Annotated in this window: 45 protein-coding genes, 1 tRNA gene and 1 riboswitch (2 of these 47 running past the window's edge); of the genes, 22 read left to right on the top strand and 24 right to left on the bottom strand. The window is 32.8% G+C overall.

Translation table 11 applies throughout. The features are described 5' to 3' along the window. Positions 1–715, bottom strand: partial view of an MFS transporter gene (locus ACHRVZ_RS09975; RefSeq protein WP_395422228.1) — the start only. Its footprint begins 803 nt before the window's first position; the window shows 715 of its 1,518 coding nt (coding positions 1–715); the start codon lies at positions 713–715; its stop codon lies beyond the left edge, outside the window. 178 nt (positions 716–893) lie between these two features. Further along, the gene (locus ACHRVZ_RS09980; protein ID WP_395422229.1) at positions 894–1,925 is read right to left on the bottom strand and encodes a LacI family DNA-binding transcriptional regulator; all 1,032 of its coding nucleotides are present in this window, start codon (positions 1,923–1,925) and stop codon (positions 894–896) included. A gap of 236 nt (positions 1,926–2,161) precedes the next feature. On the opposite strand from ACHRVZ_RS09980, the gene ACHRVZ_RS09985 reads away from it, so the two are divergent. From ACHRVZ_RS09985 to ACHRVZ_RS10000, 4 genes are all read left to right on the top strand, one after another. Beyond that, a complete protein-coding gene (locus ACHRVZ_RS09985; protein ID WP_395422230.1) occupies positions 2,162–5,143 on the top strand; it encodes a SusC/RagA family TonB-linked outer membrane protein in 2,982 nt (993 codons plus the stop codon). A gap of 37 nt (positions 5,144–5,180) precedes the next feature. Then, positions 5,181–6,788 (top strand): RagB/SusD family nutrient uptake outer membrane protein, encoded by a 1,608-nt coding sequence (locus ACHRVZ_RS09990; protein WP_395422231.1) that lies wholly within the window; start codon positions 5,181–5,183, stop codon positions 6,786–6,788. A 23-nt stretch (positions 6,789–6,811) separates the two neighbouring features. Then, on the top strand, positions 6,812–7,627 hold the full coding sequence (locus ACHRVZ_RS09995; RefSeq protein WP_395422232.1) for a SusE domain-containing protein: 816 nt from the start codon (positions 6,812–6,814) through the stop codon (positions 7,625–7,627). A 75-nt stretch (positions 7,628–7,702) separates the two neighbouring features. Next, complete coding sequence (locus tag ACHRVZ_RS10000; RefSeq protein ID WP_395422233.1) at positions 7,703–10,576, top strand: alpha-amylase family glycosyl hydrolase; 2,874 nt, start codon at positions 7,703–7,705, stop codon at positions 10,574–10,576. 108 nt (positions 10,577–10,684) lie between these two features. On the opposite strand, the gene ACHRVZ_RS10005 is transcribed toward ACHRVZ_RS10000, so the two are convergent. Both ACHRVZ_RS10005 and ACHRVZ_RS10010 read right to left on the bottom strand, forming a co-directional pair. Next, positions 10,685–10,909, bottom strand: a complete 225-nt coding sequence (locus ACHRVZ_RS10005) for a DUF6814 family protein (protein ID WP_395422234.1) — start codon at positions 10,907–10,909, stop codon at positions 10,685–10,687. A gap of 11 nt (positions 10,910–10,920) precedes the next feature. Beyond that, a complete protein-coding gene (locus tag ACHRVZ_RS10010; protein WP_395422235.1) occupies positions 10,921–12,417 on the bottom strand; it encodes an MFS transporter in 1,497 nt (498 codons plus the stop codon). Positions 12,418–12,663: 246 nt separating this feature from the next. Next, a riboswitch (cobalamin riboswitch) is annotated at positions 12,664–12,856 on the top strand. Between the two features lie 316 nt (positions 12,857–13,172). On the opposite strand from ACHRVZ_RS10010, the gene ACHRVZ_RS10015 reads away from it, so the two are divergent. Beyond that, positions 13,173–14,492 carry a DUF5074 domain-containing protein gene (locus ACHRVZ_RS10015; RefSeq protein WP_395422236.1) on the top strand — a complete coding sequence of 440 codons (1,320 nt, stop codon included), beginning with the start codon at positions 13,173–13,175 and terminating at the stop codon, positions 14,490–14,492. A gap of 286 nt (positions 14,493–14,778) precedes the next feature. Here ACHRVZ_RS10015 and ACHRVZ_RS10020 read toward each other — a convergent pair whose 3' ends face one another. Together ACHRVZ_RS10020 and ACHRVZ_RS10025 are read right to left on the bottom strand one after the other, a co-directional pair. Continuing rightward, entirely contained in the window at positions 14,779–15,126 is a 348-nt protein-coding gene (locus tag ACHRVZ_RS10020; RefSeq protein ID WP_395422237.1) for a GIY-YIG nuclease family protein, read from the bottom strand. A 57-nt stretch (positions 15,127–15,183) separates the two neighbouring features. After that, positions 15,184–15,256: transfer RNA gene (locus tag ACHRVZ_RS10025), tRNA-Phe, on the bottom strand. A gap of 99 nt (positions 15,257–15,355) precedes the next feature. On the opposite strand from ACHRVZ_RS10025, the gene ACHRVZ_RS10030 reads away from it, so the two are divergent. From ACHRVZ_RS10030 to ACHRVZ_RS10055, 6 genes are all read left to right on the top strand, one after another. Beyond that, positions 15,356–16,090, top strand: a complete 735-nt coding sequence (locus ACHRVZ_RS10030) for a type III pantothenate kinase (RefSeq protein ID WP_395422238.1) — start codon at positions 15,356–15,358, stop codon at positions 16,088–16,090. Further along, positions 16,083–17,315, top strand: a complete 1,233-nt coding sequence (locus ACHRVZ_RS10035; protein WP_395422239.1) for a hypothetical protein — start codon at positions 16,083–16,085, stop codon at positions 17,313–17,315. The genes ACHRVZ_RS10030 and ACHRVZ_RS10035 overlap by 8 nt, the downstream gene beginning before the upstream one ends. A gap of 52 nt (positions 17,316–17,367) precedes the next feature. Further along, positions 17,368–17,919 carry an LPS export ABC transporter periplasmic protein LptC gene (gene lptC, locus ACHRVZ_RS10040; protein WP_395422240.1) on the top strand — a complete coding sequence of 184 codons (552 nt, stop codon included), beginning with the start codon at positions 17,368–17,370 and terminating at the stop codon, positions 17,917–17,919. 13 nt (positions 17,920–17,932) lie between these two features. Next, complete coding sequence (locus tag ACHRVZ_RS10045; protein ID WP_395422241.1) at positions 17,933–18,127, top strand: hypothetical protein; 195 nt, start codon at positions 17,933–17,935, stop codon at positions 18,125–18,127. A gap of 2 nt (positions 18,128–18,129) precedes the next feature. Further along, on the top strand, positions 18,130–19,389 hold the full coding sequence (locus ACHRVZ_RS10050; RefSeq protein ID WP_395422242.1) for a hemolysin family protein: 1,260 nt from the start codon (positions 18,130–18,132) through the stop codon (positions 19,387–19,389). 108 nt (positions 19,390–19,497) lie between these two features. Further along, positions 19,498–21,597 (top strand): peptidylprolyl isomerase, encoded by a 2,100-nt coding sequence (locus ACHRVZ_RS10055; RefSeq protein ID WP_395422243.1) that lies wholly within the window; start codon positions 19,498–19,500, stop codon positions 21,595–21,597. Between the two features lie 126 nt (positions 21,598–21,723). Here ACHRVZ_RS10055 and ACHRVZ_RS10060 read toward each other — a convergent pair whose 3' ends face one another. Continuing rightward, positions 21,724–22,641 (bottom strand): GYDIA family GHMP kinase, encoded by a 918-nt coding sequence (locus ACHRVZ_RS10060; RefSeq protein ID WP_395422244.1) that lies wholly within the window; start codon positions 22,639–22,641, stop codon positions 21,724–21,726. Positions 22,642–22,712: 71 nt separating this feature from the next. After that, entirely contained in the window at positions 22,713–24,035 is a 1,323-nt protein-coding gene (locus tag ACHRVZ_RS10065) for a hydroxymethylglutaryl-CoA reductase, degradative (protein ID WP_395422246.1), read from the bottom strand. A gap of 182 nt (positions 24,036–24,217) precedes the next feature. Here ACHRVZ_RS10065 and ACHRVZ_RS10070 point away from each other — a divergent pair, with 182 nt between their 5' ends. The 7 genes from ACHRVZ_RS10070 to ACHRVZ_RS10100 all read left to right on the top strand — a co-directional run bounded on the left by ACHRVZ_RS10070 (position 24,218) and on the right by ACHRVZ_RS10100 (position 33,248). Next, complete coding sequence (locus ACHRVZ_RS10070) at positions 24,218–26,389, top strand: S9 family peptidase (RefSeq protein ID WP_395422248.1); 2,172 nt, start codon at positions 24,218–24,220, stop codon at positions 26,387–26,389. 36 nt (positions 26,390–26,425) lie between these two features. Then, positions 26,426–28,102 (top strand): peptide MFS transporter, encoded by a 1,677-nt coding sequence (locus ACHRVZ_RS10075; RefSeq protein ID WP_395422249.1) that lies wholly within the window; start codon positions 26,426–26,428, stop codon positions 28,100–28,102. Positions 28,103–28,178: 76 nt separating this feature from the next. Next, positions 28,179–29,837: a peptide MFS transporter gene (locus ACHRVZ_RS10080; protein ID WP_395422508.1), complete on the top strand. Its 1,659-nt coding sequence runs from the start codon at positions 28,179–28,181 to the stop codon at positions 29,835–29,837. A 14-nt stretch (positions 29,838–29,851) separates the two neighbouring features. Next, entirely contained in the window at positions 29,852–31,336 is a 1,485-nt protein-coding gene (locus ACHRVZ_RS10085) for a peptide MFS transporter (protein ID WP_395422250.1), read from the top strand. 50 nt (positions 31,337–31,386) lie between these two features. Continuing rightward, a complete protein-coding gene (locus tag ACHRVZ_RS10090; protein WP_395422251.1) occupies positions 31,387–31,854 on the top strand; it encodes a thioredoxin family protein in 468 nt (155 codons plus the stop codon). Between the two features lie 213 nt (positions 31,855–32,067). Next, entirely contained in the window at positions 32,068–32,520 is a 453-nt protein-coding gene (locus tag ACHRVZ_RS10095; protein ID WP_395422252.1) for a thioredoxin family protein, read from the top strand. Between the two features lie 272 nt (positions 32,521–32,792). Then, positions 32,793–33,248 (top strand): thioredoxin family protein, encoded by a 456-nt coding sequence (locus tag ACHRVZ_RS10100; RefSeq protein ID WP_395422253.1) that lies wholly within the window; start codon positions 32,793–32,795, stop codon positions 33,246–33,248. A 9-nt stretch (positions 33,249–33,257) separates the two neighbouring features. Here ACHRVZ_RS10100 and ACHRVZ_RS10105 read toward each other — a convergent pair whose 3' ends face one another. The 5 genes from ACHRVZ_RS10105 to surE all read right to left on the bottom strand — a co-directional run bounded on the left by ACHRVZ_RS10105 (position 33,258) and on the right by surE (position 38,078). Then, positions 33,258–35,294, bottom strand: coding sequence for a ComEC/Rec2 family competence protein (locus ACHRVZ_RS10105; RefSeq protein ID WP_395422254.1), 2,037 nt, complete (start codon positions 35,292–35,294; stop codon positions 33,258–33,260). 50 nt (positions 35,295–35,344) lie between these two features. After that, the gene (locus ACHRVZ_RS10110; protein ID WP_395422255.1) at positions 35,345–35,833 is read right to left on the bottom strand and encodes a C40 family peptidase; all 489 of its coding nucleotides are present in this window, start codon (positions 35,831–35,833) and stop codon (positions 35,345–35,347) included. Between the two features lie 12 nt (positions 35,834–35,845). Beyond that, positions 35,846–36,964 carry a lipid-A-disaccharide synthase gene (gene lpxB, locus ACHRVZ_RS10115; RefSeq protein ID WP_395422256.1) on the bottom strand — a complete coding sequence of 373 codons (1,119 nt, stop codon included), beginning with the start codon at positions 36,962–36,964 and terminating at the stop codon, positions 35,846–35,848. Positions 36,965–37,033: 69 nt separating this feature from the next. Beyond that, positions 37,034–37,306, bottom strand: a complete 273-nt coding sequence (locus ACHRVZ_RS10120; protein WP_395422257.1) for a hypothetical protein — start codon at positions 37,304–37,306, stop codon at positions 37,034–37,036. Next, positions 37,299–38,078, bottom strand: a complete 780-nt coding sequence (surE, locus tag ACHRVZ_RS10125) for a 5'/3'-nucleotidase SurE (RefSeq protein WP_395422258.1) — start codon at positions 38,076–38,078, stop codon at positions 37,299–37,301. The genes ACHRVZ_RS10120 and surE overlap by 8 nt, the downstream gene beginning before the upstream one ends. Positions 38,079–38,290: 212 nt before the next feature. Between surE and ACHRVZ_RS10130 the strand changes: the two genes are divergently transcribed. Both ACHRVZ_RS10130 and ACHRVZ_RS10135 read left to right on the top strand, forming a co-directional pair. After that, complete coding sequence (locus ACHRVZ_RS10130) at positions 38,291–40,474, top strand: carboxy terminal-processing peptidase (RefSeq protein WP_395422259.1); 2,184 nt, start codon at positions 38,291–38,293, stop codon at positions 40,472–40,474. Between the two features lie 145 nt (positions 40,475–40,619). Beyond that, positions 40,620–41,402, top strand: a complete 783-nt coding sequence (locus ACHRVZ_RS10135; protein WP_395422260.1) for a DNA/RNA non-specific endonuclease — start codon at positions 40,620–40,622, stop codon at positions 41,400–41,402. Between the two features lie 10 nt (positions 41,403–41,412). On the opposite strand, the gene ACHRVZ_RS10140 is transcribed toward ACHRVZ_RS10135, so the two are convergent. Then, complete coding sequence (locus ACHRVZ_RS10140) at positions 41,413–42,957, bottom strand: MFS transporter (RefSeq protein WP_395422261.1); 1,545 nt, start codon at positions 42,955–42,957, stop codon at positions 41,413–41,415. An 83-nt stretch (positions 42,958–43,040) separates the two neighbouring features. Between ACHRVZ_RS10140 and ACHRVZ_RS10145 the strand changes: the two genes are divergently transcribed. Beyond that, on the top strand, positions 43,041–43,880 hold the full coding sequence (locus ACHRVZ_RS10145) for a helix-turn-helix domain-containing protein (protein WP_395422262.1): 840 nt from the start codon (positions 43,041–43,043) through the stop codon (positions 43,878–43,880). A 98-nt stretch (positions 43,881–43,978) separates the two neighbouring features. Here the strand turns inward: ACHRVZ_RS10145 and rpe are convergent, their stop codons facing one another. The 10 genes from rpe to ACHRVZ_RS10195 all read right to left on the bottom strand — a co-directional run bounded on the left by rpe (position 43,979) and on the right by ACHRVZ_RS10195 (position 57,515). Further along, a complete protein-coding gene (rpe, locus tag ACHRVZ_RS10150) occupies positions 43,979–44,641 on the bottom strand; it encodes a ribulose-phosphate 3-epimerase (RefSeq protein WP_395422264.1) in 663 nt (220 codons plus the stop codon). 399 nt (positions 44,642–45,040) lie between these two features. Beyond that, positions 45,041–45,904, bottom strand: coding sequence for an RNA polymerase sigma factor RpoD/SigA (locus tag ACHRVZ_RS10155; RefSeq protein ID WP_007804760.1), 864 nt, complete (start codon positions 45,902–45,904; stop codon positions 45,041–45,043). A 407-nt stretch (positions 45,905–46,311) separates the two neighbouring features. Then, positions 46,312–48,048, bottom strand: a complete 1,737-nt coding sequence (locus ACHRVZ_RS10160) for a hypothetical protein (RefSeq protein ID WP_395422266.1) — start codon at positions 48,046–48,048, stop codon at positions 46,312–46,314. Further along, positions 48,036–49,268, bottom strand: a complete 1,233-nt coding sequence (locus ACHRVZ_RS10165; RefSeq protein WP_395422268.1) for a DUF4249 domain-containing protein — start codon at positions 49,266–49,268, stop codon at positions 48,036–48,038. Before ACHRVZ_RS10165 ends, ACHRVZ_RS10160 begins: the two co-directional genes overlap by 13 nt. A gap of 5 nt (positions 49,269–49,273) precedes the next feature. Then, the gene (locus ACHRVZ_RS10170; protein WP_395422269.1) at positions 49,274–52,024 is read right to left on the bottom strand and encodes a carboxypeptidase-like regulatory domain-containing protein; all 2,751 of its coding nucleotides are present in this window, start codon (positions 52,022–52,024) and stop codon (positions 49,274–49,276) included. A 10-nt stretch (positions 52,025–52,034) separates the two neighbouring features. Continuing rightward, complete coding sequence (locus tag ACHRVZ_RS10175; RefSeq protein WP_395422270.1) at positions 52,035–52,748, bottom strand: hypothetical protein; 714 nt, start codon at positions 52,746–52,748, stop codon at positions 52,035–52,037. Between the two features lie 662 nt (positions 52,749–53,410). Further along, positions 53,411–55,546, bottom strand: coding sequence for a polyribonucleotide nucleotidyltransferase (locus ACHRVZ_RS10180; protein ID WP_395422271.1), 2,136 nt, complete (start codon positions 55,544–55,546; stop codon positions 53,411–53,413). Between the two features lie 165 nt (positions 55,547–55,711). Beyond that, positions 55,712–55,978 carry a 30S ribosomal protein S15 gene (gene rpsO, locus ACHRVZ_RS10185; RefSeq protein ID WP_041516556.1) on the bottom strand — a complete coding sequence of 89 codons (267 nt, stop codon included), beginning with the start codon at positions 55,976–55,978 and terminating at the stop codon, positions 55,712–55,714. Between the two features lie 86 nt (positions 55,979–56,064). Next, positions 56,065–57,021: an energy transducer TonB gene (locus ACHRVZ_RS10190; protein WP_395422272.1), complete on the bottom strand. Its 957-nt coding sequence runs from the start codon at positions 57,019–57,021 to the stop codon at positions 56,065–56,067. 38 nt (positions 57,022–57,059) lie between these two features. Further along, positions 57,060–57,515 carry a GAF domain-containing protein gene (locus ACHRVZ_RS10195; protein ID WP_395422274.1) on the bottom strand — a complete coding sequence of 152 codons (456 nt, stop codon included), beginning with the start codon at positions 57,513–57,515 and terminating at the stop codon, positions 57,060–57,062. Positions 57,516–57,586: 71 nt separating this feature from the next. Between ACHRVZ_RS10195 and xrtF the strand changes: the two genes are divergently transcribed. Then, positions 57,587–57,671: the beginning of an exosortase family protein XrtF gene (gene xrtF / locus ACHRVZ_RS10200; protein WP_395422275.1), read on the top strand. The gene runs 452 nt beyond the window's last position; only the first 85 of its 537 coding nucleotides appear in the window; it begins with the start codon at positions 57,587–57,589; its stop codon lies beyond the right edge, outside the window.

Here is a 57,671-nt window from a genome sequence, read left to right on the forward strand (position 1 = left end):
ATTGTTTTTTTGTAGAAACTCCAGATTCTGTTTCAGAATTAGATAAGCCTTCTGTGTTTTTTTTGCTATTTGCTTCGAATGCTTGAAGTTCTTCGGGAGTATATTCTGTTGTTTTAAAAACAGTCCATAGAACAGAAAGTAAAAAAACAATTCCGCCAATATAAAAAGACCATTTTACAGCATCCGGAATAATTCCTTTTGGTGCAACATTGCTGACATCAAATACATTTGCGAAAAGGTAAGGTAAAATAGAACCTACAACAGCTCCGGTTCCAATAAAGAAACTCTGCATTACAAAACCTAATGCGCGTTGCTCGTCTGGCAAATTATCGCCAACAAAAGCGCGGAAAGGTTCCATTGAAACATTTATTGACGCATCCATGATCCATAAAGTTCCAGCCGCAATCCATAAAGTTGGAGAATTCGGCATTACAAATAACGCAATTGAAGACAAAATGGCTCCAATTAAAAAATAGGGGCGTCGTCTTCCCAAACGAGTCCAGGTTCTATCGCTAAAGTAACCAATAACGGGTTGAATTATTAAACCTGAAACAGGAGCTGCAATCCATAAAATAGGGATTTTGTCTATCTCTGCACCAAGGGTTTCAAAAATTCTTGAAGTATTTGCGTTTTGCAGTGCAAAACCAAATTGTATTCCCAAGAAACCGAAACTCATGTTCCAAATTTCCCAGAAACTTAATTTACGCTTTTCCATTATCGTAATTAAAAAATTAATTAGACGATAAGCGCTTTGCTTATCAAAACTTACTGTTTTTTCGAAGTAAAAGTAAAAGCTTTGACGGCCGTAAAAGTATAAATTAATTTTAGATATATACTAACAAAAAAGCCATAAATATTATTTATGGCTTTAGAATATGTTGATTTTAAGAAATTTAGTCAGTAGATTCTCTTTTTATTAAATGTGTTTCGATAACTTCAGTGGTATAATTTTCGTTTTCTTCTTCGTCATCAACGTGCTCGGCTTCGAGTCTTTCGATCAGCATTTTAGCTGCTTTATTTCCCATTTTTTCACCACTTTGACTTACAGTTGTAATACTTGGTGTAGAGTATTTAGAGATAATTCCGTCAGTAAAAGCGATTACAGCTAAATCTTCGGGAACTTTTAGTCCCATTTTACTTGCAGTTTTAATAATTGTTACTGCAAAAAGTTCGTTTACAGCAAAAACAGCATCAAAAGCGCGATCGTGCAAAAGCTGACTTATGGTAATTTCGCAAGTATCTACATCTTCAATTTTAATGATTAAATCTTCATTGAATGGTAATCCGTTGTCCAGAAGTGCTTTTTCGTAACCATCAGTTCTGAGTTTTCCAACGCTTACATAATCGACAGTTGTAACAAGAGCAATCTTTTTTCTGCCGTTGTCAATTAAACTTTGAACCGCTTCATAAGCGGCAGCTTTATCATCAATAATTACTTTATCGCATAAAATATCATTGGTTACCCGGTCGAACATTACAACTGGCATTCCTTGATTGATAACTTCTGTAATGTGGTGGAAATCACCTTTGTATTGGGTTTCTTTAGAAAGAGACATGATAAATCCGTCGATGCTTCCGTTGGCCAACATCTCCATATTTAGGACTTCTTTATCAAAAGAATCGTCAGACAAACAAATGACAACACTATAACCATTTTCGTTAGCAACTTGTTCAATTCCGTTGATTACAGTAGAGAAAAAATAATGTACAATTTCCGGAATGATAATACCGATACTTTTGGTTTTTCGATTTTTTAGACTAAGGGCAATATTGTTAGGCTTGTAATTGTAAAACTTTGCAAAAGCTTGCACTTTTAAACGTGTTTCTTCTCCTATTTCCAGACTGTTTCTTAGTGATTTTGAGACAGTTGAAATGGACACGTCAAGTTCCTTTGCAATCTGTTTTAGGGTTATTTTGCGTTTCATAATGGTTATTTGAAAAAAATCTAATTGTTAATAAAGGTATCTTATATTTTTATAATTGACAATTTTTGACTTAAAAGATTACAAAAAATAGAAAGTTTTCAACACTACCACGTTTTCGTAAACCAATAAAAATTGCCTGCGGTCGAGCGTGTTAATAAATTCCTAATTTTGAAATTCGAAGTAAAATTAAAAACTTAACTAACAATCAAAAACTCAAACTAATTTAAACAAAAAGTATGAAAACAATTTACAAAAAGTTGTTATTTTTATTCCTGCTGTTGCCGTTTACTGTGCTCGCTCAAAGCACTTTAAAAGGAACGGTTGCCGATTTGGCAACGGGACAACCAATCCCGGGAGTAAATGTAAATGTACAAGGTGCTCCAGGTGGCACATCAACAGATTTTGACGGTAAATTTCAGTTATCTAATTTAAAAAATGGAGACAAAATTAATGTTTCATTTATTGGATACAAAACGTCAACTGTAACTTATAATGGACAACAATCATTAACTGTTTCTTTAGAAGAAGATAACAATCAACTTAAAGAGGTTGTAGTACAAGTAGGTTATGGTACTGTTAAGAAAAAAGACGCTACAGGATCTGTTTCTCAAATTTCTGCAAAAGAATTTAATAAAGGAATCAACGTAACTCCAGAAAGTTTAATTAGCGGTCGTATTGCTGGTGTAAACGTTGTTGGTGGAGGTGCACCAGGAGCTAAAGCAGATATTAGAATTCGTGGAGGATCGTCGCTAAGTGCTTCTAATGAGCCATTAATTGTAATTGATGGACTTCCTATGAGTAATGCGGTTCCTAACGGATCTACAAGTATTTTGTCTACTATTGATCCTAATGATATTGAGTCATTCACAGTATTGAAAGATGCTTCTGCAGCTGCAATTTACGGTTCCAGAGCAGCAAATGGTGTAATTGTTATTACGACTAAAAAAGGAACTAAAGGCGGTGTAAAAGTTAACTTCAATTCTCAGGTAGGAATTAATACAGTTGCTAATACAGTAGATGTTTTAAGTGCTGATCAATTCCGTGCTTTAGTAAACGAAAAAGGTAATGCAGCTCAAAAAGCTTTATTGGGTACAGCAAATACAAATTGGCAAGATGAAATTTTTCATACTGCTTTAACAACAAACAACAATATCTCTGTAAGTGGTGCTTTGTTCAACAAATTACCTGTACGTTTATCTGTTGGAAATGTTGATAATCCTGGAATCTTAAGAAACACTTCTTTTGAAAGAACTACGACATCGTTATCGTTAAACCCGGTTTTATTTGATAATCATTTAAAAATTGATATTAGTGGAAATTTAGCATTTGGAAAAAATCAATTTCAAGATGAAGGTCCGGTAATTAGTAGTGCAATTTCATTCGATCCAACGCAATCTGTTTATCAAGCGGGTTCTCGCTATGCAGGTTATTTTGAATGGTTGGAGCCAAGTGGAAACGTACCATTATTGCCTGCAAGAAATCCAGTGGCAAGATTAAATCAAGATGATCGTAGATCAACTTCTACGAGAAAATGGGGAAATATTAGATTAGACTATAAACTACATTTTTTCGAAGATTTAAGAGTAGTTGTAGAAGGAGGAATTGATAAATTTAATAGTGATGGTTATACAAGAGTAAGTAACCAAAGTATTTTAGGATATCAGCCAGAAGTATTTACAAGTGGTAAATGGGTTAATTTAGGAGGAGATATTCATTATACAGATAGTCGTCAGAATAAAAACTTAAATACTTATTTTAATTATACTAAAGATTTAGGGAAATTTAAAATTGATGCAACAGCAGGATATAACTACCAGTTGTTTCAAAGAGTTGGATATGATTCAGGTCAAACTAAAGAACCAAATCCAAAAGAAGATGTTACTACGGATCCGGATATTAACTTACAATCGTATTTTGGTCGTTTGACTTTAAATTATGATAGTAGATATTTGTTGACTTTAAATTACAGAAGAGACGGAACTTCACGTTTTGCTAAAGAAAACAGATGGGGTAATTTTGGAGGAGCTGCTTTTGCATGGAATGTTGCTCAGGAAGAATTTTTAAAAGATAATGAGACATTGTCAAGTTTAAAATTAAGAGTTGGATACGGAACTACAGGTCAACAAGATATCGTACCTCAGTATGATTACTTAAGAAGAGTAACTTTAGGAACGATCAATACACAATATCTTTTTAATGGAGTTATTTATAAAGCTGCAAGACCTGAAGGTTATAACCCAAACATTAAATGGGAAGATTTGGCAGAGATGAACGTAGGGGTAGATTTTGGATTCTTTAAAGACAGAATAACCGGTACGATTAATTATTTTGATAAAAAATCAAGTGACCTTTTGGCTGAAATTGCATATCCTGATGGAGCAAATATTAGAAACCAAGGATATAGTAATATTGGTAGCGTAAGAACAAAAGGGGTTGAGTTTAATCTTCAATCTGACATTGTTAAAAATGATAATTTAACATGGAATCTTGCTGTTAATGCAACTTATATCGATCAAAAAATCACTGATTTAGGAACTACTGTTCCAGGATTTCAAGGATATATTACTGGAGATGTTATTGCGGGTGGTACAGGAAACCAAGTATTGATTCATTCTGCAGGATTTGCTCCAAATTCATTCTTTGTTTTTGAGCAATTATATGATGCAAACAAAAGACCAATTCAAGGTGCTTATGCAGACAGAAATGGTGATGGTGCGATAACAGATGCAGATCGTTATAAATTTCATAAACCAACAGCAGACTATACTTTCGGATTGTACTCTACTTTGAATTATAAAAAATTCGATTTTACAATGAACTGGAGAGCTAGTTTAGGAAACTATATTTATGATAACGTAAGTTCTGATAAAGGATATTTACAAGCAGGTTTAAGAAGAGATTCTGATTTGTCTAATATTAGTACTGATTATTACAATACTGGTTTTACTACTGAAAGTAACTCTAATGGAACACAGCGTAACTACTCTAATTATTTCGTAAAAGATGCATCTTTTATCAAATTAGATAATATAGTGCTTGGATACACTTTTGATAAAACATTATTAAAAGCTGCTTCGTTAAGATTTACAGCAGGAGTTCAAAATGTTTTTGTTCTTACAAAATACAATGGTTTAGATCCTGAGAAATTCAACGGAATAGACAATAATGTTTATCCAAGAGCCAGAACATTCTTGTTTGGAGTAAATGCAAATTTTTAGTAGTAGATTGAAAAACAAAATTTTAAAAATAAACAAAATGAAAATATCATTTAAATATATATCTTATTTTCTCCTATTCATTTTAGGATTGAATATGACGCTTACTTCGTGTACGAGCGACTTAGATGTGACGCCAAAGGATGATGATGAGTTTCTTTCTGATACCTTTTTTCAAGATCCGGCATCATACAAACAAGTTTTAGCAAAATTATATGCAGGTTTGTATGTAGGAGGAAATGACGGAGATGGTTCTCCTGATATTTTTGGTCTTGGAGGTGATTTTAGCAGTTACTTGCGATTATTATTTGTTTCACAAGAATTTCCTACGGATGAGTCTATTATTGCATGGGCAGATGATGGTTTGCCGGCAATAAATGGTCAACAATGGAGTCCTAGTAATCAGTTTTTGTACGGAATTTTCTCAAGAGCTTTTTACGAAATTAGTGTTGCTAATGAGTTTTTAAGACAAACTACAGACGAAAAACTTACAGAAAGAGGTGTTGATGCTTCTTTAAAAGCTGAAATCGTTAAGTTTAGAGCAGAAGCTCGTTTTTTAAGAGCTTTCTCATATGTTAATCTAATGGATTTGTTTGGTAATGTGCCAATTACTACAGAAAAAGATCCAGTTGGTTTCTATTATCCAGAGCAAAAAACAAGAGCAGAAGTTTTTGCTTTTATAGAGTCAGAATTAAAAGATATGGATAATACATTAGTTGCTTCTAAAGCTAATGAATACGGTAGAGTAGATAAAACTGCGGCTAAATTTTTATTAGCGCAAATTTATTTAAATGCTAAAGTATACACTGGAACAGAAAGAAATAATGATGCCGCTATAGTTTGTAATGATATCATAACAGGTTCTGGATATACTTTTATGGATAAGCCTTACCGTTTTTTATTCTCTGCTGATAATAATAGAAATGGAGCACAAAATGAAGTTATCTTCCCAATTGTTGGAGATGGTAATGCAATTAGAGCTACTGGGGGTGGAATGAGTTTTATTCTGCACGCATCTATTGGTGGAAGTATGAACGCTGCTGATCAAGGAATGAATGGTGGTTGGTCAGGAATACGAGCAAGACCAGAGTTTGTTCAGTTGTTTCCAGATGCAACAGCTACTTCAGACAAAAGAGGAACTTTTTATACTAACGGACAAACTTTAGATATTGCAGATTATGGAGTTTTTACTAATGGTTATGCGGTTAGAAAATTTACTAATGTAAACTCTGACGGCAGTGCTGCTCAAAGAAACGATATTCCTGATACAGATTTCCCGATGTACAGATTGTCTGATGTGTATTTAATGTATGCAGAAGCAACTTTAAGAGGAGCATCATCTGGTAATATAGCAACAGCTTTAGGATATGTAAATAAAATTAGAGCAAGAGCTAGTGCTGGTGCTATTACAACTTCAGATCTAACATTAGACTTTCTTTTAGATGAAAGAGGGAGAGAATTGTTTTGGGAGTGTCACAGAAGAACAGATTTGATTCGTTTTGGTAAATTCACCGGAGGATCTAAAATCTGGCAATGGAAAGGTGGTGTTAAAAATGGTAGTGGTACAGAAGAATTCAGAAATTTAATGCCAATTCCTTCAAAAACTATTCAGGCTAACCCAACTTTAAAACAAAATCCAGGATACTAACTAACCTTATAAAAAATAATAAAATGAAAAATATATATAAAATTTTAATCGCATTCATTGGTGTTTTAGCAGTATCATGTAATGCAGATGATGTAGAAAACAGACCAGTAATACAGCCAGTTACAGCTCCGGTTTTACTTAGCCCAAAAAACGATTTCAATATTGTTCTTACAAAAGATAAAGAAAAAGAAATTGCTACAACAGTAATTTGGGATGATGCGAAGTACGACGGTACTCAAACTGTAGTAAACTATACAATTGAAATTGCAAAAGCGGGAACTAAATTTGCTGCTCCTGTTGCTGTAACTACAACTACTGCTCGTTTTAGAGCTTTAACAGTTGCGGAATTAAATGCGGCTCTAGTTAATGGTGGTTTTATTGAGAAACAAGAAAACAGTGTTGACATTCGTATTAAAGCGACTGTTGGAATTGGTGCAGAAGCACAATACTCAAATTTTTATACTTTTAAAGCAACTCCTTATCACACACCATTAGCAACTTCACACTGGTTAGTTGGTGCTGCTACACCTGGAGGATGGACTTGGGATGGAGATGCTGAAACTGAATTTCCTTTAGTTGTTGGGCAAACAAACATTTACCAAGTAACTGTTGTTCTTAAAAGCGGAGAAGCTTTTAGAGAGTTCTTAGGAAACAACTTTACAAGTAATGGTAACTGGGATGCAAGTCATAACTATACTTACTATTCAGGTTTAGGTTATACTATCGATTCAGAATTAGTAAATGCTGGTGATGGTGACAGTAACTTTAAATACACTGGACCAACAGGATCAAGAGTTTTAAAAATTGACAACGTTGCAAAAACTATTACAGTAGATTAATTTTTATTGTAAATTAATATAAGGGCTATCTATAAGGTAGCCCTTTTTTAATCTAACTAACCAATTAACCACATCATGAAAAAAACTTTACTCTTACTATTTCTTTTGTTGTCGGCAGTTACATTTGCACAGCAACAAACAGCGATTTATTCTGTAAGTCCTGCAGTTTTTGAAGAAACTACTTCTATTACCATTACAATAAACGGAAGCAGTATAAACGAAACGACCTGGGGAATTGCAGATAATTCACTTTATTTATGGGCTTGGGCTTTTGATACAAACGATACTACACAAAAAGGAACACCCAATAATGGTGCTTGGGAGGCTTCAAGCGACGCGAGTAAATTCACTTATAATGCCGCTTCAGATACTTATACGAAAACCATTACACCAACAACGTATTATAATATTACAGGAATTGGTAAAATTGGTTTTTTAGTTAAAGCAAAAAACGGAACTGGAGATAAAAAATCTCAGGATATTTTGGTAGAGGTTGGTTCTTTTCAAGTGAATCTGACTGCCCCTGTTGAAAATAGTGCTACAATTTTAGCTTCAGGTTCAACTTTTAATATAACTGCGACAAATACGAACGGTTTGGCAAGTTATTCGTTGAAAGCAAACGGAATTGTGATCAATGCAATTGCAAGTGCATCGAGTTATTCTTATTCGCATACAAGTATTACAGGTAACCAAACGTATGAACTGGCCGTAACTCAAGGAACTACTACGATTGTCAAAAAGTTTTCTGCAGTTGTAAATCCAAATACAGTTTCAGAGGCAATGCCGGCAGGATTAGTTGATGGAATTAATTACAATAAGACAGATTTTACAAAAGCTACTTTGGTTCTGGATGCACCTTTAAAAGATTTTGTTTACGTAGCTGGTAGTTTTAATAACTGGCAGCCTACTTCGGCGTATGCCATGAAAAAAGATCCAACTTCAGGGAAATTCTGGTTAGAGTTAACCGGATTAGTTTCGGGAGTAAGTAATACCTATCAATATTGGGTGGTGAAAACCGCGCCAATTGCCAATTCTCCTTCATTAGTCAAAACAGCAGATCCATATTCAACATTAGTTTTGTCACCTTATGATGATGCTGCAATTCCTGTCGCTTCATATCCAAATATGCCAGTTTATCCAGCAGGACAAAATTTTGAAGTTACAGTTTTAAAAACAGGACAAACGCCATACAATTGGCAAGTAGCTAATTTTACAAAACCTGAAAAAGATAAGTTAGTAGTGTATGAGGTTCTTGTACGTGATTTTGATGCCGCTCGAAGTTATCAAAGTTTAATTGACAGAATCAATTATTTTAAAAATCTTAAAATAAATGCAATCGAATTAATGCCGGTAATGGAATTTGAAGGCAATGAAAGTTGGGGGTACAATACGTCATTTCATATGGCTTTAGACAAATTTTATGGAACTTCAGATAAGTTAAAAGAACTGATCGATTTGTGTCATCAAAACGGAATTGCCGTTATTTTAGATGTTGCTTTAAATCACGCTTTTGGAAGAAACCCAATGGTGAGAATGTGGATGAACGATCCTGACGGAGACGGTTTTGGGTCTCCAACTGCCGAAAATCCTTATTTTAATACCGTAGCAAAACACAGTTACAGTGTTGGAGAAGATTTTAACCATCAGTCATTAAAAACTCAAAATTATGTAGACCGTGTAATTAAACAATGGATTGAAGAATATAAAATCGATGGTTTTCGTTGGGATTTAACAAAAGGATTTACTCAGGCTTGTACTGCGGCTGATCAAAATTGTACCAACGCTTATCAACAAGACAGAGTTGATGTTTTGAAAAAATATGCTGATTATTCATGGAGTTTAGATCCGACGCATTACACCATTTTTGAGCATTTAGGAACCGATGCCGAAGAGAAAGAATGGGCAAATTATCGCGTTAGTGACCCAATAAGTAAAGGAATAATGATGTGGGGAAAAATGACAGATCAATACAGTCAACTAGCAATGGGATATGCCACAAATACTGATATTTCGAGAATGGCAAGTTCTAGTCATGGTTTTGTCGCAAATCGTTTAATGGGTTATGCCGAAAGTCATGACGAAGAAAGAGTAATGTATAAAAGCGTACAATTTGGAGCTTCAAACGGCTCATACGACGTGAAAAATTTAAATACAGCATTGTCGAGAATGCCGGCACTTGGAGCAGTTTCATTATTGGTACCAGGCCCTAAAATGATTTGGCATTTTGGAGATTTAGGTTGGGAGAGTTCTATTTTTACTTGTAATAATAATACCGTAAATACAGATGTTGACGCTACATCCGGAGATTGTAAATTAGATACCAAACCACAGCCTCAATGGGTAAATAATTGGTTAGGAAATTCAAATCGAGGTAAAATTTATAACGATTGGGCAAAAATGATTACACTTAAAACAACAGAACCTGTTTTTTTAGGAACTCCAACAATCGCAAGTGCCAGTTCACTATCAGTGAATATAAAAATAACGAATGCTAATTTATCTTCCGCACAATTAAAAGATGTTTTAATCGTGGCGAATTTTGATACAACAGCGAAAAATGTTCCAACAGGTTTTCAATACACAGGAACATGGTATAATTTAATGGACAATAGTACTATTAATGTGACTGATGTAAATGCGACTATAAATATACCAGCTGGTGAGTATCGAATTTACGGTAATAAAGTAGCCAATTTAGCAATAGAAGATTTTGAAAAAGGTAATACTATCAGTTTGTATCCAAATCCGGTTTCAAATTATTTTACGCTGAACATTACAACAAATAAAGTTCAGATTTATGCAGTTTCAGGTCAGTTGGTAAAGAGTTTCAGCACAAACGGAAATGCAGATTTTCAGTTTAATGTAAGTGATCTAAAAACAGGCTTATACCTTGTAAAAGCTCTTGATGAAAATGGAAAAAATCAAGTAATGAAACTTATTAAAAAATAAAATTTATAGGTATTCTGTAGATTAAAAATTAGGTTTGGTTAGTAATGCAAAAGGGCTGCTCTATGAAGATAGACAGCCCTTTTCTATTTCTTTACTCCTGAGCGTTTATTATTTCTTCTCGTTGTATTCTCCAATTACAGCAAAATAACCAAAAGTTCCAAGTCCTAAAACAATTAGAGGAGTAAGAATAAAAAGGATAATTATGCCAAAGACTAAATCATCTTGTTTGTCTGAAAGTAGTTTTGGTAAGCCAAATTCAAACACGCAAAAATAAGCCGCTGCAACTGCCAGAATAATCCATAAAACACCCAAAATTTGTTTGATCGCATTCATAGTTAGTAGTATTAAAGGTGGTTAGTTTTATTTTTATTGTCAATATAAATCATTCCAATTACAAAGCAAACAGAGGCAATAATAATAGGGTACCAAAGTCCGTCAAGGTAAAAATCAGGTTTTCCTGAATCCTTGGCATGCGTTACAAAATAAGTTGAAATGGCAGGAAGTAAGCCACCAAAAATGCCATTACCAACGTGATACGGGAGAGACATTGAAGTGTATCTAATTTTCGTTGGAAACATTTCTACTAAAAAAGCAGCAATTGGACCGTATACCATAGTTACAAATAGAACCTGAATAAAAACCAGGAAAATCAATGTCCACTCATCGCTGGAATTAATGGTAATGGAAATATGACTTTGAGGTTCCTTTTTATCGTTAAAAGTTGTTTTCTTCTCCACGTACGAAGTTTCGTCAGTATAGGTTTTTGAAATTGTGGTAATTAAATCATTATTTTTAGTAGTTTCAGTATTTTGAAGTCTTTTTTCTACAATTTCAGTCTTATAGTTTACATCAGTAGTCGTGTACATCATTTTATAAATAGGTCTATAAAATAAAATAGCAAGAAGCATTCCGCCCATCATAATGTATTTTCGGCCTACTTTATCACTTAGCCATCCAAAGAAAATAAAAAACGGAGTACCCAATAATAAAGCAATTCCCAATAAACTATCAACCTGTGAAGAATCAATATTCATCACCGTTTTCATGAAACTCATGGCGTAAAACTGGCCAGTATACCAAACAACACCTTGTCCCATTGTTGCTCCAAATAAAGCAAGTAGAACAAATTTTAAGTTATATCTGTTTCCAAAGCTTTCTTTTAGCGGGTTTGTACTCGTAGTTCCTTCCTTTTTGGCCTTGGCAAATTCAGGAGATTCATCCATGTTTTTACGTATCAAATACGAAACACCAACCATTACAATAGACACCCAAAACGGAACACGCCATCCCCAAGTATCAAAATCTTCTGCAGAGAGTACATTTTTTGTGGCTAGGATCACCATTAATGAAATGAAAAGGCCGACCGTTGCAGTAGTCTGAATCCAGGATGTCCAATATCCTTTTTGTCCCGCGGGAGCGTGTTCAGCAACATAAGTGGCCGCTCCGCCATATTCTCCTCCAAGAGCAAGCCCTTGTAATAAACGTAAAATTAGAACCAATAAAGGAGCTAAAAAACCAATAGTCTCATAACTCGGAATACAGCCAATTAAAAAAGTAGAACCTCCCATTAATAATAAAGTAGCCATAAAAGTATATTTACGACCAATAATATCGCCAAGTCTCCCAAAGAATAGCGCTCCAAAAGGGCGAACTACAAATCCTGCCGCAAAAGTGGCTAAAGTCGATAAAAATGCTGCCGTTGGATTATCGCTTGGAAAGAATTTAGTTGAAATTACAACAGCTAAACTTCCAAAAATATAGAAATCATACCATTCAATCATTGTCCCCATTGATGAGGCCGAAATTACTTTCCAAATGCCTTTTGTAGAAGTTTTGCTCATAAAGCGCTATGTGTTTTTGATAATAAATAAAATTATTAATTATGATTTTACGAATATAGAAGATATTTTTTTATTTAGTTAATACTTTTTTAACAAAAAGAACTTATTTATTGACATCTTTTTAATGTAAAAAGAAGCATCGAAATAATTCAAATTAATACATAAAAAGTGATGGAATAATGAGGCTTGATAATTAGTAAGAGCTCATTTATTTTCTTTAAAAAGAAAACTGTAGATTTGCGCCTCGAATTTAAATCGGAAAATGGTTGTCATATTGATAAGATATTGACATTAAAAGGGAATTTGGTGTAACTCCAAAACTGTCCCGCAGCTGTAAGCTCATTAACTGAAACCCTTTAATACGTCACTTTTCATTTTGAAAGGGAAGGCTGGGTGTAGGGAGCAAGTCAGAAGACCTGCCATTTTTATAGTAATAATATAGCTTTCGGGGATTGAAGCTTGAATTAAGAATAATACTAATCGCTTTCCGTGATTATGTATTGTTTGGTTATTCTATTCTCGTAAGTCAAAACTGAATTTATGAGAATCTTTTTTCCTCAAATATTATATCGTAAAAGTAATTTCCTTTCAGAAGTTTTTCTGTTCGATACCTTCATTTTTTCCAAAAAAAATCATTAAAACTTATCGATTTGCAAGATGTTTTGCTTTTAACGAAAGCAGGCAAGCTGCTTTGTAAAACTTTTTTGTTACAGTCGATTTAAAAAATTAAGTACTATAATTTTAAATATTTAACAATGAAAAACCATTTTTTTTCCAGACCATTAATCGCAATTGCTTCTTTGATGTTGCTAACAGTTTCATGTAATAGTGATGACGATTTTACGGCGCCTCCGGTAATAAAAGGAGAGCAGCAATTAAAAGATACTTTGACGATTGGAAAAACAGTACAATTAAGTTCAAAATTAGCAGACAGAAAAAATGTTGTTTTTGAATGGGCAGTTAACGGAAGTGTTGTAGGATCTGATTCTACTTATACTTTTAAGCCAGAAACGAGAGGCGATTTTAAAATAACAATGACAGCCAAAAACGATGGAGGAAAGGTTTCTCTAACATATGATATCCACACTTTAGGAGCTTATGAAAATGGTTTCTTTATGATCAATGAAGGATGGTTTGGACACGGAACAGGAACAGTTGGATTCTACAGATATGATACAAAAGCAATAGAAGACAGCGTTTTTGTAAAAGTAAATCCCGATAAAAATTTAAAACCGGAATCATCTACATTAGAGTTTGGAACAATTTTTAATAAAAAACTATTTTTAGTTTCTAAAGTTGGCGGACCTGTTGTGGTGGCAGATGCTTATTCACTTAAAGAAGAAAAAAGAATTCCTGCTCAAGGCGGAAACGACTGGCGTGCAGTAGTGGGTATTGATGAGAATCAGGCATTATTAACTTCGGGAAAAGGAATTTTTAAGCTTAACCTTAACACAATGGAATTGAATGGACAAATTGAAGGTGTTACAGGTCAGGTTGGAGATATTGTAAAAGCTAATGGTTACATTTTCGCGTTGTCTTCTTCAAAAGGTGTTATTGTTATTAATGCTTCAACGTTGGTGGTTGAAAAAACTATTCCAAGTATGGTTTTAGGATTTGCTGTAACCGATGATAAAAAAGTGTGGGCAGCAGGAGGTAAAAAACTGATAAGCATAGATTCAAATACACTTGAAGTAAAAGAAATTGCAATAGCATTTCAAGCCTATGGAAGTTGGGGAGCTTGGCATCCAGGGTCTATTGTAGCGGCCAAAAACAATGTTTTTATTGCTAAAAATGGAAGTTTTAGCGGTGGTAAAGAAATTTATAAATACAATGGAGATGTAGCTTCATTGGCAACACCTTTTGTTACATTAACACAATCCAATATATTATACGGTGCAGGAATTGGTTACGATCGAAAGAAAAATTCTTTGGTGGTAAATACAGTTAATGAGGGATTTGGAACAAATTTCGCAATCAATAATCTTTATTTGTTTAATGCTGACTCAGGTGTTAAGAAGGAAACAGTAAGTTATTCTGGATATTATTTCCCTGCAGTTTCTGTATTTCATCAATAGCTTATTTTAACCGAAAAGGACGCTAAGATTTACGCAAAGGTTCGCAAAGTTTAATTTAAAGCTTTGCGAACCTTTTTGATTATGTTGTAAATGTTTTTAGTATTTTAAATCATTGAAGTGCAATTTATTGTCAAGCATCCAAGTGTTTCATGCTTAAAATCGCGAGCTATAATTTGAAGATAGCTAAATATATAAAAATTGAAACTTGTGAACCTTTGCGTAAATCTTAGCGCTCTTTGCGGTTAAATTTTCACGAAAATATTAAAAACAAAAAACCCGAATATTTCTATTCGGGTTTTAACGGTGGTGCCTCCAGTCCCGAGGCTTCGGGAGAACCAGGAACACATTTGGATTTTCGTTTAGACAGAATATCTTTTAGTATTGATGGATCTGCGATTATTTTGTTGTTGAAAATTTTACTTTTCATTCTTTTAATGAAACTTTCAAGGTATATAGCTTCATCTTTATCCTGACAACTAAAAGTTAGTACCACTTCCCAATCATTGGCTATTTTTGTAAAAGAATTGGAATAGAAATGATTTTGATGTTTTGAAATTCTTTGATCTATATTGCTTGTTTCTCCAATATAGAATTTTTTAGTTGAACTCGAATAAAGTATATATAAGTAATGCATTTTAAAGAGAAATGTTAAAAACAAAAAACCCGAATATTTCTATTCGGGTTTTAACGGTGGTGCCTCCAGGGATCGAACCAGGGACACATGGATTTTCAGTCCATTGCTCTACCATCTGAGCTAAGGCACCGTGCTGATTGCGGGTGCAAATATAGGATCATTTTTCATTTATCCAAAACATTTTTTTAAAAAAATCAATTCGTATCTTCGCAAATGTAAAAAACAAACTATGATTTTAACGGTTGATGTTGGTAATACTCGAATTAAAGCTGCTGTTTTTGAGGGGAGTACTATTCTTGAAAAGTTTATTTTTGAGAAAAATGATCTCGAAAAAAAAATTAAAAAAATTTTAGAAAAGTTTCAAAGTTGTTCTGATTTGGTCGTGGCATCGGTAGGAAATATTGAAAAACAATCTTTTTTAGATTTCGAAAATCAACTTAAAGTCCATTTTTTGACACATGAAGATGCTTTCCCCTTTATAAATAAATATGCGACTCCAAAAACTTTAGGAATTGACAGAATGGTTTTGGCGGCAGGAGCTACGCTGCAATTTCCAAAACAAAACAGATTAGTGATTGATGCCGGAACTTGTATAACCTACGATTTTATCGACGAAAATGATAATTATTTGGGCGGAGCAATTTCTCCGGGACTCAGATTGCGATATGAAGCTTTACATAACTACACGGCCAAGTTGCCTTTACTGACATTCGAAGAACCGGAATTATATATAGGAAACTCAACAAAACAGGCGATTCATTCTGGAGTTGTTAATGGGTTCGTCTATGAGATTGACGGTTTTATCGATGAATATCGGAGAAACTTTTCAAATTTTATAATAATTTTAACGGGTGGAGATGCAGATTTTTTGGCTAAACGATTAAAAAATACCATATTTGCCAATTCAAATTTCCTTTTGGAGAGTTTGAGCCAAACATTTCAATATAAAATCGACAATGATTAAAAAAATTATAGTAAGCGCTTGTTTGCTTATCTCGTTCGTTTCATTCGCTCAGCAAGGTACCGCTTCGCCTTATTCTTTTTTTGGAATTGGTGATGTGAGATTTAAAGGAACTCTTGAAAACAGGTCTATGGCCGGAGTTTCAGTTGAGCAGGATAGTATTCACTTGAATATTGAAAATCCATCAAGTTATGCTAGTTTGAGACAAACAACTTTTACTGTTGGAGGATCTTTTGGTTCATCTAAATTTAAAACAGATACTCAGACTGAAAAAGCCCAACGTGCTACTTTCGATTATTTGGCATTAGGAATTCCGATGGGAAAATTTGGTGCAGCGTTTGGTTTAGTTCCGGTAACTTCAGTTGGATACAAAATTCGAAATGATAATACAGCTACCGAAGGTGCAACAAGCTCACAGCTTGAAGGAAAAGGTGGTGTGAATAAAGTGTTTTTTGGTTTAGGATATAAAATTAGACCAAATTGGAATATTGGTGCAGACGCACAATATAATTTTGGGAAAATTACAACAACAAGTTTAGAGCTTGTTTCAGGAGTTCAAAATGCAACAACAGAAACAAATACTTCAGAGTTGTCAGGAGTTAGTTTTAATATTGGTACAATGTATCAAACAAAAATTGATAAGAAGTTGACATTGTTTACTAGTTTGAATTATACATTTGCTAGTACATTAAGTTCACACAACTCAAGAGTTATTGCAGTTACTACAGATCCGGACCCTTATGTAGTTCCTTCAACAGATTCAGATTTAAAATTACCAAACAAAGTTACATTTGGTGCAGGTATTGGTCAGCCAAGAAAATGGTTAGTTGGTACTACGATGTCATTTCAAGGTAATGGACAACTTGCAAATTACTACAATTCAGCAGATAATGTTCGTTACGAAAAATATCAAAAATATGCAGTAGGAGGATATTATGTTCCAAATTATGCATCTTTCACAAGTTATTTAAGTAGAATCACTTATAGAGCCGGTTTGAAATATGAGAAAATAGGATTGGTAGTTAATAACGAGGCAATCAATGATATAGGTATGAACCTTGGAGCAGGAATTCCGCTTGGAAATGGATCTTGGTCAAATGTAAACGTTGGTTTAGAATTTGGTAAAAGAGGTACAATGTCGGCAAATTTAGTTCAGGAAAACTATTTCAATTTTAGCTTAAGTTTCTCTTTTAACGACAGATGGTTCGTGAAAAGCAAATTCAATTAAGCATAAGCCTTTATGTTTTTTTAAGCTCATTACAATTTACTACATTTGGCAAATGAATTTACCAAAGAGATATATAATAGCGGTTGTCACAGTTTTTACTGTGACACTGTTTTTTGGATGCGAAAGTAATTTTAAAGAAGTTCAGAAAATTAACTTCTCAGAGTTCGTTCCAGGAAGTGATGCTGATACTGTTAATATCAAATACACAGATTCCGGACAAATAACAGGTATTCTTAAGAGTCCGAAAATGTTAGATTATTCTAATCTTGATTTTCCATTTACAGAATTTCCAAAAGGAATAGATGTGGTGTTATATGATAAAAAACAAAAGCGTACTTTTATAACAGCAAATTATTCAATTTCATACAAGCCAACAAGTATAATAGATTTGCAGGGAAAGGTTAAAATTACATCAGAAACAGGGCAGATGCTGGAGACTGAACAATTGTATTTTGATCAGAAAAATGAATGGTTTTATACCGAAAGAAAATTTAAACTTACAGATGCGAAAGGAGTTTCGTACGGACAAGGAATAGATTTTAGTAAAGATTTTAAAGTGATTAATTCGCAACGTGTAAGTGGCGAAATAGAATCAAACGAATAAAAAAATACAGATTATGGGTTACATGAAATACACACAATATGTTTACGTAGTATTTGCTCTCTACTTCATATATAGCGGATTTACAAAGTTAAATGATGGAAGTGATACTGCAGTTTTGCATTTTTTAATTGCAGGTATGGCAATCTTTATGTTTTTCTTTAGAAGAAAATTTGTCAAGAAATTTGACGATCGTAATAAAAAACAGTAAAAATGGAAATTAGTATTATAATACTATGTTTAATACTATCAGCCTTTTTTTCGGGAATGGAAATAGCTTTTATTTCTTCGAATAAAATTTATCTTGAGATCGAAAAGAAACAGGATAACTTTACTTCACAAATTCTAACAAAGCTTACAGAGAATCCTTCAAAGTTTATTGCCGCAATGCTCATTGGTAACAATGTAGCTTTAGTAGTATATGGTTTCTATATGGGAGATTTGATTTTGAAATGGATTATTAATCTTGGATTTCATTTTTCAGATCTGTCCAGTTTGTTGCTTCAGACCATATTATCGACTTTTTTGGTTTTAATAACAGCTGAGTTTTTTCCTAAAGTCTTTTTTCAGATCTATGCCAATTCATTAATTAAGTTTTTTGCAATTCCGGCATATCTATTTTACCGATTGTTTTATTATATCTCGACCTTTTTTATCTGGATCTCGGATTTTGTGTTAAGAAAGTTTTTCAAGACAGAAGGAGATCAGGTTCAGTTGTATTTTAGTAAAATAGAACTCGGGAATTATATTACAGAGCAAATGAATTCCGTTGAAGATGATGAGGAAGTAGATTCTGAAATTCAGATTTTTCAGAATGCATTGGAGTTTTCGGGCGTGAAAGCACGTGACATTATGACGCCTCGAACAGAAATAGTTGATATTGATTTGTTTGATAGCGTCGCTGATCTTAAAGCGTTATTTATTGAAACAGGGTATTCAAAAATAGTTGTAAGTCAAAACTCTCTTGATGATATTGTGGGTTATGTGCATTCATTTGATTTGTTTAAAAAGCCAAAAACAATAAAATCAGTTTTGATGACCGTTGAATTTGTTCCTGAAACGATTTTGATAAAAGATGCGTTGGATTTATTGATCAAAAAGCGAAAAAATGTTGCCGTTGTTTTAGATGAATATGGCGGAACTGCAGGAATAATAACAATAGAAGACATTGTTGAGGAGCTTTTTGGAGAGATCGAAGATGAGCATGATTTAGATGAAGAATTAATCGAGCAGGAGTTGAGTGAAGGTAAGTATTTGTTTTCGACTCGTTTAGATGTTGAGTATTTGAATGAGACTTATAAATTGATGATTCCGGAAGAGGATTCGTACGGAACTCTTGGCGGATTTATTGTTAATCATACAAAAGAAATCCCGCAAAAAGGAGAAGAAATAGTGATTGATAACTATCATTTTGTTATTGAAGAAGCGACAAATAAGAAAATCGAATTGGTCAAATTGACAATAAAAGAGTGATTTTTTAAATTAATAAAAAAAATTGTGTAAAATAAAACGCTAGTTGTATTGTTATTAACTAGATAATTGTATTTTCGCAAACTGAATATAAAATTAACGATAATAAAAATGGCAGTTTTAGCAAAAATTAGACAGCGTTCCGCTTTATTGATAGGTGTTATTGCACTTGCATTATTTGCATTTATAATAGAAGGTATTTTTACTTCTAAAGGTGGTGGAGCTAGTGCCAAAGATGTGGGAAGCATCGATGGAAAAGATATCGCATTTGAGGACTTTAGAGTTAAAGTTAGTAATGTTGAAAAAAGTGGTCAAGGAATTACTTCCACTGAAGCTGCAAACAGAGTTTGGGATCAAGAGGTTTCAATTGCATTATTATCTGCTCAGTTTGATAAGTTAGGATTAAGAGTTGGTGAAAAACACTTACTTGAAGTTTTAAAAGCAGATCCGAATATTGGAAAAAACCCAATGTTTTTAAATTCAGCAGGAATGTTTGATGTAGTTAAGTTTAAAGAATACTTTAAAAGTAATCCTGAAGCTGCACAATATATTTCTGAAAAAGAAAAAGATGCTGAATTAAACGCAAAATTTCAAATCTACAATACATTAGTAAAAGCCGGACTTTACACAACTGCTAGTGAAGGAAAGTTGAAATATGAAATGGAAGCGAACAAAGTAAACTTTGCTTACGCTGCTGCATTATATTCTTCTATTAAAGATAGTGAAGTAAAAATTTCTGATTCAGAAATTGTAGATTATATGAAGAAAAACGAGAAAAAATTCAAAGCGGATGCAACTCGTGAAATTCAATACGTTTTAGTAGAAGATAAAGCTTCAAAAGAAGACGAAGCTGAAATTAAAGCTAAAATCACTGCGTTATTAAACGGAAGAGTAGAGTACAATGCTAAAACAGGTAAAAACGATACTTTACCAGGTTTTAAAAATGCTACAAACATTGCTGAATTTGTAAATTCAAATTCTGATGTTCCTTACGATTCTACCTATGTCCCTAAAAATGCTTTGCCAGCAGTAGATGCTGATAAATTATTCAGTTTGCCTGCAGGAGCAATTTATGGACCGTACGTTTACGGAAGATATTATGCTATTTCTAAATCTTTAGGATTTAAAGCTGGAGTAAATGCAAAAGCAAGTCATATCTTAATTGGTTATGAGGGATCACAAACTCCAAATGCAAAAGAAAAAAGAACCAAAGAAGAAGCTAAAGCTAAAGCAGAAGAAATTCTAGCTCAAGTTCAGGCAAATCCTGATAGTTTCATGATGTTGGCTTTTACAAGCTCTGATGATTCATCTGCACAACAAGGTGGTGATTTAGGATATTTTGGTCCTAACCAAATGGTAAAACCATTCAATGATTTTGTATTCAATAACGGAATTGGTAAAGTTGGTTTAGTTGAAACTCCTTTCGGATTTCACATAATCAAAATTACAGATAAGCAAGACGGAATTCGTTTAGCTACAATTGCTCAAAAAATTGAGCCATCTGAAGCTACTTCTGATAAAGTATTTACATTAGCGACTAAATTTGAAATGGATGCTGCTAATAAAGATTTTGCTGCAACAGCAAAAGAATTAGGTTTAAAAGTTGCTGCTCCGGTAACTGCAAAAGCTATGGATGAGCAATTTGGTCCTTTAGGAAACCAACGTAACATCATCAGATGGGCGTTTGATAAAGAAACTAGTGTTGGAGATGTAAAACGTTTTGAATTGGCTAATATCGGTCACGTAATTGCACAATACAAAAGCGAAAACAAATCAGGGTTAGTATCTGTAACATTGGCAAGACCTTATGTTGAGTCAATCTTGAAAAACAAGAAAAAAGCTGAAATGCTAAAAGCTAAAATGACAGGTTCTACGATTGAAGCAGTAGCGAAAAGCGCTGGTGTAGCTGTTCAACAAGCAACTGATGTAACAATGGATAATCCGGTTTTACCTGGTGGAGTTGGACAAGAGCCTAAAGTTGTTGGTAACGCATTTGCATTAGCTGCAAATAAAGTTTCTGCGCCAATTGAAGGAAATACAGGAGTTTATGTTGTTAAAAACATTAAGACTGTAAAAGCGCCTGCAATCGCTAATCACGCTGAGTATGTAGCTAAATTAAAAGCTCAAAGCGCATCTGATGCAAATAGAATTTTACCAGCGTTAAAAAACAATGCTAAAATTGAAGATAACAGATTACAATTTAACTACTAGTTTTTAGTAAGTAAATAAAAAATATAAAACCCGAAACGTTCATTTGAATGTTTCGGGTTTTTTTATGCAATTAAATTTTGAGCGAAATCTTGGTTAAAGTTTTATATTCTGATAAAGATTATGGCTCTAAGATAAAATCATTTCATTATATGAGAGTATCGTTTCATATCCTTTTGAAGCAAAATATACAGCAGGGTTTTCTTTTGAAACTGCCATCACAAAATCGCCGCCCCAGGCTCCCAAACTTTTTACAACACCATTGAAATCTGGAAAAGCAATTTCTTGTATGGTTTGAAGTTCTAAAATATTGCTCAAATGAATTTCGTGTTTTTCTAAAGCTATCGCAAATTCCTTAATTGTTTTTGCATTTAGAACAGCATTGGTAATTTTGTTACTGTCAGTAATATTTTGTGTTAGGTTTTGATTTTTATTGTTGTAATACGCTTTAATCGCTGCTTTGCTGTTTTGCTTTTTATTAAGATAAACAAAATGTATGTTTTGTGCGAAATCAGGATTAAAGTCTACAGCCTCAACCAATGGTAAATTCTGTTCTAATTGATAAATAATAGGAGTGTCATTTTGTGCACACGCAATGTCGTAGCCACTTCCTCCAAAGCTGTTTTTAAGGAGAGTAAAAGCATCAATTTTAGTCCATTGAGCAATATTGTTTAACAAAGTAGAAGATGTTCCAAGTCCCCAGTTTTTTGGAAATGTGAGTTGCGTGCTAATTTTGTAGCCTTCGGAAGTATTTATAAAATCTGGATTTAATAAATAAGCTTCATGTAAAATTTGAATTAATGTCGTTTTTACGGTTTCGATTTCAGATGCTGGACTATTGATTATCTCAGAAAAAGTGATAACATCTTCAAACCAAAGATGTTTGTCAAAGTCATAACTTTTCCATTGAATTTCTTGGTTTGAACCATTTTCTACAATTAGATTTTGTCCAAATTTTGTTGGTAACGCAAGAGCTTTAGCGCCATCTAGAACTAAATATTCGCCAGTAATTAAAAGTTTTCCGTTACTATAAAAGGTTGTTTTCATGCTGTAATTTAAAATAAATTCCAATCCCGAAACGTTGGGATTTTATTCGAAGGCTGTGATATTTTGAATTTTTATTTATTTTGCTTTCTTAGATTTTCAATAAATTCAACTACTCCACTATGTGAAACTGCATTTTTCTTAAAGTGAGTTTTGATTAAATGACGTTCATCCTCAGTTGCTTCAAATTGATTGATAATGTTGTTTAAGTGCATTTTCATGTGTCCTTCCTGAATTCCGGTGGTTGTCAATGAACGTAATGCAGCAAAGTTTTGTGCTAAACCTGCAACTGCTACAATTTCCATTAATTCTTTTGCTGACGGTTTTTCAAGTATTTCAAAACACAATTTCACCAATGGATGTAATGAGGTTAATCCGCCAACAGTTCCTAAAGCTAAAGGAATTTCAAGCCAAAAAGAGAAAATTCCGTTTTCGATTTTTGCGTGAGACAAGCTTGAGTATTGATCATTTTTTGAAGCATATGCGTGAACGCCGGCTTCAACAGCTCTAAAGTCATTTCCTGTTGCAAGAATTACGGCGTCAACACCATTCATGATTCCTTTATTATGAGTTACTGCTCTAAAAGGTTCGACTTCGGCAATTTGAACAGCTTGAACAAAACGCTCTGCAAATTCTTGAGGATTCGGTATGTGTTTTTCGGTCAGATCTTCAATCGGGCAAGAAACTTCGGCTCTTACAACACAATTTGGGACGTAATTAGATAAAATGCTCATAATAACTTTTACAGTTTCATCATCTGAGAATAAATCAGAATTATGAGCTTCTTCTTTTAAAGTCGTTGCAAATTGCTCTAAACAAGAGTTAATGAAGTTTGCACCCATGCTGTCTTTGGTTTCAAACGTAGCATGAAGTTGAAAATAGTTTTCTAATAAACCTCTCTTGTCTTTAAGTTTAATATCTAAAATACCGCCGCCACGTTGTTGCATGTTTTTGGTAATGCTTTGCGTGTCAGAGAAAAATTTAGGTTTAATTTGATTAAAGAAAGATTGCAGTTTTTCCGCATCTCCGTTGAATGTAAAATGAACTTGCCCTATTTTTTCGGTAGCAATTACAGTAGCTTTAAATCCGCCTCTTGTAGACCAATATTTTGCAGCTTTCGATGCCGCTGCAACCACTGAGCTTTCTTCAATAGCCATCGGAATGGTTTTGTATTTTCCGTTGATGAGGAAGTTAGGAGCAACTCCGAGTGGGATATAGAGGTTTGTAATCGTGTTTTCGATAAATTCATCATGCAATTGTTGAAGCTTTTCGTCTGAATTCCAGTAATTTCTTATAATATTCAGCGCTTCTTCAGGCTTTGAAAAGTAGGTATTGGCGATCCAGTTTATTTTTTCTTTTTTGGATAATTTAGAAAATCCGGCAACAGCGTTGTTCATTCTCAGTATTTTAAATAATAAAGTTGCGGCAAAGATACCATTTTAAGAGTTTTATCTGCAATCTATTTGAAATTTGGAATTTACGCAAACGTTATTTTTTTTAACATTTAACACATGAAATGTGTATTATGTTCATTTTTTTTACTAAAATTGGGCTCTTTTTTATATTTAAAATAATTCTAATGAATACAAGTAAAATTACTGTTATTTTTTTGTTTTTAGTTGCAACCGTTTTTGGTCAACAAAAAATTACTGTTGAGAATATTTATAGCGGCGCATTTCGTGCAAAAGGAATGACTGAATTGCAATCATTAAAAAATACTGATCAATATACTGTTTTGAATGTTGATCAGGCAAGCAGGACGATGCAAATCGATTTGTATGATTTTGCAACTCTAAAAAAAGTTTCTAACTTGATTGATACTAAGAATCATAGAGAGCTTGCTGGCGGAATCGATAGTTATACTTTTGATGCTTCAGAGAAAAAGATTTTAATTGCGTGCAATACCAAGCATATCTTTCGTCACTCGTTTACAGCAGATTATTTTTTATATGACATCGCTGCAAAATCGCTAACTAAACTTTTTGATTTTCAGGTTCAAGAGCCAACTTTCTCGCCTGATGGAACTAAAATCGCTTATGCTAAAGAAAATAATCTTTATGTATATGATTTAGCTTCTAAAAAATCGACAGCAGTAACTACTGATGGAAAGAAGAATGCAATCATTAATGGTATTACGGATTGGGTTTATGAAGAAGAATTTGCTTTTGTGAGAGCTTTTGATTGGAGCAAAGACAGCAAAAAACTAGCTTATATTCGTTTTGACGAAAGTGCTGTTCCGGAATTTTCAATGTCAATATTTCAAAAAGATTTATATCCAACAATTGAAACTTTTAAATATCCTAAAGCAGGAGAAAAGAATTCGGTAGTTTCATTACATATATATGATGCGACTGCAAATGCAACTAAAAAAGTTGATTTAGGAAACTACAATGACTTCTATATTGCGAGATTAGAATGGACGAATGATAATAATACATTATCAGCTCAGGTTTTAAATCGCCACCAGGATAATCTTGATTTGTTGTTTGTTGACGGAACAACTGCTGCTGCAAAAGTAGTTTTAAATGAAAAAGACAAAGCTTATATTGACGTTACAGACAATTTAACTTTCTTAAAAGATAATAGCTTTATCTGGACAAGTGAAAAAGATGGTTTTAATCATATTTATGTTTATGATAAATCAGGAAAGCTTAAAAATCAGGTTACAAAAGGAAACTGGGAAGTAACTTCATACTATGGTTTCGACGAAAAAACAAAAACTGTTTTCTACCAATCTACAGAAAATGGTTCTATCAACAGAGATATTTATAGAATAGGTTTAGACGGAAAAAACAAAGTACGTTTGTCTAAAAATACAGGAACTAACGCGGCAACTTTTAGCCCGAATTTCCAATTTTTTATTAATACATTCTCAAGTGCTTCTCAGCCTACGACTTATACTTTAAATGAGTCTAAAACGGGGAAAGAAATTCAGGTTATCGAAAATAATGAGGCTCTTGCGGCTAAATTGAAAGCGTATAACTTACCAACAAAAGAGTTTTTTGTTTTAAAAACGGCTAAAGGAAACGAACTTAACGCATGGATTTTAAAACCAAAAGATTTTGATCCTTCTAAAAAATATCCTGTTTTCATGTACCAATATTCTGGTCCGGGATCTCAACAAGTAAACAACGATTGGAATAATACTGATGATTATTGGTTTGCTTCTTTAACACAACAAGGTTATATCGTTGCTTGTGTTGATGGAAGAGGAACTGGTTTTAAAGGTGCTGATTTCAAAAAAGTTACTCAAAAAGAATTAGGGAAATACGAAGTTGAAGATCAAATTGATGCTGCAAAAGTAATTGGGGCTTATCCTTATGTTGATGCTTCAAGAATTGGAATCTTCGGATGGAGTTATGGTGGATTTATGGCTTCAAACTGTATTTTTCAAGGAAATGATATTTTCAAAATGGCAATTGCTGTTGCTCCGGTAACAAACTGGAGATTTTATGATAGTGTTTACACAGAAAGATACATGCAGACTCCACAAGAAAATGCAAGCGGATACGATCAAAACTCTCCAATAAATCACGTTGATAAATTAAAAGGTAAGTTTTTATTGATTCACGGATCTGCTGATGACAACGTTCACGTACAGAACTCTATGCAAATGATGGAAGCTTTGATTCAGGCAAATAAACAATTTGATTCTCAAATATATCCAGATAAAAATCACGGTATTTACGGCGGTAAAACGAGAATTCAGCTTTATAATAAAATGACTAACTTTATCAAAGAAAATTTATAAATAAAACTTTAAACCTTAAAATAAATAATGAATAATATGGGAGAAACTCAAGTAAGAACTGCGCATCCAAAAGGACTTTGGGTATTGTTTGGAACGGAGATGTGGGAGCGATTCAATTTCTATGGAATGCGAGCTTTATTAACTTTATTTCTTGTAAACTCATTATTAATGAAAGAAGAAGAAGCTTCTCTTATTTATGGAGGTTTCCTTGGGCTTTGTTACTTAACGCCAATGTTGGGAGGTTTTATTGCCGATCGTTTTTTCGGAAATAGAAACTGTATTTTATTAGGAGGATTAATGATGGCTGCAGGACAGTTGTTATTGTTTACCAGCGGAACTATTTTTGATGCTAATTTGCCTTTGGCTAAGACTATTATGTATTGTGGTTTGGGAGTTATCGTTTTTGGTAACGGATTCTTTAAACCAAATATTTCTAGTATGGTGGGGAGTTTGTATCCAAAACAAGAAAAAACAAAACTAGATACAGCTTTTACCATTTTCTATATGGGGATTAACTTAGGAGCTTTCTTAGGTCAATATATTTGCCCAATGTTAGGAGATGTAAAAGATTCTGGCGGAATTAGAGATATTCATGCTTTTAAATGGGGTTTCTTAGCGGCTTCGATCGCAATGCTTTTAGGAACAACTCTTTTTTACTTTTTGAAAAATAAATATGTAGTGTCGCCGGAAGGAAGACCATTAGGAGGTTTGCCATCTAAAAATGAAGCTGCTGATTTTGAAGAAGGAGAAGCGCAAACAGCTAATTTCTCGAATAGAGCTTTGACTTTGGCAGGACTTGCATTTATTGGTTTAGGATTTATTTTCCATTACGGAGTAGGTCAAAACTTAATTTATACTTTAATTTATTCAAGTGGTATCGCTTTAGCAGGATTAATTATTTCTGATTCTTCTTTAACTAAAATCGAAAGAGATAGAATCATTGTAATTTATATTGTTTCGTTCTTTATTATTTTCTTCTGGGCTGCTTTTGAGCAAGCTGGATCTTCATTAACATTTATTGCAGACAATCAAACAGATAGAAATTTCTTTGGTTTTCAAATGCCTGCTTCAATGGTGCAAATTTTCAACGGTTTATTCGTTGTGGCATTAGCAGTTCCGTTTAGTGTTCTTTGGGACACATTAAGAGCAACAGGAAAAGAGCCAATTTCTCCTGTGAAATTGGCAATAGGATTAGTAGTGATTTCAATCAGTTTCTTTATGATCGCTACTCAGGTTTCATATATTGGAACTTCAGGTTTATTAGCTATTAAATGGCTTATCTTATTATACTTCTTAAACACATGTGCAGAGTTATGTTTGTCTCCTATTGGTTTATCATTAGTAGGTAAATTATCTCCAAAACGTTTTGCTTCATTATTGTACGGAGTATTCTTCTTGTCAAATGCATCAGGTTATGCTTTAGGAGGAACTTTAGGATCTATCTTGCCGGCTACAGGAGATAAATTTGTAAAAGCAAAAGAATTAGGAATTGATCTTCAGGCGATTTTAGATAAAACCGTAACGCCTACTGCTGAGCAATTAGCGTTATTAGATAAACATCAAATTAGTGCTACGAATCACTTTTTTGCAGGATTCGAAATCCATAACTTATATGAATTCTTTATGGTGTTTGTGGTTCTTACAGGAATTGCGGCAATTGTATTATTTATTTTGACTCCATTCTTGAAAAAGATGATGCACGGTGTTCGATAAATATTGATAATAATATATGAAAATTACCTACAGGTTTAGACTTGTAGGTATTTTTAATTTTAAAGAGATTATAATTATGTGGAACAAGCACCCAAAAGCGTTACCTTTTTTGTTTTTATCTGAAATGTGGGAACGTTTTGGTTACTATTTAATGATCGGAATTTTTACTTTATATCTAAAAGATGTAAAGGCCGGTTTTGCTATGACCGAGAAAGAATCTTCTGATTTATACGGAACTTTTATTGCATTGGTTTTTTTAACTCCTTTTATTGGCGGACTTATTGCTGATCGATATTTGGGATATAAAAAATCGATTGTTTTCGGAGGAATTTTAATGGGCATTGGTTACTTCTTAATGGGAGTGCACGACATAACGGTACTTTATATTGCCATGACTTTTGTGATTGTTGGAAATGGTTTTTTTAAACCGAATATTTCTACATTATTAGGGAGTTTTTACAATAATGAAAAGTATAAAGATAAAAAGGACGAGGGCTACAATATTTTCTATATGGGGATCAATGTGGGCGGTTTTATCTGTAATTTCTTTGGTGCAGTCTTGCAAAACCTTTTAGGTTGGCATTGGGCTTTTATGGCTGCCGGAGTTGGTATGTTTATTGGCGTAATAGTATTTTTATTAGGTACTAAGCATTATGTTGGACACGATCAGAAAAAAGGCGTGCAGGAAGGTGATATGCCGTTTTATAAAATTATCCTTTATATTTTATTACCGTCATTTATTTTTGGGGCAATTGGCTGGTTGATAAAAGGAGTTGCGTCAGAAACTAATTTGAATAGCTCGATCTTTGGTTCAGATAGTACAGATGCGTTTATTTTTGCTTGTATCCCGATAGTTTTCTTTTACGGAACAATTTACTTTAAAGCAAAAGCCGAGGATAAACGATCGATAGGAGCTCTTTTGGCGATTTTTGGCGTAGTGATTTTGTTTTGGGGAGTGTTTAAACTTAATGGTTCTGCGCTTACTACCTGGGCAGATCGTTATACAGATAGAGAAGTAACGGGAACTGCTGGTCAATTAATTGGTAAACTAAAATTGGCAAAAGAAGTCGAGTATAAAAAAGAGCCAACAGAGCTTTATGACGATCAGTTTCGTTTGCAAAAAGTAAATGGAGTTGTTCAGAAAGAAGTTAATTATCCTTTATATTTTAGAAATGTAGCTCCGGAAAAGTTACCTGCCGAAGGAGCTAAAGTACATCTTTGGGCGACAAATTTAAGTCAGTCCATTAATCCGGGTTGGGTAATCATACTAACACCTTTGGTTGTGGCATTTTTCTCTTTTTTGCGTATTAGAAAAAAAGAGCCGTCAACACCAACGAAAATTGCTTTCGGTTTGTTAATTTCGGCCCTGTCAGTTTTAGTTATGATTGCAGCTGTAAAAATTGGTCATAACGGAGCAGAAAAAGTCAGCGCTTGGTGGTTAGTAGCAAATTACGGAATCATAACAATAGGAGAATTGTTTTTAAGTCCTATGGGATTATCGGTAGTTTCTAAATTAAGTCCTAGTAATATTACTTCCTTAATGATGGGAGGTTGGTTTTTGTCTAGCTCGATCGGGAATAAGCTAAGTGGAGTTTTGGCGAGTATGTGGGATACGTACGATGATAAAGCCAATTTTTTTTGGGTGAATTTCGCACTGCTAATGTTTGCAACTGTACTAATGTTTGGTTTAGTAAAGCAACTTAACAAGGTGATGAAAGAAAAAGGAATCAATTAATTATTTATATATAAATGGAGCAGAAGATCACATTAGAGGAAATTCAGAATTTTAAAGGCACTTACCCAAAACAGTTGTGGTATTTGTTTTTTGTTGAAATGTGGGAGCGGTTTTGTTTTTACGGAATGCGCGGTGTGCTTACGTTTTTTATGGTAGATCAACTTTTATTGAAAGATGAACATGCCAATTTACAATACGGAGCTATTCAGGCTTTTGTTTATGCTTTTACTTTTATTGGGGGTATTTTTGCCGATAAAGTATTAGGGTTTAAAAAGTCATTATTTTTTGGAGGAATTGTAATGATTCTGGGTAATCTTTTGATTGCTTTTTCTCCTCAGGAAATGTTTTACTACGGAATTGCTTTCTCTATTATTGGGACAGGTTTTTTTAAGCCAAATGTATCCTCAATGGTTGGAGAATTGTATCATGAAGACGATGGCAGAAGAGATGCAGGTTACGGAATGTTTTATGCAGGGATAAATGTAGGAGGACTTCTTGGAGGTGCGTTATGTATTTATTTAGGTAAATACTATTCTTGGCAATTATGTTTCTTGTCTGCAGCTATAGTAATGTTTTTAGGTTTAGTTACCTTTTTGTTTACTAAAAAATATTTAGGACCAATTGGAGATTCTCCTTTATTGAATTTGGAACCAAGTAAAAGAAGAATTCGTGAAATAGCAGTATATGCAGCATCAATTTTGAGTTTGCCGTTTATTTTTATAATGGTTAAAAACACAGATTATACAGATTATTTCATGTACACGATCGGAATAGTTGCCGTTCTATATTTTACATACGAATTGATTAAGTTAGGAGATGTAAAAATGCAAAAAAAGTTATTTGCAGCTTTTCTATTTGTATTCTTTTATTTGCTGTTTAATGCTATTTACGAGCAAAGCGGTGGCTCATTATCGCTTTTTGCAAAAGATAATTTGAGTAATAAACTGTTGTTTTTTACAATCGATCCCAATGTAGTTAATAATAGTTCGAATACATTCTTTGTTGTAGTTTTAAGCCCGCTTATTGGTTTGCTGTGGATTTGGCTGGGTAAAAGAAAAATTGAGCCAAATACCTTGATTAAATTCGGAATTGGATTTTTATTCTTAGGAGCATCATTCTACATTTTCTATCTTACCAGATTCTTTGCCAATTCTGAAGGTATTGCATCACTGAATGTTTTTACTTTTGCTTATTTGGTTACAACAATTGGAGAGCTTTGTTTGGGGCCAATCGGGATGTCGATTATTACTAAATTATCTCCAAAAAGATTGTTTGGTATGATGATGGGATTGTGGTTTTTGGCAAGTGCTTTTGGGCAGTTGTTTGCAGGGAAATTAGGTGCCGAAATATCAAGATCAAATACAGGAGATACTTTGCTTTCTAAGCTTCAGTCTTATACAGAAGGATACTACCAATTAGCAATTTATTCGATTGTTGCAGGAGTTATTTTAATTGCGATTTCTCCGTTTATTAAAAAATTAATGCAAGAAGTAAAATAGACTTATTTAGCAATTCTTTTTTTGTTTAAATTTGCAGAAAATAAAAGGAAATGAAAAAAATATTTTTAATAACATTATTTTTAGTTGGTGCATTTGTAACACAAGCGCAAGAATTAAAATGGTATACTGATGTAAGAGAGGCTATTGCTGTAAGTAATAAAGAAAAGAAACCAATGCTGATGTTTTTTACAGGAAGTGATTGGTGCGGATGGTGTATTCGTTTGCAAAATGAAGTTTTGAAAACACCGGAATTCAAAAAATGGGCTACCGATAATGTTGTTTTGGTTGAATTGGATTATCCTAGAAGAACACCACAGACACCAGAGCTTAAAAATCAAAATAATGAGTTACAGCAAGCTTTTGGAATTCAGGGATTCCCTACTGTTTATTTTACAAGCGCAGAAGCTGTTGATGGTAAGGTAAATTTTAAAGGGCTTGGCCAGACAGGTTATGTTGCGGGCGGTCCATCTGCTTGGTTAACAGTTGCTGAAGGAATTGTTCATCCAAAGAAGTCTTAAAAAAAGAAATAAAACACTATAATATTTAAAAAAACTCCCTACAGTTATGTAGGGAGTTTTTTTGTTTAGTAAGAAAAATGATCTGGTAATTGAGTATTTATTATTTTATTATAAATAAAAAAACATATAATGTATTTTTTGTATTAATAAAAATTGGAAAATTAAAATATAATGTTAATTTCGTCATGCTATTCTAACCAAAACCAATTTAATATGGCAAAAAAACTACTTATCCTACTATTTTTTTTAGGTTCATTTTTTATGCATGCACAAAATTTAGTTTGGAGAACTAATATGACTGATGCTATTGCAATTAGCAATGAACTTAGAAAACCAATGTTAATCTTATTCACTGCCTCAGGTGTACCGGAAAATCTCCAAAACGAAATATTTAAAACTCCAGATTTTGCAGTATGGTCTCGCGACAATGTTGTTCTCGTAAAGCTTGATTTATCTGATCCTAATGCAGATGCTAGTGATAAGGAGACAAATGTGAAATTAAAGAATGCTTTTGGTGTTCAGGATCTTCCAGAAGTTTGTTTTGCAAGCGCTTCTATTCGAAAAAACAAAACCACTTTTAGCGCCTTAGGTAAAATTGCGTATAAGCCAGGTGGTGCGAAGGCTTGGATAGCTGAATCAAATGCTATTTTGCATCCAAGCGAATAATTAAATTTAAATTAAGTTTCTTAGTTTAATTTGTAGATTCCCTTTTCGACTTCGGTATGAAAAGGGATATTTTTTTTAAAACAAGTGTGTTATTTCAGTAGTTTTAGTTGTTTTTCGGGGCTAAATTTTTATTTTGTTTAAAATTTAACGTTTAAACAGTAAAATTCATTATAATGTAACTTTTTTTAAGTATTTATGCCGGAAGTGTTTGTTAACTTGTCGTTTTTGTGTTAATTTGAACTTTATAACCCCAATGAAAAACCAATAAATTTATGACCCGAAAACTACTTACTGTACTATTTTTTTTAGGTTCATTTTTCCTGCATTCTCAAAACTTAGTTTGGAATACTGATTTGAGTGATGCGTTTATAATGAGTGATGCACAAAAGAAACCATTGTTAATATTTATTACTGCAGCTAATGCTGGACAGAAAATCCAGAATGAGGTTTTTAATACACCAGACTTTGCAGTATGGTCCCGTGACAATGTAATTTTATTAAAACTTGATTTGTCTGATGCTTCATTGACTGATGAGGCAAAAGGAAAAAATGTTATGATGAAGAATGCTTTAGGTGTCGAAGAGTTACCTCAAGTTTGTCTCGTGATGATCACAATCAGGAAAAATAAACCAACGATCAATAAACTTGGAGTACTTGGCTATAAACTTGGTGGAGCAAAGAAATGGATCGCCGATTCAAATGTAATTTTGCATCCAAGTAATGATTAAAAATATTTTTTAGTTTAATTGATAATATCCCTTTTCGCTTGTGGAGTGAAAAGGGATATTTTTTTTATAACAAGTTATTTTCCAGATTTTTTGAATTGAGTTGGAGTTTGAAGCGTCGGCAATTACTATTTTTGGGTGAATGTCTTGTAAAAGGCGATCCAGATTTATTTTTGGAGATTGTGTTAATAATATAATATCCGGCTGAATTTTATTTTTATAAACCCCAGAACTATCTACGATGAAGATTTTCTGTCCATTAATAAATAAGGTGTTTTTGACTTTATTAATTGAATTTAATTTGCTGAAGTTACCAACTAAGTAAGAACTAAAAACGTTTGTTTTTGTTGTCTTTTCAAAAAGAGTGTCGCTTGAATAAAGCACAATGTTTTTTCCTTTTCTTTCAGAAATCAGGGTGTTTTTTTTGCTATTATAAATGATCATTTCATTTTGGCTTTCTATTTCTTTTTTAGTGTATATAAAGGAGGTTTGAACCAAAATAATTGTAGTTAAAAAAAATGTTAGTTTGGTAAAATCCGGTTTTTTAAAGTAAATAGTCGCTGAAATAATTAAACAATAAAAAGTTAAAGTATAATAAGAATTAAAGCTGATATCTCGAATTACAAATGATTCAAATGAAGCTACAAAATGAATCATTTGGTTTAATATATAAATGCTTTTCTCAAATATTTCTATTAATACAATAGGAGGAGGGTAAAAAACAGCGAATAACATTACTATAATTCCGGCAATCATTATAAAGGACAAAACCGGTATAATAATGATATTTGTTACAAAGAACAGTCCTGGAAACTGATGAAAATAATACAAGCATAACGGGAACGCGCCTATTTGGGCTGCAAATGAAACTGTTAATGCGTTCCAGAGATAGTTTAAGATTTTGTGTTTAGGAGTATAAATGTTTTTTAGTAGCGGCTGTAACCAAAGAATAAAAAATAGGGCAATATAACTTAACTGAAAGCCTACATCAAACAAGAAATAAGGTTCAAAAAGCAAAATTAACAACATTGAAACGAGTAGCGTATGATAAATATTGCCACTTCGGCGGAGATGATTGCCAACGGCCAGAAAGGAAAACATTACAACAGAACGCAAAACAGACGGTGATAATCCTGATATTATGGCAAAAATGATTAAGGATATCAAAACGGAAAATAATTTTATAAAAGAACCTTTTCGGGTGTTAGGAATTGGTTTTAGAACAAAATTTATAAATAACATAATAAAACCTACGTGCAATCCAGATACTGACAAAATATGTGTTGCTCCTGAGTACTGATAATCTTGAATGATATCTGACGAAATTTCTTGTTGCTGTCCTAAGATAAGTGCTAAGGCAACATTCATTTCGTCTCTGTTAAAGTTGGACTTTTCTAGATTTCGGACTATCCTTGAATGCAAACGGCCAGAATAATACCATATATCTTTTTTGATGTTTGAGTTAACAGTGATTTCAGATTTATTGAGATGTAACTGTGCATAAATTTGTTTATCTGCAAGATATTTACCGTAATCAAACTGATTTGGATTTTTGTTTGTAGCGTTGTGTTGCAGAGTGGTTTTTACTTTAATTATGTTTCCAATGATTAAAGAGTGTTTGGAGCTGTCTTTTTGAATGTTGACAATAATTTTACCGGAGTAATTTTTATTGTCAATCTTATTTATTAAAGCAATGTATCGATCATTATAAGTATTGCTTTTCAGCTTTTCATGCAAAGTAAATATTATCGTTTGAGAGGTTTCAAAAGCCTTTTTGCAATGCGTGTAATGTGATTTATGAAGTGACTCAGTATGAAAAAGTAAAGTTGTTAAACCAATAAAAAATGAAATACAATAAGTATATATTCCGAACGATACTATGTGTTTTTTTCTTTTTTTAGCTATAAAATACGAAAGTGAAAATACAATCGAAACTATAGTAAATACAGGAAGAATTAGCGAAATTTCAGATTTGCAGTAATAAGAAACCAAAATGCCAAGAAGGAACCAAATTGTAATTTTCGTTAACGGATAATCTAATACTTTCATGGTATAAAAGTATCAAATATTTGTAAGAAAAAGAATATGTTTAAGTGATTTTATTCAACTATTCTATTGATCTGCACAAAAGAATTTTGATAATAAGTTTCTTTTGTAGAAGAAATGATAACCCCTTTTGAGGTTGAAGAATGTACAAATTTGATTTCATTTGAATTCACTTCTACAATGAGTCCAACATGATTAATCTGTTTGCTTCTATTGGTTTTAAAGAAAATTAAATCACCTTTTTGAGCGTCATTAAATTTAATTATTTTCCCAACCTGAGCTTGTTCGTACGAACTTCTGGGGATTTTAATGTGCTCCGACTCAAAAGTTGTAAATACTAATCCAGAACAATCATAACCGCTTTTTGTTGTGCCTCCGGCTTTGTATCGAACGCCAATATTATCTGTCGCGTGCTCAATTAAATTAGTAACAACGTATCTATTTTCTTTTTTCGTTTCTTTTTTACTAACCGCACTCGAAGTCGATTTACAAGAAGTGAAAACTACTGATAGAAGAAGTATTAAAAGGGATATTTTTTTCAAAACTAAAAATCTTTAAACTTGTTTTAAATCAGCCACAATTAGTTTAGCAGTTTTTTTACTTGCTCCAACTCCCCCTAATTTTTGCTCCAGAATATCATAATTCTTAAGCAGTTTTTCGCGGTAGTTTGGTTCTAATAATTTTTGTAACTCTTCTTTGATACGCTTAGTATTACATTCACTTTGAATTAATTCAGTAACAACTTCCTGATCCATTATAAGATTGACAAGCGAAATGTATTTTAGTGTAATAATACGCTTGGCAATTTGATACGAAATCGAACTTCCTTTATAGCAAACTACTTCGGGAACTTTAAAAAGAGCAGTTTCTAAAGTTGCAGTTCCTGAAGTTACCAATGCAGCAGTCGAGGAGCGAAGTAAGTCGTAGGTTTTGTTAGAAACAAATGCAATATTTTTGTTTTTTATAAACTGTTGATAAAATTCGTAATCCTGACTAGGAGCACCGGCAATTACAAATTCATAATCCTGAAAATCATCAACAACACTCAGCATTACGCTTAGCATTTTTGTGATTTCCTGTTTGCGGCTTCCTGGTAAAACAGCAATAATTGGTTTTTCGCCCAACTGATTTTCATTTCTAAATGTTGCTTCGTCAAAAGCAGGCTGATTCTGGATCGCATCAATTAATGGATGTCCAACAAAATCTACAGGAAAGTGGTGTTTGTCTTCGTAAAAGCTTTTTTCAAATGGCAGAATGACAAACATCTTATCGATATCTTGTTTAATAGCTTTAATTCGACTCTCTTTCCATGCCCAAATCTGAGGCGAGATATAATAATGAGTTTTGTAGTTTAATGCTTTTGCCCATTTTGCAATACGCATATTGAAACCTGGATAATCAATAAAAATCAGTACATCTGGTTTAAATTCTAAGATGTCCTTTTTGCATATTTTGATATTGTTTAAAATGGTTTTTAGATTGAAAATAACTTCAACAAACCCCATAAAAGCCAATTCTTTATAATGTTTTACTAGAGTTCCGCCAGCCTTTTGCATTAAATCGCCGCCCCAAAATCTAATTTCGGCTTGAGGATCTTCCTCGTAAAGTGCTTTCATTAAATTTGAACCATGTAGATCTCCAGACGCTTCGCCAGCTATTATGTAATACTTCATATTGATTTTTTTGAAAAGAATGATTCAATTGCTAAATGACAAAAGAATTTTGCAAGACAAAGATAAGATTTAAATAAATAATGTTGAAATCGCCAGAACAATCACTGCGAGAACGACACCTCTAGCCATAAGTTCCTGATTTCGTTTTAAAAGAATTCCAAAAACAGCAAGATCTAACATTGTACCAATAGTAATTACCTTTCCTAAATAACCGTATTGTTTTATAGTTTGAATACCGGTTGAAATATCGAATTTGGTAAAAAATGTAATAAATAAATAACTGCCAAGTAATGCGGTGAAAATCCCGATTATAAAACCTATAAGTAAGTCTTTTTTATTCATTTAATTTCCAGGTATTAAGTTGTTGCATAGAATGATGCGCTGTTAAATCAAATTGTACAGGAACTACCGAAATGTATCCGTTTTCTAATGCCCATTCATCCGTGTCTTCGCCTTTATCTTCGTTTACAAATTTTCCCGTAAGCCAGTAATAATCTTTCCCGAAAGGAGTTTGTCGTTTGTCAAATTTCTGTGCGTAATATGCTTTCGCCTGACGGCAAACTTTGATTCCTTTTATTTCATGTTCCTTTAGTTTCGGAAAATTAACATTTAAAACCACACCTGCAGGAAGTTTATTTGCAAGCGTTTCTAAAGTAATTTTTTTAACAAACGATTTTATTTGCTCGAAATCAGCATTCCAGTCAAAATCCAATAATGAGAATCCGATTGCCTGAATACCTTCAATTCCTGCTTCAACAGCTGCGCTCATTGTACCGGAGTAAATTACATTTATCGAAGAGTTTGTTCCGTGGTTAATTCCTGAAACACATAAATCGGGCTTTCTTTTTAGAATTTCATTAACCGCCAGTTTTACACAATCAACAGGAGTTCCTGAGCAGCTATATTCGGTTATTGCATCATCTTCTTTTGAAATTTTATCTAGAAATAAAGTATTATTTATGGTAATTGCATGTCCCATTGCACTTTGTGGTTTGTCCGGTGCTACAACTACCACTTCGCCTATTGTTTCCATTACACTTATTAGAGCTCTAATTCCGGGAGCAAGAATGCCATCGTCGTTAGTAACTAATATTAAAGGTTTTTCATTTTTCATGGTAAAATTGTAGTTTTATTATGGGAATATTTAGGATTTTAAAACAAATGTAGTGACAGATTTTGGTAGAATTCCAACAAATAAAATAAAATTTGTCAACTAATTTCAAGAAGATTATAGCACGTCAAACATTTTTATATCTTTAACAAAAAATTATAGTGAACTTGGCTTTGTTGGCACAGTTTTTACCGTAACTTAGATTAAAAAATTTGATGAATGCTATTATTAAGTTTATGAAAAGAAATTATAAAATACTTATAGCCGTACTATGCTTGTCATTAACCTTATTTGCTTTTAAAATAAATGCAGATAAGTCTATAGATCCGGACCCGAATAGAGATAAAACACTTTTAGAATTATTAGCATTTGTTATTGAAAAAGGACATTATAGTCCCGCAGAAATAAATGACGAATTTTCAAAAGGTATTTTTAAAGATTATATCGATGCATTAGATCCTTCTAAGAGATTTTTCCTGCAATCTGATATTGATGAATTTAAGCAATATGAGTTGCAACTGGATGATCAGTTCTTGAATAAAGATTTGACGTTTTTTAATCTTACTTATACAAGATTGATGAAACGTATGGAAGAAAGCAAAAAGAGATATAAAACTATTTTAGCTCAGCCTTTTAACTATGATGTTGATGAAACTTTTAATGCGGATTATGAGAAGTTGCCGTATGCAAAAAATACAACAGAAATCAATGAAAGATGGAGGAAACAAATTAAATTATCGACACTTTCGTCTATTGTTACCAAGCAAAAAATAGAAGAAGATAAAAAGAAAAAAGATCCTGCATACAAAGAAAAATCATTTGAGGCTCTTGAAAAAGAAACGCGTGAGAGTTCTCTAAAAACCTTAGATGATAATTTTGGTACAATTAAAGATCTGAATAAAGAAGATTGGTTTTCTATATATGTAAACTCGATCATGACTCGTTTTGATCCACATACAAGTTATTTTGCTCCTGAAGAAAAAGATCGTTTTGATGTTAATATTAGTGGAAAATTAGAAGGTATTGGTGCGAGATTAACTAAGAAAAATGATTTTACTCAAATTGATGAATTAATTTCTGGTGGACCAGCTTGGAAAGGAAAACAACTTGAGGCTGGAGATTTAATTTTGAAAGTAGCACAAGGAAACGAAGAGCCTGTTGATGTTGTAGGAATGCGTTTGGATGATGTTGTGAAAAAAATTAAAGGACACAAAGGAACTGAAGTAAAACTTACCGTTAAAAAAGTTGACGGGACTATTAAAGTAATTTCTATCGTTAGAGATGTCGTTGAAATTGAAGAAACATATGCTAAATCTAGTGTTGTAGAAAAAAACGGATTGAAATACGGGGTTATTTATTTGCCTAAATTTTATATCGATTTTGAAAATAAAGATGGACGCGATGCCGGAAAAGATATTGCTCTTGAAGTTGAAAGACTGAAAAAAGAAGATATTAGCGGAATTGTTCTTGACGTACGTGATGATGGAGGTGGATCTTTATCTACTGTTGTAGATATCGCAGGTTTATTTATAGAAGAAGGACCAATTGTTCAGGTTAAATCAGCAGGAAAAAAGAAAGAAGTTTTATACGATAAAGATAAAAAAATCGAATGGGACGGGCCATTAGTAATTATGGTAAATAGTTTTTCAGCTTCGGCTTCAGAGATCTTGGCTGCTGCAATTCAGGATTACAAACGTGGTGTAATCATTGGAAGTAAACAAACTTACGGAAAAGGAACTGTACAAAATGTATTAGATTTAAACCAGTTTGTTCGTAATGCAAATTATGGCGATTTAGGAGCTTTGAAAATTACAGGACAAAAATTTTATAGAATTAACGGAGGTTCAACTCAGTTAGAAGGCGTTCATAGTGATGTTGTTATGCCGGATCGTTATGCTTATTTAAAAATGGGCGAACGTGATATTGATAACGCAATGCCATGGGATAAAATTGACCCGGCAGATTATAGCACTTGGAAGTCAAATGAAAATTTCACTAAAGCAATTCAAGAAAGTAAAAGTAGAATAGCTCAAAATGCTCAGTTTAAATTAATTGAGGAAAACGCAAAATGGATTGATGTTAAAAATAAAGAGAATACTTATAGCTTAAACATTAATAGTTTTAAAGCTACTCAGGAACAAGTTGAGAATGAGGGTAAAAAATACAAACCAATTTCAGATTACAAAAATAATTTGGTTTTTAAATCTTTGCCATACGAAGAACTTGAAATGAATAGTGATGCATCATTAAAAGAAAAAAGAGAAGCTTGGCATCAATCATTATCTAAAGATGTTTATGTTGAAGAAGCTCTTAATGTACTAGATGATTTGCAATCTAAAAGCGTTGCAAAAAATAATAATTCTGGAAAAATTAAAAGAGATAAATTAGTAAAATCTTAGTTCTTTATAGAGTTAATTTGTTATTAAACGCTCCAAAAAAAAACTTTTTTTTGGAGCGTTTTTTTGTAAGTTTATAACTGATTTAATTAATTGTTTTCTGGAAACGGAATATTTAACATAAGAGTAAAAATAAAAGTAAGTGAAGATGAAAAATTATATTGTCCTTGGTTTGATAAGTTTTACGTTGCTGTCTTGTAAAAAAGAGAATGATATTAAAACAGATTTACCAAAAGACGAGCAAACTACATTTGTTTCGAATCAAACGGGAGGAGATTCTTTATATTCAGTGGCTTATTTACCAACTTCTACAACAGATCAAATTGTAAAGCATAAGTATTATACGCTTTCGTACAATGAGAATTTTGAGCAAGCTGAATGGGTTGCTTATGAATTAAAGAAAGAATATTTAAAAGATGCAAATTACAAGCGTCCTTATTTTATTGAAGACCCAAAAGTAACAACTGGTTCTGCTGATTGGCGAAACTACAAAAAATCAGGTTACGATAAAGGTCATCTTTGTCCTGCCGGTGACATGGAATTTAACGAAAGTGCTTATAACGACACGTTTTATACGTCAAATATTTCACCGCAAGATCATGATTTCAACAGCGGAATATGGAATAGATTGGAACAAAAAACACGCTATTGGGCAAGTAAATACAATGATGTTTATGTCGTAACCGGAGGAATTTTGAAAGATTCAGATAAAAAAATAGGAACAGAAAAAGTTTCTGTTCCTAAATATTTTTACAAAATTATTTTAGCTAAATCCGGAAAAGAACATAAAGCAATTGCTTTTTTGGTTCCAAATGAAGATAGCAACAAGTCAATTTATGATTTTGTTGTTCCTATTGAAACTTTAGAAAAAATGACTGGAATTGATTTCTTTCCGAATTTGAAAAATTTAAAAAGCAGCAAGGATTTTTAAGTAAGGAAATCTAAAATTCACAAGTTTTATTTTGCGTTTTTCTAGGGTTGAATATTATAAAACTCATAAGAGCTAAAATCCAGACACCGAAACCTCCATAAAATAATACCATCTCAAAACCATGAGCGAGTGCTGCATGTACGATTGACTTAGATGGATCTAATGTTGTTAATAATGGAAAATCCTGATGAAGAGATGTAAAGTTTCCAGCTGCTATTTTTTCTGAAATGAAATGTAATATTGTTTTATCTTCAGGTCCGGAAAAAGCAGTATTTAAATAAGAGAAAATTCCCTCTACAAGAATAAAACCCATTAAAGCAATATTGATAGACAAAGTAATTAATCGAGCACTCATGTCTATTCCTGATGCCATACCCGAGCGGTTTGAAGAAACTGAACCGGTAGTTGTGTTGGTTACTGGAGTATTAGTCAATCCTAAACCAATTCCTGCTAGTAATGATCCTGGAAGCATTGTTAACCAACTCGGATTCTCTGCAATAATACCGTATCTCATAACTATAAAACCAAGCCCAATTACAAATAATCCTAGTGGTATTACAATTCCTGCGCGATATCGGACAGAAAGATATTCGGCAAAAGGAGGGATAACTAGAGTAGGAAGGGTATAAGCAAGTAAAGAAAGGCCAACAGTTACAACATCGTAACCAAGACAACTTTGGAAATAAATTGGTAAATAAATTATAAATGGCCAAAAGCTAAAATTCATACCAACAGAACCTAAAATGGCACCTGAAAAATTGCGAATTTTGAAGACCGAGAAATCAAACATCGGGTAAGGATTTGTTTTTTCAATCCATATAAATACAATAAAACTTATTACCGCAATCAAAATAACTGATAAAGCTGTAGAACTTGTAAATCCAAGATCAGGCCCTTGTGTGATAAAATAAGTTAGAGCAAAGACAGCTGCAGATAATGTAATCATACCCCAGATATCTATTTTTTTGACCTCAGAATCTTTTGATTCGTCTACAAATCCATAAACAAGAATCGCTGCAAAAATCGCTATAGGAACATGTATTAGAAAAACCCATTTCCATGATAATACCGCTATGATTGATCCGCCTATAATTGGACCAAAACCTAATCCGACGCCAAGAATGATTCCCCAGATGCTAAAAGCCCTACTGCGTTCTTTTCCTTCTTGGAATTGATGCGATAAAGTAGCGACTTGACAAATTAGCATAGCACCACCGCTTATTCCCTGAAAGAAACGGCTTATTATTAATACGGTTATGTTTTCGGACAAACCGCAAATTAAAGATGAGATTCCAAATAAAATTAAAGTAATGATCAGAATACGTTTTCTGCCGTATCGATCGGCTAAAGTTCCTGCGGCCATTAAAACAGTGGTGCAGCCTATAGTGTAAATATTCATAATCCACTGCATGTCTCGAAGGTTGGCGTTCAATACTTTTTCGAGTGTTGGGAGTATTACAGGTACGCTTGAGATTTCTAGAGAAAACATTAATGTTGCCAGGCAAATTGCTATTAAAGCGATATTGTTTTTGGCAGAGTAGAATTTTTGCTTCATTTTTTATTATATTTTTAGCAAAAATAAACCGATTGTATTTGTTTTTTCAGTACAATTAAATGATAAAGAAGTACTTTTGGGGTATGAGAAAAGAAAATATGCATCAGGCTGTCGAGGTGAGTTACAAAAAGGTTGATGAGTGCCCGATTGTAAATTCGCAGTTTAGCTTTTTTCAAATGGTTTATGTTATTTCAGGAAAAGGGTTTCTTCATATTAATGGAAATGCGATATCTTATCAAGCGGGTAATCTGATGTTACTTACGCCAAACGATTATCATAATTTTGATATTGTAACGACGACAGAGTTTTTATTGGTGAAGATTAATAGTGAGTACGTGAAAGATTATAAGTCAAAAAGTATTGATCATATTGAGTGCTTATTACATTATGCTTCACATTTATCGGGATGTATTTTAAAAAGAAAAGAAGATGAGTTTCTTGTTAAATCGATATCAGAATCATTGAGACATGCTATAGATAATAAAGATATTTATGATGAGGATTTAATAACGCATTATGTAAATGCTCTTATTGTTATCGCTGCCCGAAATATTGCCAAAATAAAGCCGACTGGTGTAAAAGAAAGTGCAGACAAGAGGGTTTTGGAAATTATTAATTATATTCAGGCTAATATTTTCTTTCCTCAAAAAATAAAAGTTTACGCAATAGCAGAGAAATTTGACATATCAGATACTTATCTGGGGAGCTATTTTAAGAATCATTGTGGAGAGACGATTCAGTCCTTTATTTCAAATTATAAGATACGATTGATTGAACACAGGCTAATTTTTAGCGACATGAGAATTAATGAAATTGTTGATGAATTTGGTTTTTCCGATGAAAGTCATCTAAATAAATTTTTTAAGAAACATCGAAATGTTAGTTTGACAGGTTATAGAAAAGCTAAGGTATTATTGAGTTGATTTCTTTTAATAGAGTTAAATTTTACATTTAGAATTTATATAAAAAAATGAAAGCCGAAGTTAATCTTCGGCTTTCATTTTTTTATTTCTTTTAAAACTTAAAAAGCAGTCAGAGTTTTTAATTCTGCAATAGTTTGAGTTGGATTTTCGGCTTTAAAAACAAAGCTTCCTGCAACTAAAACGTCAGCTCCGGCTTCTACTAATTGTTTGGCATTTTTACTTGTTACACCACCGTCAATTTCAATTAAAGTTGAAGCATTTTTGCGGGTAATTAAAGCTTTTAATTTTTCAACTTTAGTATAAGTGTTTTCGATGAATGACTGTCCTCCAAAACCTGGATTCACACTCATGATGCAAACCAAATCGATATCATTGATAACATCTTCTAATAAGTCAATATTAGTATGTGGGTTAATAGCAACTCCGGCTTTCATTCCTTCGGCTTTAATCGCTTGTAAGGTTCTATGTAAATGCGTACATGCTTCATAGTGTACGCTTAAAATATTTGCGCCTAAATCTGCAAAAGTTTTAATATAACGATCCGGATCAACAATCATTAAATGTACATCGATTGTTTTTTTAGCATGTCTTGAAATAGCTTCTAAAACCGGCATTCCAAAAGAAATATTCGGAACAAAAACACCGTCCATAATATCGATATGAAACCAGTCAGCCTGACTGTTATTGATCATTTCGATATCACGTTGTAAATTGGCAAAATCAGCTGCAAGAACAGAAGGAGCAATAAGTGTATTCTTCATTGTGTAGTTATGTGTTGTGTTGTTTTTTGCAAAGATAGATTTTTTATGATTTGCATTGAAATTTAACCGCAAAGTCCGCAAAGCATTTTTATTTTTTGCAATGTATAAAAACGCAGAGTTCGCAAGGCTTTGTGTAGTTGGCATTTCTAAAAAAAAACTTATACAAAGCCTTACGAACTTTGCGTAAATCTTTGTGAACTTTGCGGTTAAATAAAACTTTGCGGTAAAAAAAACGCTAGTTCAGGCCAATAAAAAACTCCGGTAATCAGCCGGAGTTTCAATCATCAATCAAAAAACGAACAGTCAATCAAACTGTTGTTTGCGTTAAATAAGTTTCAAGTTTAAGGTTTCAAGTTGTTTTTAACGAACCTGAAACTTTAAACCTGAAACAAATATATGTTATCCTAAGTAAGTTTTAAGAATTTTACTTCTAGAAGTGTGTTTTAATCTACGGATTGCTTTTTCTTTAATCTGACGAACACGCTCACGAGTTAAGTCGAAAGTTTCTCCAATTTCTTCTAAAGTCATTGGGTGTTGATCGCCAAGACCAAAATACAAACGAACTACATCTGCCTCTCTTGGAGTTAATGTTTCTAATGAACGTTCGATTTCGGTACGTAATGATTCGTGAATTAACTCTCTGTCCGGGTTTGGAGATTCTCCAGAACGTAAAACGTCATAAAGGTTAGAATCTTCACCTTCAACAAGAGGTGCATCCATAGATAAGTGACGACCAGAGTTTTTCATAGACTCTTTTACGTCATTTACAGTCATATCAAGTTCTTTTGCAATTTCCTCAGCAGATGGTGGACGCTCGTTAGATTGCTCTAATAAAGCATACATTTTGTTGATTTTATTGATAGAACCAATTTTGTTTAATGGTAAACGAACAATACGAGATTGTTCTGCCAAAGCCTGAAGAATCGATTGACGAATCCACCATACGGCATAAGAGATGAATTTGAAACCACGAGTTTCATCAAAACGTTGAGCCGCTTTAATTAAACCTAAGTTTCCTTCATTAATTAAATCTGGAAGAGTTAATCCTTGATTTTGATATTGTTTAGCAACCGATACAACGAAACGTAGGTTGGCTTTTGTTAATTTTTCTAATGCTCTTTGATCACCGGCTTTTATTCTTTGTGCTAATTCTACCTCTTCATCAGCGGTAATTAGGTCAACTTTTCCAATTTCTTGTAGGTACTTGTCTAACGATGCAGTTTCACGATTGGTTACCTGCTTGGTGATTTTAAGTTGTCTCATGTTTTTGTCTCCTCAATTTTTAAGTGTACAAATAGTTATACGTATGAAGTTACGAAAAGGTTACAAAATAAATAATAATATTTTTTTGAAACAGTTATTTATCTTTAAAAGTGTCTTTTAAAAGATGAAGGAATACTTTTTTTCGGTAAAGCCTTCTAAACTTTTTTTCATATATTCCCTAAACATCTAAGGTGAAAAAAAAGATAGAACTGTCACTGTTGCTTAATGTTACTGCAGAATTTGAGAAAAGTTAACTTTTGAAATTATGCCCTTTAGTTATAAAGCTTATTATATTATTAAAATTTTTATGAGTGAATGTTAAGTTTAATTTGTTTACTTGCAAGAATATGCTAAAGTATTTTATAGACAATTTCTCATAAAATACTTTAGCAATAATTAAATATAACTTAATTAGAAGTTGAATTTTTTACCTCAATAAGATCTTTTATATATACAGGTGCGCCCTTTCCTGAGAAACCTTCTAAGATTATCTCAAATTTACCTGATACGTCAGATGTGTAGAATTTAATAGCTGCATTTGCATCACTTAAATCTGCGTTTGGCAACCATAAAAGTTGATGTCTATAGTCTGGAATTCTGGTGTTTTTAGTTATAGAATAATCAGGCTGGAAGTATTCTTTTTTACTTACAGGTCGCAATAATTCCGGTTTTAATAGAAAACTGCCTTTTAGTTTACTTTCATAATCGCCATTTTTTGTTGTAAAACTAACTAAGCCATTGAATGATTTTGATCCATAAAAATAAATACCATATACGACATTTGCTTTGTATAGATTTTTAGGGTTATAAGTAAAAAACTCATTTAAATCCTCTAGTATCAATCCATCAACGACCACTAAGGGAGGTAATGTTGAGATAGCGTTTTTATCTAAATCATAAATTTCTATGGAGTATTTTTTATTCTCTTTTTTGAAAAGCACACCAGTTAAAATTTCGGTAATAGTTTCTTCCATTGTTCGAAATCTGGTGTAATCATCAAATTTGAACTCTTTAGAATTGCTTCCAAAAAATGGAACATATTTATCTGATATAATTACGCTGTCTTTTTTAACATTGTAATAGGCATTTTCTACCTGACTTGAAATCAATCTTTCAGTAATGTTTTTGTTTGATTCTGGATGGAATCTAATGTTAGGGAAAGTAAGATTAGAGTAGTCTGTTTTGCTTGTTTTGTCTACTTCAATATTGTAGTTCTCTTTGCCGTCTTCCAGTACCTGAATTATGATATTTGGATTCGTCTCTGCTCTTTCTAAATTGAAGAAAAAGCGTCCTTGGTCGTCTGTTTTTGCCAGTTTTAGATCGGAGTTTTTCCCTGTCAGAGAAAGCGCTACTTTTTTATTTTTAACTTGTCCTGCATCAGATTTTAATCTTCCGCTAATGATTTCTCCTCGCAATTCCGGAAGAACCAAATTTGAATTATTTTCTATTTCTTTAGAAGTTTTATTCGCATTCGTTGTTTGATAATCTGTAAAAAGTAATTTTTTATCTGCAGAATATGAATCTACTTTTCTAACCGAAATCATATAATTTCCTTTTTGATAATCGTCAGATAAGGTTTTGATTTTGAGTTCGACCGGAACTCGGTTATCAAACACTTTATTTTTAATTTCAAAAGAAATATTACTATTTACTATTGGTTCAGAAAATGATACAGCATCTTTTGTATTATTGACTACCGGCTGTACTGTATAAGGATTTATAATATAAATATCGGAAGTAAAGTAAGCATCGCTTGTTTTATTCAACATCCATTTAGTGTATCCAATAACTTTATAAACTCCAGTTTCAAGAGTGGTTGGGATGAAAAAATCACCATTTCCTGTTCCGTTTTCCAGAAATAGTTTTTGGGTACAAACTATTTTTTTGTTATTGTCGACAATGTCAAAATAGGCAACTTTGCTATATTTTGATGGCATATTGGTTGTTTTGTCGATACAAAATATCTTATACAATAATGTTTCTCCTGTTAAATACGAATTTGTATTTGTACTGATAAAAATTGTTTCATTTAGATTTTTATCAATTTCATTCCATTCTTTATTGGAACTAGAGTTCTGAGCAAAGATGTTTTGCTGGCAGCATAATAATAAAATTACGAGCGAGAAATGTTTTAATCTATCCAAAATAAAGGTTTTATATTTGATGAAAAAGAAGTGCAATCTCCACAATATGCAGGGTATAATAGGTATGGCGGTGTTGAACTTGGATAATAGACCCTTGCGTTCGTTCTAATAAGATCCAGGATTTCATCACCTTGGCATGAGCCATTATCTGCGAAACAATAATTGTAAAAATAACTCGGGGCTACTGATGCTGGAATTTCGAGTTCATCAGGACATTCATATTGAAAGTCCGGTATTCTTTGTGTTGGGAAAATTTCTTTAAAATTAAAAAACATGCTTTTTTCAGAATAAGAACTTACATCAAAAAAGCCTATTACCTTTTCGCTAGGATTGTCAACAGACATGATATTGCCGGAAAAAAAACCGGGTTGTGTTTGTGATAAAAGACTACCGTTGCTGGAAATCTTTTTTAATGTTTCGTAATAAGTATAAGATGCAAGACTTTGAACGTACTGTTTTACCAATATTCCATATCTGTTTCGAATAAAATTATCTGTGCTGGCAATAAAGCGTACAGGGAAATTAACAACCTTATCAGAAGATAAAGTGTTAGTACTTGTTAAGAGTATGTCATTTGATTTTTGACTTTTATAACAATTTTGAGTTTCTACTGTTCTCTGTTTAAAAATTATTTCTCCCTTTGGCTTGCTTCCTGGTGGAAACATATTGGCGACAGCTTGCATTGAATACCATTTTGGAACAATAATTTTTGATGTTTCTTCGTACTCATATCTGTAATATTTTGATGTATTGGTAACGTCTGTTGTGTTTACTGTTATTTCTACTCCCAGAACACCATTTTTTGTCATGGTTGATGTTTGAACACTTTCGATAGGTGTTTGAGTAGTTAATTTTTCTGCTTTAGAAAGATATGATTTTCCATTTTTAGTAAGAACATGTAATTGATAAAGCCTGTCAGGTTGGGCCTGAAATTGTGCGGTAGAAATATAGGTTTTATCTCCTTCTTCAAAATCAAATTTATTGCCGGCATCATCCGTTATGTAAACAACGGCTTCGGTTTCAAATTTAGGACTGCTTTCTTCAAGAGTGTATGTTCTGGAAACTTTTATTTCCTGAAATTTATATTGGTTGGTAATGCTTGCTTGTATAACAATGACATCCTCAAAGCCTCTGGCCTGATAGTTATATGGAGTCGTACATCCAATCAGAGATACGAGAAAGATCGCCGTAAGAAATCTATATAGGGAGATTTTTTTCATAATCTTTAAAATTTAAAATTGTAAGTAATGGTTGGTATTGGAACTGCGAAAATTGAGGTCTTATAAGCTTTTATCTGTCCGTCTTTTGTTACAAAAAAGATAGAATACGGATTGTTTCTGCCCAATACATTATAAATTGAAATGTTCCAGAAACTATGAGCTAATTTTTTTATTTTATGATTTCCTTCAATATTTAAACCAATATCTAATCTGAAATAATCAGGTATTCTGTACTTGTTTCGATCACTATAGAGTGTAAATTCGGCACCGTTAAGATAGTATTTTCCAATAGGATAAGTTACCGGTCTTCCAGTCTGATAGATAAAATTTGAGGAGAAACTATAGCGATGTGTGAATTTGTAATTCATTACAATGCTCAAGTCGTGCGGCTTGTCAAAATTTGTTGGAAAATAGTCGCCGTTATTTACTTTCTCATCATTAAATTTACTGTCAAGTTGGATAAAAGATCTCGAATAGGTGTAACCAATCCATCCATTAAGTCGGCCTTCTGTTTTCTTCAATAAAAACTCCACTCCGTAAGCTTTTCCATTGCCTTGAAGCAATTCAGTTTCTAAGTCCTGATTTAGTAAAATTTGTGCGCCTACTTTATAATCTAAAATATTTTTAGAGGTTTTGTAATAACCTTCCAGACTTAATTCAATGTCTTTGTCTTCCAGTTTTTTGAAAACACCTAGAGAATATTGTAATCCGCTTTCTGGTTTTACATTCAAATCAGATAATTTCCAGGTATCTGTTGGAGCTTGTGTGGAATTGTTGGATAGTAAATGAATATATTGAAAGTTTTTGTCAAAACCGGCTTTTATAAAAAATGTCGGATCAATAATATAACGTAATCCAATTCTTGGTTCAAAACCTCCCGAAGTATTTATAACTTCATTGTTTGTGTAGTTTTTTTCTTCAATTACAGTAGCGGAAGTTTTTGGAACATTTTCGTCATAAATTTTTTGATTAGATGGACCTAAAGCAGCATATAGAGAATATCTGGCGCCGATGTCGAGCAATAATTTTTCGGTAATTTGAAATTTATCAGAAAAAAACACAGCAGATTCTAACCCTTTTTCGCTATCTATCTTTGTTGGAATTACTAACGAAGATGATCCACTTGGAGTCATTTCTCCTGGATTAACCTTGTATAGTTTACTTTGAAGTCCGTAAGTAAATTTATGTTTTGCGTTGAAAGCGGTATTGAATTTTGCTGAAAATTGTGTTTCATCTATTTTGTATTTAAAAATAAATGAACCAGGATTATTGGGGCTATAGTTTATATTGAATTTATATTCACTGTTTGAAAGATTAATTTCACTATTAGTTTTTTCGCTAAAATTATGTTTCCATTTTAGAGAAATAAGTCTGTTGCTATACTTATATAAAGAATCCGGAGTTATGCTATAGGCATCTTTGCTGTAGTAACCAGTACCTTCAATAGTGTTATTTTTATTTATTTTGTGATTGTATTTTGCAAACAAATCATAAAAAGAAGCCTGACTATTTTTTAGATTTTCGTCGTCCAATTGTTTTAAGATCCAATCAGAATAAGTTGCTCTTCCTCCAACTAATAAGCTGGCCTTATCTTTAACTACCGGAAGCGAAACTGTTAGATTGCTGGTTACTGGGCCAATACCACCTTCTCCGGAAATTTTTTCAGTATTTCCGTTTTTAGAATTTATATCAAAAACAGAAGATAGTCTTCCTCCAAATTCTGATGGAATTCCACCTTTGTAAATATCAACTTTGTTTATTGTATAAGGGTTCACAGATGAGAAAAAGCCAAAAAGATGCGTAGGATTGTAAAGCGTTGCATTATCTAATAAAACCAGATTTTGATCTTCTTTTCCACCACGTACACTAAATCCTGAAGATCCTTCTCCAGCCGTTTTTATTCCCGGAATTGTCAATGCTACTTTTAGAATATCTCGTTCTCCAAGTACAAGAGGAATGTTTTTCATCCCTTCAGCCTCGATTGTTGTTACACCTGTTATAGCTGTTCTGATATTTTGGCTTGTTTTTCCTTTAACAACAACTTCATCTAACTGATTTATTTTTTCGGCTACAGAAAAATCTAAAGTTCCGTTGCTGTAAATCATTATTTTTCTAGAAGTATTTCTATAGATTAACGATTCAACTTCAATGGTACTTATTCCTGTAGGAAGTTTTAAAGTATAAAAACCAGCTGCATCGGTTATTGTACTGCTTGTTGTGTTTTTTGCTTTAACAGTTACATCTGCCAACGGTTTTCCGTCTTTCATGTCTGTAATATGACCAGAAATAGTATAAAAATCGATTTTAGAATCTTCCTCTTGTTCTTCTTTACCAATTAAAGCAATTGGAGCAACAGTCGCACCGGGTTTAATCGAGTCGTATTGTTGAAAGAAGATTGGAGATTTATTGTTTTTAGAATCTGCTGCATTTTTGACAGGATATTTGCTGTAAATAATACTGTTTTTGGTCAAGATGATTCTATTTTTATCAAAGAAAAAGTTAAGATCGGTTTTGTCTAAAACTTTTGATAATACCTCGTTGATAGTTTTGTTTGAATAATCACCAGAAATTAATAGTGTATTATCAAACCATTCTTCTTGAAAGTAGAATTTATAATTTGTTGAAGATTCAATTTTTTTTAAGACTTCTATTTGATTAATGTTGCTAAATTTAATATTTATAGCAGCGTTTTGTTCTTGCGCGTACAGGAACTGATTTAAACCAAAAAACAGTAAAATAATAGTAGTAATTCTCATGTAAGGATCTCTATAAATTAAAATTGTTGATGTATTTCATTAGCTTTTTCATAAAAAATGCAGGGTCATCCTTTCTTAATTTTTTATCCATAGAGTAGAAATCATTTATTTTTCTTTTTTGATCGGGATATGATTTTATAATTTCATTTTTATCGTTTATTAAAGTAAACTTGTTATCCTTAAATAATACAAAATCATACATTTGGTTGTATTCTAGTAGGAAGAAATTATCTTTAACAATTTCTTTTTTCTCCTTGTAATATTTTATATAAAGAGCAGAGTTGTTTCCAAGTATGATTTCTTCGTAGTAGCCGCCTTTAAAATTTTTAGGAATTTGTTTTAGATTCGCAAATTTTTGATCTTCAATTTTAAAAGAAACAATTTTCTCTTTAAGAAGGTTGACCTGTAAATAAGCGGTTTCTGTAAATGGTCTCAGAACTAATTCATCAAAGTAGATGTCGTACTTTAGTTCTAGATTATAGTAATCTTGATTGTTTAAATTGACACTTCCTTTGCTGAATTTGTCAGTTTTGTAATATCGATTTTGATCTTTTTCTGTCTTGTCATAGTTGGAATGACCTATTCCATTAATAAGTTCTAAAGATTCTATTCCAAGGTTTTTGTCAAACCAATTATAGACTTGAATTTCGTTATTGTTCTGACAATAAGAGATTTGGATGGAAAATAATAATCCAAATAAAATATAGGAGTAGTTTTTTTTCAATGAATTATTGGTTTTGTTTGTTTTTGGTTATCAAAAATAGGAAAAAAACTTAAAAATGTCATAAAAATGTTATAAAAATGCAAATAAACTATTTAAATGCATGTTTAATTAACGAGAATACTCTCGAAGTCCCATTTTTGCTGGTAAAATTGTTTCTTACGAATTAAATTAATAAGTTAAAAACAAATCAATCTGAGTGTTTATTTTTTCCAAATAGTAATCTATTTAGTGAATTTTGCAATTGGAAAACAGGTTTTCTTCTTTGATGACCGGTTATTCCAAAGGTTTTGAATTGGTAAGTTTTTGCTTAAAAAATGGACACGCATTTTTACAACAATGATCATTTTTAGTAATAAAATAGTAGAATGTCTTTTGCTGAATAGTTCAGGGTCGTATTTGGATTTTGGGTAGGTATTGTTATTTGCTTTGTCGATGCTTTGAAATAGTGTAGTTTTAGGATTTATTATAAAAGCAAAGAATTACACTGTCGTTATCAATTGTTGTCTTACGACTTGTTTAATAATTAAATTGAAATGAATATTGGTATGCAGAGTTTGATGTTTGAAATAGTTTGCCGACAATAATCGAAAAACGAAAAACCCCAATTCAACTAAATGAATTGGGGTTTTCTATGAATAAACCTTTAGTAAACTAAGATCTGATTACTCTTTTTTCTCCTCACGTGGAGGTCTTGGAAGAAGTGCTTTTCTTGACACTTTTTCTTTTCTGGTTTTAGGATCAAGTCCTAAGTATTTAACCTGAAAAACATCTCCCATGTTTACTACATCAGTAACGTTTTCAGTACGTTCCCATGCTAGCTCAGATACGTGAAGTAAAACTTCATTTCCTGGTGCAGCAGTATATTCTACTACAGCTCCAAAATCAAGCATTTTAATTACTTTAACTTCATAAGCTTCGCCCATTTGAGGTTTGAAAGTAATAGATTGAATTTTAGCTAAAACAGCTTCAATTCCTGCAGGATCTGTACCTAAGATTTCGATAACACCTTGCTCATCAACTTCGTTGATTACAATAGTTGTTCCAGTAGCTTTTTGTAATTCTTGAATTACTTTTCCACCAGGTCCAATTAATGCTCCAATAAAGTTTCCAGGAATAGTTCTGGTAATGATTTTTGGTGCGTGTGCTTTTACGTCAGCTCTTGGCGCAGCAATAGTCTCAGTTAATTTTCCTAAAATGTGTAAACGTCCTTCACGTGCTTGCCCTAAAGCTTGTTCCATGATATCATAACGTAGACCATCAATTTTAATGTCCATTTGACAAGCTGTAATACCGTCAGCAGTTCCGGTTACTTTAAAGTCCATATCTCCTAAGTGATCTTCATCACCTAAAATATCAGACAATACAGCAAATTTTTCACCGTCAGTAATTAATCCCATAGCAATTCCAGAAACTGGTTTTACCATTTGAACTCCAGCATCCATCAAAGCCATTGTTCCGGCACAAACTGTTGCCATAGAAGAAGAACCGTTAGATTCTAAAACTTCAGAAACAATACGAATTGTGTAAGGACAATCAGCAGGAATCATGTTTTTTAAAGCTCTTTGAGCTAAGTTACCGTGACCAACTTCTCTTCTTGAAGTTCCTCTTAGAGGTTTAGCTTCTCCAGTTGAGAAAGGAGGGAAGTTATAGTGTAAGTAGAATTTCTCTTCACCTTGTTCAGATGGAGAATCGATTTGGTTAGCTTCTCTAGACGTTCCTAAAGTTACTGTAGCCAAAGCTTGAGTTTCTCCACGAGTAAATAAAGACGAACCGTGAACTCTTGGTAAATAATCAGTTTCGCACCAGATTGGTCTGATGTCTGTAGTTTTTCTACCGTCTAAACGAACGCCTAATTCTAATACTACATTACGAACAGCTTCTTTGTTTGTTTTGTAGAAATATTTAGAAACTAAATCTCCGTCAGCAGCTAATTCTTCTTCAGTAAATAAAGCTTTTACTTCTTCTTTTACTTCAGCAAATGCAGCAGTTCTTTCGTGTTTAGCCGAACCAACTTTTGCAATAGCATATATTTTATCGTATGCAGCAGCTTTTACTTTTTTGTAAATTTCTTCGTTTTCTTTCTCACCTTCATAAGTACGAATTTCTTTTTTACCAAAAGCAGCTTGCAAACGTAGTTGTGCCTGAATTTGAACTTTGATGGCTTCGTGAGCAAATTTAATTGCTTCAACCATTTCAGCTTCTGAAATTTCTTTCATCTCTCCTTCAACCATTGCAACAGAATCCATAGAAGCTCCTATCATCATGTCGATGTCAGATTTGTCTAAATCTTCTCTACTTGGGTTGATTACAAATTTTCCGTCAATACGTGCAACACGTACTTCAGAAATTAAATTGTAAAAAGGAATGTCTGAAACTGCTAATGCAGCAGATGCAGCTAAACCAGCTAATGCATCAGGCATAACTTCTTCGTCATGAGACATTAATTGAATCATAACTTGAGTTTCAGCATGGTAATCGTCTGGGAAAAGCGGACGTAAAACACGGTCTACTAATCTCATTGTTAATACTTCACTGTCGCTTGGGCGAGCTTCTCTCTTGAAGAAACCACCTGGAAAACGACCAGCTGCTGCAAATTTTTCGCGATAATCTACCGTTAATGGTAAAAAATCAACATTTGGGTTAGCACTACGAGCTGAAACTGCTGTCGCAAGTATCATCGTGTCGCCCATTCTTACTACTACAGAACCATCAGCTTGTTTAGCTAAGCGTCCTGTCTCGATTGTGATGCTTCTGCCATCACCTAAATCGATCTTTTCTACAAATAATTGTGGAATCATAATTTTTCCTTATTGGTTATACAATGGGTTTTAGTTGTGTTGTAGTTGTTGTGTGTGTAGTTGTTGTTAATCTAAAACCCAATGAAAAACCAAACTTTTTTTCTTATAAAATGCTTGTAATGTAAAAACAAAAAGAGGCACTCTCGCACCTCTTTTCTATATTGATTATTTTCTGATATTCAATACTTTGATAATCTCACGATATCTGTTGATCTCTTTCTTTTTCAAGTAATCAAGCAACGATCTTCTTTTACCTACTAATAGTACTAATGAACGCTCAGTATTATAATCATGACGATTTTTTTTCAAGTGCTCAGTTAAGTGACTAATTCTGTAAGTAAACAATGCGATTTGAGCTTCAGCTTTTCCAGTGTTTGTTGCTTCACCGTGTTGTGCGAAAATCTCTTCTTTTTTCTCTTTAGTTAAATACATTCCAATATTATTTAATGATTTTTATGTAGTCGTACATCTTTTGTAAGACGGTGCAAAATTAGTTCTTTTTTTTACAAAAACGAATTTTATGGGTTATTTTTTGCAATTGTAATAGGTAACGTATAATTTACCCGTATAGGTATTCCTCTTTTTATTCCTGGATTCCAGTTTTTAGCAAATGTAATTACATTAATAGCGCTTTCATCTAATCCATGACCAATTCCTTTTAGAATAGTTGGTTCGACCAATTTGCCATTCTTATCGATTATAAAAGACAGGTATATCTTTCCGGTGACTTTGTTTCTGGCTTCTTGAGGGATGTGAAAGTTTAGCCCAATAAATTTATAAAAAGAATTCATGCCTTTTTTTGGAGCTGGAGCTTGAAATACGATATCGTAAGGATGTTCTATATTAAAAGAATCTGTAGATATTCCGGAGGTTAATTTACCGTTTTTATAATTTTCAACAAAAGTATACTTCTGTTTTATACTTTTTCCTTTCCAAGTGCCATCAGGAACTCCATTTTTTACTGCGCCACCTTCTTCATAACCGTCTTCGTCTATATCTTGGTAGTCTCCATTTCCGTCGGCTACCATTCGTTCTTTTTGAAGATTCCAATAATTGTTGATCTTAAAAATTTCTTTTTTGTCTTTGCTTTCGAAATATTCAATTTCGGATTTTAAATTTCCATTATCGTACCAGTTGTATTCTTTTCCAATTTTTTTTCCATTCGAATAAAAAACAGATGATTCTTTATTTCCGCTTTCATAATAGGAAATAGTTTGTCCTTCTTTGCGTATAATGTCTTTATCTGATGTAGAACTAATCGTTTTTAAAGCCTTAGATTTGTAAAAATCTTTAAATATATAAGTCTTTTTTTCTGAGTAGTATTCTAGAATCAACCTTGTGTATTGATGTTTTTCCTCAGTAGTTTCTGCCCACATAGAATCTAAGTAAACTACTTTGCTTACTGCTACTGGAGTTTGAGAAAACAGTTTTGCTGAAATGAAGAAGAAAAAGAAAACGCGTAAAATTAGTTTCATAAAATAGATAAAAATAAAGTTACGCGAATGTATTATTTTTAGTACAATTTTGCAACCTCTTGATTTACAAATTCTAAAAATCTTTCATCTGCTTCTGTAAAAGGATCAATCACATGGCTGTCAATGTCAATTTGACCAATATTTTGTCCATTTACAAATAATGGAACTACGATTTCAGATTTTACAGTAAAACTACATGCGATATAATTGTCTTGCGCAGCGACATCTGGCACTACAAAATTAGCATTACTTTCTGCAACCTGACCACAAATACCTTTTCCAAAAGGAATAACGGTATGATCAGTTTCGGCACCAACATATGGGCCCAAATGCAAGGTCTTGTTCTCGTGATTGGCAAAATAAAAACCTACCCAGTTGTAGTATTCTATATTTTCGTTTAGTAATTGACAAATTGCTAATAATTTTTCGTCTCTAACTAATTTTGTATCAGCAACAATAGTGCTTATTTTTGGTTGTAATTCTTGAAATGTCATGATGTAGAAATTTTATACAAAAGTATTTAAAGCTAAACTCAAAAAATACATAAATTTGAAAAAAAATTCCGTTGAAAAACTACTTAACCCAATTTAAGCCATTCTTGATTTTTATTTGCACTTTTTTTGCGGCTTATATTGGACTTACCTTGCTTT

This window comes from Flavobacterium sp. FlaQc-57, from assembly GCF_044007395.1.
GTDB lineage: Bacteria > Bacteroidota > Bacteroidia > Flavobacteriales > Flavobacteriaceae > Flavobacterium.

Bases quoted from the DNA above. Each gene is read 5' to 3' on its own strand.
- ACHRVZ_RS09980 (WP_395422229.1), bottom strand. From the start codon at position 1,925: ATGAAACGCAAAATAACCCTAAAACAGATTGCAAAGGAACTTGACGTG.
- ACHRVZ_RS09985 (WP_395422230.1), top strand. From the start codon at position 2,162: ATGAAAACAATTTACAAAAAGTTGTTATTTTTATTCCTGCTGTTGCCG.
- ACHRVZ_RS09990 (WP_395422231.1), top strand. From the start codon at position 5,181: ATGAAAATATCATTTAAATATATATCTTATTTTCTCCTATTCATTTTA.
- ACHRVZ_RS09995 (WP_395422232.1), top strand. From the start codon at position 6,812: ATGAAAAATATATATAAAATTTTAATCGCATTCATTGGTGTTTTAGCA.
- ACHRVZ_RS10000 (WP_395422233.1), top strand. From the start codon at position 7,703: ATGAAAAAAACTTTACTCTTACTATTTCTTTTGTTGTCGGCAGTTACA.
- ACHRVZ_RS10005 (WP_395422234.1), bottom strand. From the start codon at position 10,909: ATGAATGCGATCAAACAAATTTTGGGTGTTTTATGGATTATTCTGGCA.
- ACHRVZ_RS10010 (WP_395422235.1), bottom strand. From the start codon at position 12,417: ATGAGCAAAACTTCTACAAAAGGCATTTGGAAAGTAATTTCGGCCTCA.
- ACHRVZ_RS10015 (WP_395422236.1), top strand. From the start codon at position 13,173: ATGAAAAACCATTTTTTTTCCAGACCATTAATCGCAATTGCTTCTTTG.
- ACHRVZ_RS10020 (WP_395422237.1), bottom strand. From the start codon at position 15,126: ATGCATTACTTATATATACTTTATTCGAGTTCAACTAAAAAATTCTAT.
- ACHRVZ_RS10030 (WP_395422238.1), top strand. From the start codon at position 15,356: ATGATTTTAACGGTTGATGTTGGTAATACTCGAATTAAAGCTGCTGTT.
- ACHRVZ_RS10035 (WP_395422239.1), top strand. From the start codon at position 16,083: ATGATTAAAAAAATTATAGTAAGCGCTTGTTTGCTTATCTCGTTCGTT.
- lptC (WP_395422240.1), top strand. From the start codon at position 17,368: ATGAATTTACCAAAGAGATATATAATAGCGGTTGTCACAGTTTTTACT.
- ACHRVZ_RS10045 (WP_395422241.1), top strand. From the start codon at position 17,933: ATGGGTTACATGAAATACACACAATATGTTTACGTAGTATTTGCTCTC.
- ACHRVZ_RS10050 (WP_395422242.1), top strand. From the start codon at position 18,130: ATGGAAATTAGTATTATAATACTATGTTTAATACTATCAGCCTTTTTT.
- ACHRVZ_RS10055 (WP_395422243.1), top strand. From the start codon at position 19,498: ATGGCAGTTTTAGCAAAAATTAGACAGCGTTCCGCTTTATTGATAGGT.
- ACHRVZ_RS10060 (WP_395422244.1), bottom strand. From the start codon at position 22,641: ATGAAAACAACCTTTTATAGTAACGGAAAACTTTTAATTACTGGCGAA.
- ACHRVZ_RS10065 (WP_395422246.1), bottom strand. From the start codon at position 24,035: ATGAACAACGCTGTTGCCGGATTTTCTAAATTATCCAAAAAAGAAAAA.
- ACHRVZ_RS10070 (WP_395422248.1), top strand. From the start codon at position 24,218: ATGAATACAAGTAAAATTACTGTTATTTTTTTGTTTTTAGTTGCAACC.
- ACHRVZ_RS10075 (WP_395422249.1), top strand. From the start codon at position 26,426: ATGGGAGAAACTCAAGTAAGAACTGCGCATCCAAAAGGACTTTGGGTA.
- ACHRVZ_RS10080 (WP_395422508.1), top strand. From the start codon at position 28,179: ATGTGGAACAAGCACCCAAAAGCGTTACCTTTTTTGTTTTTATCTGAA.
- ACHRVZ_RS10085 (WP_395422250.1), top strand. From the start codon at position 29,852: ATGGAGCAGAAGATCACATTAGAGGAAATTCAGAATTTTAAAGGCACT.
- ACHRVZ_RS10090 (WP_395422251.1), top strand. From the start codon at position 31,387: ATGAAAAAAATATTTTTAATAACATTATTTTTAGTTGGTGCATTTGTA.
- ACHRVZ_RS10095 (WP_395422252.1), top strand. From the start codon at position 32,068: ATGGCAAAAAAACTACTTATCCTACTATTTTTTTTAGGTTCATTTTTT.
- ACHRVZ_RS10100 (WP_395422253.1), top strand. From the start codon at position 32,793: ATGACCCGAAAACTACTTACTGTACTATTTTTTTTAGGTTCATTTTTC.
- ACHRVZ_RS10105 (WP_395422254.1), bottom strand. From the start codon at position 35,294: ATGAAAGTATTAGATTATCCGTTAACGAAAATTACAATTTGGTTCCTT.
- lpxB (WP_395422256.1), bottom strand. From the start codon at position 36,964: ATGAAGTATTACATAATAGCTGGCGAAGCGTCTGGAGATCTACATGGT.
- ACHRVZ_RS10120 (WP_395422257.1), bottom strand. From the start codon at position 37,306: ATGAATAAAAAAGACTTACTTATAGGTTTTATAATCGGGATTTTCACC.
- surE (WP_395422258.1), bottom strand. From the start codon at position 38,078: ATGAAAAATGAAAAACCTTTAATATTAGTTACTAACGACGATGGCATT.
- ACHRVZ_RS10130 (WP_395422259.1), top strand. From the start codon at position 38,291: ATGAATGCTATTATTAAGTTTATGAAAAGAAATTATAAAATACTTATA.
- ACHRVZ_RS10135 (WP_395422260.1), top strand. From the start codon at position 40,620: ATGAAAAATTATATTGTCCTTGGTTTGATAAGTTTTACGTTGCTGTCT.
- ACHRVZ_RS10140 (WP_395422261.1), bottom strand. From the start codon at position 42,957: ATGAAGCAAAAATTCTACTCTGCCAAAAACAATATCGCTTTAATAGCA.
- ACHRVZ_RS10145 (WP_395422262.1), top strand. From the start codon at position 43,041: ATGAGAAAAGAAAATATGCATCAGGCTGTCGAGGTGAGTTACAAAAAG.
- rpe (WP_395422264.1), bottom strand. From the start codon at position 44,641: ATGAAGAATACACTTATTGCTCCTTCTGTTCTTGCAGCTGATTTTGCC.
- ACHRVZ_RS10155 (WP_007804760.1), bottom strand. From the start codon at position 45,904: ATGAGACAACTTAAAATCACCAAGCAGGTAACCAATCGTGAAACTGCA.
- ACHRVZ_RS10165 (WP_395422268.1), bottom strand. From the start codon at position 49,268: ATGAAAAAAATCTCCCTATATAGATTTCTTACGGCGATCTTTCTCGTA.
- ACHRVZ_RS10170 (WP_395422269.1), bottom strand. From the start codon at position 52,024: ATGAGAATTACTACTATTATTTTACTGTTTTTTGGTTTAAATCAGTTC.
- ACHRVZ_RS10180 (WP_395422271.1), bottom strand. From the start codon at position 55,546: ATGATTCCACAATTATTTGTAGAAAAGATCGATTTAGGTGATGGCAGA.
- rpsO (WP_041516556.1), bottom strand. From the start codon at position 55,978: ATGTATTTAACTAAAGAGAAAAAAGAAGAGATTTTCGCACAACACGGT.
- ACHRVZ_RS10190 (WP_395422272.1), bottom strand. From the start codon at position 57,021: ATGAAACTAATTTTACGCGTTTTCTTTTTCTTCTTCATTTCAGCAAAA.
- ACHRVZ_RS10195 (WP_395422274.1), bottom strand. From the start codon at position 57,515: ATGACATTTCAAGAATTACAACCAAAAATAAGCACTATTGTTGCTGAT.